The organism is Rhodococcus sp. (in: high G+C Gram-positive bacteria) (assembly GCF_049286785.1).
Lineage (GTDB): Bacteria > Actinomycetota > Actinomycetes > Mycobacteriales > Mycobacteriaceae > Rhodococcus_F.
On sequence record NZ_JBAQEO010000575.1, the window covers coordinates 1 to 43,479 of the forward strand.

39 protein-coding genes, 1 tRNA gene and 1 pseudogene are annotated in these 43,479 nt (G+C 66.2%); 23 read left to right on the forward strand and 18 right to left on the reverse strand.

Features of this window, described 5'->3' with window-relative positions; translation table 11 throughout:
- The 4 genes and pseudogenes from WAW17_RS20750 to WAW17_RS20765 form a co-directional block, all read left to right on the forward strand.
- Positions 1–149 (forward strand): annotated as a pseudogene (locus WAW17_RS20750) (urease accessory protein UreG); the annotation flags it as partial.
- Between the two features lie 2 nt (positions 150–151).
- Positions 152–817 (forward strand): urease accessory protein UreD, encoded by a 666-nt coding sequence (locus WAW17_RS20755; RefSeq protein WP_422334799.1) that lies wholly within the window; start codon positions 152–154, stop codon positions 815–817.
- A 46-nt stretch (positions 818–863) separates the two neighbouring features.
- A complete protein-coding gene (locus tag WAW17_RS20760) occupies positions 864–1,799 on the forward strand; it encodes a 4-(cytidine 5'-diphospho)-2-C-methyl-D-erythritol kinase (protein WP_422334835.1) in 936 nt (311 codons plus the stop codon).
- Complete coding sequence (locus WAW17_RS20765; protein WP_422334800.1) at positions 1,799–3,592, forward strand: ABC-F family ATP-binding cassette domain-containing protein; 1,794 nt, start codon at positions 1,799–1,801, stop codon at positions 3,590–3,592. Before WAW17_RS20760 ends, WAW17_RS20765 begins: the two co-directional genes overlap by 1 nt.
- Positions 3,593–3,657: 65 nt before the next feature.
- Here the strand turns inward: WAW17_RS20765 and WAW17_RS20770 are convergent, their stop codons facing one another.
- The 3 genes from WAW17_RS20770 to WAW17_RS20780 are packed head-to-tail and all read right to left on the reverse strand — an operon-like array spanning position 3,658 to position 7,120.
- Positions 3,658–4,812: an acyl-CoA dehydrogenase family protein gene (locus tag WAW17_RS20770; protein WP_422334801.1), complete on the reverse strand. Its 1,155-nt coding sequence runs from the start codon at positions 4,810–4,812 to the stop codon at positions 3,658–3,660.
- Entirely contained in the window at positions 4,809–5,600 is a 792-nt protein-coding gene (locus tag WAW17_RS20775; RefSeq protein ID WP_422334802.1) for a crotonase/enoyl-CoA hydratase family protein, read from the reverse strand. Before WAW17_RS20775 ends, WAW17_RS20770 begins: the two co-directional genes overlap by 4 nt.
- Positions 5,597–7,120 (reverse strand): acetyl-CoA acetyltransferase, encoded by a 1,524-nt coding sequence (locus tag WAW17_RS20780; protein WP_422334803.1) that lies wholly within the window; start codon positions 7,118–7,120, stop codon positions 5,597–5,599. The genes WAW17_RS20775 and WAW17_RS20780 overlap by 4 nt, the downstream gene beginning before the upstream one ends.
- 117 nt (positions 7,121–7,237) lie before the next feature.
- On the opposite strand from WAW17_RS20780, the gene WAW17_RS20785 reads away from it, so the two are divergent.
- The 4 genes from WAW17_RS20785 to WAW17_RS20800 all read left to right on the forward strand — a co-directional run bounded on the left by WAW17_RS20785 (position 7,238) and on the right by WAW17_RS20800 (position 9,658).
- Positions 7,238–7,852: a TetR/AcrR family transcriptional regulator gene (locus tag WAW17_RS20785; protein WP_422334804.1), complete on the forward strand. Its 615-nt coding sequence runs from the start codon at positions 7,238–7,240 to the stop codon at positions 7,850–7,852.
- 146 nt (positions 7,853–7,998) lie between these two features.
- Complete coding sequence (locus tag WAW17_RS20790) at positions 7,999–8,475, forward strand: nuclear transport factor 2 family protein (RefSeq protein ID WP_422334805.1); 477 nt, start codon at positions 7,999–8,001, stop codon at positions 8,473–8,475.
- A gap of 51 nt (positions 8,476–8,526) precedes the next feature.
- Positions 8,527–8,940 carry a VOC family protein gene (locus WAW17_RS20795; protein WP_422334806.1) on the forward strand — a complete coding sequence of 138 codons (414 nt, stop codon included), beginning with the start codon at positions 8,527–8,529 and terminating at the stop codon, positions 8,938–8,940.
- A 37-nt stretch (positions 8,941–8,977) separates the two neighbouring features.
- Entirely contained in the window at positions 8,978–9,658 is a 681-nt protein-coding gene (locus tag WAW17_RS20800) for a pyridoxine/pyridoxamine 5'-phosphate oxidase (RefSeq protein WP_422334807.1), read from the forward strand.
- Between the two features lie 23 nt (positions 9,659–9,681).
- Here WAW17_RS20800 and WAW17_RS20805 read toward each other — a convergent pair whose 3' ends face one another.
- Positions 9,682–10,179 (reverse strand): hypothetical protein, encoded by a 498-nt coding sequence (locus tag WAW17_RS20805; protein ID WP_422334808.1) that lies wholly within the window; start codon positions 10,177–10,179, stop codon positions 9,682–9,684.
- A 140-nt stretch (positions 10,180–10,319) separates the two neighbouring features.
- Positions 10,320–12,008 carry a peptide chain release factor 3 gene (locus WAW17_RS20810; protein WP_422334809.1) on the reverse strand — a complete coding sequence of 563 codons (1,689 nt, stop codon included), beginning with the start codon at positions 12,006–12,008 and terminating at the stop codon, positions 10,320–10,322.
- Positions 12,009–12,248: 240 nt separating this feature from the next.
- On the opposite strand from WAW17_RS20810, the gene WAW17_RS20815 reads away from it, so the two are divergent.
- Positions 12,249–13,883: a fatty acyl-AMP ligase gene (locus WAW17_RS20815; RefSeq protein WP_422334810.1), complete on the forward strand. Its 1,635-nt coding sequence runs from the start codon at positions 12,249–12,251 to the stop codon at positions 13,881–13,883.
- A 31-nt stretch (positions 13,884–13,914) separates the two neighbouring features.
- On the opposite strand, the gene pth is transcribed toward WAW17_RS20815, so the two are convergent.
- The 4 genes from pth to WAW17_RS20835 all read right to left on the reverse strand — a co-directional run bounded on the left by pth (position 13,915) and on the right by WAW17_RS20835 (position 18,215).
- Positions 13,915–14,487, reverse strand: coding sequence for an aminoacyl-tRNA hydrolase (pth, locus tag WAW17_RS20820; protein ID WP_422334811.1), 573 nt, complete (start codon positions 14,485–14,487; stop codon positions 13,915–13,917).
- Positions 14,488–14,571: 84 nt separating this feature from the next.
- Complete coding sequence (locus WAW17_RS20825) at positions 14,572–15,183, reverse strand: 50S ribosomal protein L25/general stress protein Ctc (protein WP_422334812.1); 612 nt, start codon at positions 15,181–15,183, stop codon at positions 14,572–14,574.
- Between the two features lie 262 nt (positions 15,184–15,445).
- Positions 15,446–16,915 (reverse strand): FAD-dependent oxidoreductase, encoded by a 1,470-nt coding sequence (locus WAW17_RS20830; protein WP_422334813.1) that lies wholly within the window; start codon positions 16,913–16,915, stop codon positions 15,446–15,448.
- 124 nt (positions 16,916–17,039) lie between these two features.
- Entirely contained in the window at positions 17,040–18,215 is a 1,176-nt protein-coding gene (locus tag WAW17_RS20835; RefSeq protein WP_422334814.1) for an aminotransferase class V-fold PLP-dependent enzyme, read from the reverse strand.
- Positions 18,216–18,360: 145 nt separating this feature from the next.
- Here WAW17_RS20835 and egtA point away from each other — a divergent pair, with 145 nt between their 5' ends.
- The 4 genes from egtA to egtD are packed head-to-tail and all read left to right on the forward strand — an operon-like array spanning position 18,361 to position 22,624.
- On the forward strand, positions 18,361–19,596 hold the full coding sequence (egtA, locus tag WAW17_RS20840; protein ID WP_422334815.1) for an ergothioneine biosynthesis glutamate--cysteine ligase EgtA: 1,236 nt from the start codon (positions 18,361–18,363) through the stop codon (positions 19,594–19,596).
- Positions 19,596–20,900 (forward strand): ergothioneine biosynthesis protein EgtB, encoded by a 1,305-nt coding sequence (gene egtB, locus WAW17_RS20845; protein ID WP_422334816.1) that lies wholly within the window; start codon positions 19,596–19,598, stop codon positions 20,898–20,900. The genes egtA and egtB overlap by 1 nt, the downstream gene beginning before the upstream one ends.
- Before the next feature lies 1 nt (position 20,901).
- Positions 20,902–21,645 (forward strand): ergothioneine biosynthesis protein EgtC, encoded by a 744-nt coding sequence (egtC, locus tag WAW17_RS20850; protein ID WP_422334817.1) that lies wholly within the window; start codon positions 20,902–20,904, stop codon positions 21,643–21,645.
- A 4-nt stretch (positions 21,646–21,649) separates the two neighbouring features.
- The gene (gene egtD, locus WAW17_RS20855) at positions 21,650–22,624 is read left to right on the forward strand and encodes an L-histidine N(alpha)-methyltransferase (RefSeq protein ID WP_422334818.1); all 975 of its coding nucleotides are present in this window, start codon (positions 21,650–21,652) and stop codon (positions 22,622–22,624) included.
- 40 nt (positions 22,625–22,664) lie between these two features.
- Here the strand turns inward: egtD and WAW17_RS20860 are convergent, their stop codons facing one another.
- The 7 genes from WAW17_RS20860 to WAW17_RS20890 form a co-directional block, all read right to left on the reverse strand.
- Positions 22,665–23,258 carry a TetR/AcrR family transcriptional regulator gene (locus WAW17_RS20860; RefSeq protein ID WP_422334819.1) on the reverse strand — a complete coding sequence of 198 codons (594 nt, stop codon included), beginning with the start codon at positions 23,256–23,258 and terminating at the stop codon, positions 22,665–22,667.
- Positions 23,258–24,478 carry a cytochrome P450 gene (locus WAW17_RS20865; RefSeq protein WP_422334820.1) on the reverse strand — a complete coding sequence of 407 codons (1,221 nt, stop codon included), beginning with the start codon at positions 24,476–24,478 and terminating at the stop codon, positions 23,258–23,260. Before WAW17_RS20865 ends, WAW17_RS20860 begins: the two co-directional genes overlap by 1 nt.
- Positions 24,479–24,538: 60 nt before the next feature.
- Entirely contained in the window at positions 24,539–25,213 is a 675-nt protein-coding gene (locus tag WAW17_RS20870; protein ID WP_422334821.1) for a hypothetical protein, read from the reverse strand.
- 152 nt (positions 25,214–25,365) lie between these two features.
- Positions 25,366–26,001: a DUF2461 domain-containing protein gene (locus WAW17_RS20875; RefSeq protein WP_422334822.1), complete on the reverse strand. Its 636-nt coding sequence runs from the start codon at positions 25,999–26,001 to the stop codon at positions 25,366–25,368.
- A 9-nt stretch (positions 26,002–26,010) separates the two neighbouring features.
- Positions 26,011–26,991 carry a ribose-phosphate diphosphokinase gene (locus WAW17_RS20880; RefSeq protein ID WP_422334823.1) on the reverse strand — a complete coding sequence of 327 codons (981 nt, stop codon included), beginning with the start codon at positions 26,989–26,991 and terminating at the stop codon, positions 26,011–26,013.
- The gene (gene glmU / locus WAW17_RS20885) at positions 26,988–28,490 is read right to left on the reverse strand and encodes a bifunctional UDP-N-acetylglucosamine diphosphorylase/glucosamine-1-phosphate N-acetyltransferase GlmU (protein WP_422334824.1); all 1,503 of its coding nucleotides are present in this window, start codon (positions 28,488–28,490) and stop codon (positions 26,988–26,990) included. Before glmU ends, WAW17_RS20880 begins: the two co-directional genes overlap by 4 nt.
- A 135-nt stretch (positions 28,491–28,625) precedes the next feature.
- Positions 28,626–28,696: transfer RNA gene (locus WAW17_RS20890), tRNA-Gln, on the reverse strand.
- 239 nt (positions 28,697–28,935) lie between these two features.
- Between WAW17_RS20890 and WAW17_RS20895 the strand changes: the two genes are divergently transcribed.
- From WAW17_RS20895 to WAW17_RS20940, 10 genes are all read left to right on the forward strand, one after another.
- Positions 28,936–29,547: a TetR/AcrR family transcriptional regulator gene (locus tag WAW17_RS20895; protein WP_422334836.1), complete on the forward strand. Its 612-nt coding sequence runs from the start codon at positions 28,936–28,938 to the stop codon at positions 29,545–29,547.
- A 116-nt stretch (positions 29,548–29,663) separates the two neighbouring features.
- Positions 29,664–30,305 carry a ScbR family autoregulator-binding transcription factor gene (locus tag WAW17_RS20900; protein ID WP_422334825.1) on the forward strand — a complete coding sequence of 214 codons (642 nt, stop codon included), beginning with the start codon at positions 29,664–29,666 and terminating at the stop codon, positions 30,303–30,305.
- A 247-nt stretch (positions 30,306–30,552) separates the two neighbouring features.
- Positions 30,553–31,017, forward strand: coding sequence for a GyrI-like domain-containing protein (locus tag WAW17_RS20905; RefSeq protein ID WP_422334837.1), 465 nt, complete (start codon positions 30,553–30,555; stop codon positions 31,015–31,017).
- A complete protein-coding gene (locus tag WAW17_RS20910) occupies positions 31,014–31,439 on the forward strand; it encodes a hypothetical protein (RefSeq protein WP_422334826.1) in 426 nt (141 codons plus the stop codon). The genes WAW17_RS20905 and WAW17_RS20910 overlap by 4 nt, the downstream gene beginning before the upstream one ends.
- A gap of 205 nt (positions 31,440–31,644) precedes the next feature.
- Positions 31,645–32,415 (forward strand): hypothetical protein, encoded by a 771-nt coding sequence (locus tag WAW17_RS20915; protein ID WP_422334827.1) that lies wholly within the window; start codon positions 31,645–31,647, stop codon positions 32,413–32,415.
- Positions 32,412–34,547 (forward strand): Rv1355c family protein, encoded by a 2,136-nt coding sequence (locus WAW17_RS20920; protein ID WP_422334828.1) that lies wholly within the window; start codon positions 32,412–32,414, stop codon positions 34,545–34,547. The genes WAW17_RS20915 and WAW17_RS20920 overlap by 4 nt, the downstream gene beginning before the upstream one ends.
- 11 nt (positions 34,548–34,558) lie before the next feature.
- Positions 34,559–36,391, forward strand: coding sequence for a putative bifunctional diguanylate cyclase/phosphodiesterase (locus tag WAW17_RS20925; protein ID WP_422334829.1), 1,833 nt, complete (start codon positions 34,559–34,561; stop codon positions 36,389–36,391).
- A 39-nt stretch (positions 36,392–36,430) separates the two neighbouring features.
- Positions 36,431–36,577: a hypothetical protein gene (locus WAW17_RS20930; RefSeq protein WP_422334830.1), complete on the forward strand. Its 147-nt coding sequence runs from the start codon at positions 36,431–36,433 to the stop codon at positions 36,575–36,577.
- Between the two features lie 82 nt (positions 36,578–36,659).
- On the forward strand, positions 36,660–40,310 hold the full coding sequence (gene mfd / locus WAW17_RS20935) for a transcription-repair coupling factor (RefSeq protein WP_422334831.1): 3,651 nt from the start codon (positions 36,660–36,662) through the stop codon (positions 40,308–40,310).
- A gap of 4 nt (positions 40,311–40,314) precedes the next feature.
- The gene (locus WAW17_RS20940) at positions 40,315–41,181 is read left to right on the forward strand and encodes a MazG family protein (protein ID WP_422334832.1); all 867 of its coding nucleotides are present in this window, start codon (positions 40,315–40,317) and stop codon (positions 41,179–41,181) included.
- A 29-nt stretch (positions 41,182–41,210) separates the two neighbouring features.
- On the opposite strand, the gene efeB is transcribed toward WAW17_RS20940, so the two are convergent.
- Together efeB and efeO are read right to left on the reverse strand one after the other, a co-directional pair.
- Positions 41,211–42,479, reverse strand: a complete 1,269-nt coding sequence (gene efeB, locus WAW17_RS20945) for an iron uptake transporter deferrochelatase/peroxidase subunit (protein ID WP_422334833.1) — start codon at positions 42,477–42,479, stop codon at positions 41,211–41,213.
- 2 nt (positions 42,480–42,481) lie between these two features.
- A partial coding sequence (gene efeO / locus WAW17_RS20950; RefSeq protein WP_422334834.1) for an iron uptake system protein EfeO occupies positions 42,482–43,479 on the reverse strand: 998 nt, incomplete at its 5' end.

Genomic DNA, 43,479 nt, shown 5'->3' on the forward strand with positions numbered 1-43,479 from the left:
GTGCCGACCTGTCGGTGATGCAACATGATGCCGAGCACGTCCGGGAGGGCAGGCCGACGGCACTGATCTCGCTGACGCAGGACCCGACGTCCGGTCCCGTGCTGGCGTGGGTGCGTGAGCAGGTGCGCACGCTGGCCGCGGTGCAGTAGCTGTGCGCACCGAACTGACGATTGTCGCCACACCCGATCGCAGTCCCCGGATCTGCGCGGTCGGTGGGCTGGCCGCGCGCACGACCGGCCGGGACACCGTTCACCTGATCGGCACCGCCGCGACGCCCCTGGGCGGCGACCACTGGGACATCACGATCCGGGTGGAGGCCGGGGCTCGGCTGTCGCTGCGGAGCGTCGCCGCGTCCCTCGCGCTGCCGGGCCGCGACTGCGTGCTGTCCACGGCGCACTGGTCGGTGGAGGTGGGAGAGGAAGCATCGCTCGACTGTGCGCTCGAACCCACGGTGATTGCCGGCGGCGCCGAACACCGGGCAATCACGACGGTATCGCTCGCCGAGTCGTCCACGTTCCTGTGGCGCGAGCGCGTGCAGATCGGCCGGACGGGGGAGCAGACCGGCAACTGGGCGGGCGTGACCAATGCCGACCTCGGCGCGTTGCCCCTCCTGAGACACGAGGTGGAACTGGGCGTCGGCACCGTGTCGCACGACACACTGGACGCCCCGGCCGCCCTGACCAGCGAACTGCGGTACCCGGACGAGCGGCCCGCGGAGGTGGTGGGCCACATTCGCACGGCCCGGACGCGGCTGCCTCTGGCCCGTGGGGGAAGTCTCACGACACAGCTGGAGGCGAAGCTGTCACCGACCCCGTAATCGCGCATTTCCGCACGGGTGCGGCAAGCGCCTAAGCTCTATGCTTGTGCTTTCCGCCGTTCCTCGCCCCGTGGTAGTCAGGGCCCCGTCCAAGGTCAATCTGCATTTGGCCGTCGGGGACCTGCGCGACGACGGGTATCACGAGTTGCAGACGGTGTTCCAGGCGTTGTCCCTGAGTGACACGGTGTCGGTGAGGCCGGCGGACACATTGTCGGTCACGGTCCGCGGCGAAGATGCCCGCCTGGTTCCGACCGACCACCGCAATCTGGTGTGGCAGGCCGCCGAGTTGCTCGCCGCGGAGGCGGGCCGGAGTCCCGATGTCGAGATCGCGATCGACAAGGGGATCCCGGTGGCCGGTGGTATGGCCGGGGGTAGTGCAGATGCTGCCGCCACGCTGGTGGCGCTCAATGCGCGGTGGCAACTCGACCTCTCGCGTGCGGAACTCGACGTTTTCGCCGCGAAACTCGGCAGCGATGTGCCGTTCTCGCTCCACGGGGGCACGGCCTTCGGGACGGGACGCGGAGAGAAGCTCCTCCCGGTGCTCTCCCGCAGTACCTTCCACTGGGTGCTCGCGCTTGCGAAGGGCGGGCTCAGCACGCCCGACGTCTTCCGCGAACTCGACCGGTTGCGGGCCGAGGGCTCGCCTCCGAGACTCGGGGATGCCGAGGATCTGATGCATGCCCTCACGACGGGTGACGCTGCCACTCTGGCCCCGTTGCTCGGCAACGATCTGCAGGCGGCGGCGTTGTCTCTCGCACCGGGCCTGCGGCGAACGCTGCGCGCTGGTGTGGCGGCGGGCGCGCTGGCCGGCATCGTCTCCGGGTCGGGTCCTACCTGTGCTTTTCTCTGCGCCGAGGCGGATGCCGCGGTCCGTGTCAGCGCAGAACTCGCGGGCGCCGGTGTGTGCCGGACCGTGAGGGTGGCGAGCGGTCCCGTGCCGGGCGCCCGACTAATCAACGACGCGGCGGAGGGATCGCACTGATGGCGAATCTGATCAATCTCGAGCAGGTGTCGAAATCGTTCGGCGTAAAGCCGTTGCTCGATTCGGTGTCGCTCGGTGTGGAGGAAGGCGTACGCATCGGCGTCGTCGGCCTCAACGGTGGCGGCAAGACCACTCTGCTCGAGGTGCTCTCGGGTGTCGAGCAACCGGACTCCGGACGGGTCAGCCGGGTCGGCGGCCTCCGGATGGCGGTGGTAACCCAGCGCGGCGTGCTGCCCCCGGGGTCGAGTGTCGGTGACGTGGTGCTCGGGCCGCTCGGGGTGGCCGCTCACGAGTGGGCCGGCGACGCCCGGATCCGGTCCGTGCTGGCCGGCATCGGCATCGACAATCTGGGCCTCGAGGTGAAGGTCGACGGGCTGTCGGGTGGGGAGCGGCGACGCGTGGCACTGGCCGCCGCGCTGGTGCAGGATTTGGATCTGCTGGTGCTCGACGAGCCCACCAACCACCTCGACGTCGAGGGTGTGCAGTGGCTGGCCGAGCATCTGGTGTCGCGGCGCAGCGCACTGGTGGTCGTCACCCACGATCGCTGGTTCCTCGATACCGTGGCCAACCGCACGTGGGAAGTGATGGGCGGCAAGGTCGAAAGCTACGAGGGTGGCTACAACGACTGGATCTTCGCCCGCGCCGAGCGCGCCCGTCAGGCCGACGCCTCCGAGGAGCGGCGCCGCAACCTGGCCCGCAAGGAACTGGCGTGGCTGCGGCGCGGCGCTCCCGCGCGAACGTCCAAGCCCAAGTATCGGATCGAGGCCGCGGAGGCGCTGATCGCGGACGTGCCGCCGCCCCGTGACAGCGTCGCGCTGGCATCGTTCGCCCAGCGCCGGCTCGGCAAGGTGGTCGTCGAACTCGAGGACGCGCGCGTCGAAGCACCGGACGGCCGCGTGCTCGTCGACGACCTCACGTGGCGGCTGGCGCCGGGAGAACGCGTCGGACTGGTCGGCGTCAACGGATCCGGGAAGACGACCCTCCTGCGCACTCTTGCCGGGGAGATCGAACCGGCGGCGGGCAAGCGCATCCAGGGGCAGACTGTCCACATCGGATGGTTGCGCCAGGAACTCGACGACCTGCCGACGGACATGCGGGTTCTCGATGCCGTCAAGGACGTCGCTGAACGAATCACCCTGGGCGACAAGGAGGTTTCGGCCGGGCAACTTGCCGAGCGGTTGGGGTTCACCCCGGCCCGCCAGCGGACGCCGGTCGGCGACCTGTCCGGTGGTGAGCGCCGCCGACTCCAGCTCACCCGGGTACTGATGGCGGAGCCGAACGTGCTGCTGCTCGACGAGCCCACCAACGACCTCGACATCGACACGCTGCAGCAACTAGAGGATCTTCTCGACAGCTGGGCGGGCACGATGGTGGTGATCAGTCACGACCGGTACCTGATCGAGCGTATCTGTGATTCGACGTGGGCGCTGTTCGGCGACGGCAAGCTCACCAACCTGCCCGGCGGCATCGACGAATACCTCCGTCGACGGGCCGCGATGGGCGACGTCGGCGCTCCCTCGGTGGCGTCCTCGGCGACGGGCACCAAGTCGGGAACAGCCGGTCAGGCTCGGGACGGTGCCGCCGATCGCGCTGCCCGCAAGGAACTGTCGCGGCTCGAGCGTTCTCTGGCGAAGCTCGATGACCGCGAGGCGAAACTGCACCAGAAGCTGGCCGATGCGGCGACCGATCCCGAGAAGTTGCAGAAGCTCGATGCCGAGCTGAAAGAGGTTGTGGCGGAGAAGGAATCGACCGAGGAGCGGTGGATGGAACTGGCCGCGGAGCTCGATCAGTAGGAATTGGGCTGCGGGGGAGCTTGCCGGCGACATCGCCGTCGGCAAGCTCCGCTGGTGAGAACTACTCAGAGACCGAGCAGCTTGCTGATGATCTCGTTCATGATCTCGGTGGTGCCGCCGCCGATGCCGAGCACGCGGGCGTCGCGGAAATGCCGCTCCACCTCGGACTCGCGCATGCAGCCGAGCCCGCCGAACAGCTGCACCGATTCCATCACGGCGTGATCGCACACCTTGACCGCGTTGTTCTTCGCCATCGACGTCTCGAGCAGCATGCCCTCGCCGTTGACCCAGCGCTCCGCCACCGAACGGCAGAACGTTTGGGCCGCAGTGATTTCGGTGGCGAGCTCGGCCATGCGGTGACGCACCACCTGACGGCTCGACAGTGGCCTGCCGAACGACTCCCGCGACTGGATCCACTGCTTGGTGAGGTCGAAGCAGCGCTGCGCGGTGGCCGTCGCCTGGAATGCCAGCGACAGCCGCTCGCCCTGGAACTGCTGCGCGATCTGTGCGAAGCCCGAACCCTCCGTACCGATCAGGTTCCCCACCGGCACCCGCACGTCGTCGTAGAAGAGTTCCGCCGTGTCCGAGCAGAGCCAGCCCATCTTGTCGAGCTTGCGCGAGACGGTGAAACCGGGTGTGTCGGTGGGCACGACAATCATCGACAGCCCGCCCGCTCCGGCGTCACCGGTACGCACCGCCGTGGTCACGAAGTCGGCCCGCGTGCCCGACGTGATGTACAGCTTGGCGCCGTTGATCACGTAGTCGTCGCCGTCGCGCCTGGCGGTGGTCTTGATGTTCGCGACGTCGGAACCGCCGCCCGGTTCGGTGATCGCCAGCGAACCGATGGCCCGGCCCTCGAGCGCGGGGCGAGCGAAGCGGTCGATGAGATCGGTGTTCCCGGACGCCACGATATGCGGGGTGGCGATGCCGTGACTGAACAGTGCGGAGATCAGTCCGGACGACCCGCCGGCGAGAATGATCTCCTCGAGGATCGCCAGCATGTCGAGGGCGTTGCCGCCGGAGCCGCCGAACTCCTCGGGCACCGACGCGCCGAGCAGGCCGGCGTCGGCCGCCTTCGCGTGAAGTTCACGCGGCACCAACCCGTCCCGTTCCCAGGTGTCGAGGTGCGGGACGATCTCCTTGCGGGTGAAATCGGCGGTCAGCTCACGCAGCGCCTGACGCTCGGGCGTGTTCCACGTTTCGGGCAACGTTCCAGTCATCGACCGCTCCAGACGGGCTTGCGCTTTTCCATGAATGCCATGACACCCTCGAGGGTGTCGGCGGAGGTGGTGAGGCGGGCGAGCGCCTCGGTGGTGAGTTCCCACGCCTGGGTTTCGGACGGGATTGCGCCGTCCACGATGCCGCGGGCCACTACCTTGCTGGCCTGCACCGCCAGCGGAGCACCCGCCGAGATGGATTCGGCCAATTCGAGTGCGGTGCTGACCACGTCGTCCTGGGGGACCACCCGGTTGACCAGGCCCCAGCGCAATGCGTCCTCGGCACTCATCGGCTTGCCGGTCAGAATCAGCTCCATGGCCACCGCCCGCGGAATCGCCGCACCGAGACGGAAGACGCCGCCGGCTCCGGCGATCAGGCCGCGATGGACCTCGGGCAGGCCGAACTCGGCGGTCTCGGACGCCACCACCAGGTCGCTCGCGAGTGCGAGTTCGGTACCGCCGCCCAGTGCGGTGCCGTTGACCGCCGCGATGATCGGCTTGCGAATGGGATGCTTGACCACACCGGCGAAGCCCCAGTGCGCGGTCTCCGGCGGGGTGATCCCATCGGGACCCTTGGTGCCCAGAGCCTTGAGATCGGCACCGCCGCAGAACACCGAGTCGCCGGCGCCCGTCAGGACCACCACACGAACGTCGTCGGTGGACTCGGCCATATCCCACGCCTCGCCCAGCTTCTGATGGACCTCGGCGTTGATGCTGTTGGCCGCCTTGGGCCGATTGATCGTGACGAGCAGCGTGTTCCCACGCTGTTCGGTGAGGACGATGTCGGTCATGCTGTTGCCTCTTCCTGGAGAGAAACGGTGAGCAGCCCGCCGCGGTCGGCGATGCGCACTGCTGCGCCGACGACGGATCGGGAGTTCGGGTCGGTGAGCCGGGCGAGCGCTGCGGCGCCCTCGGCATCGGTGTAGCCGGCGATCCGGCGTCCGTCGGCGATTGTCGCGATCAGTAGTCCCATGGCCGGCAGCCCGTCCCGGCCGTACTCGACGGTGGCGGTGACCACCTCGGCCTCGCCCTCGTAGTCGTTGACGAGCGGCGGCGCCGGGAGGTCGAGGATTTCGGCGTCCGGGTTGCCGACGTACCCGTCACCGTGCGGACGCGACGACAGCAGCACCGTGTGCTGATAGGTGAGGTAGCCGCCGTTGCCGTGTACCAGCGCGAGGTCTCCGGCCGTTCGTTCGCGCAGGAGCCGGGTGGTCTGTGCGATCGCGTGCAGGGTGTAGCTGTTGAGTGGTCCGCCGAAGAACGAGTGGCCGCCGAGCACGCTGGGCACGGTGTCGTCCGGCAAGCCCAGTTCGCGCAGCAGCAGCTTGGGTACCACGGGGAAACAGCTGTAGGCGTCGATGATGTCGAGATCGGTGCCCTGTACGTCCGCCTGCGCAAGGGTGCGTGCGACAGCGCTGGCCATCGCCGGGGAACGACCGAATTCGGCGCGGCCCAGTACGTCCGGTGTGTCGGTGGCGCCGGCTCCGCCCCACAGATAGATGATCTTGTTCTCGTCGACACCGAGTTCGCGTGCTGCGGAAAGCGAACACACGATCACTGCGGCCGCCTGATCGACGAACGGCATGGCGTTGAGCGCGAGTGGGTACGGTTCGCACACGAGGCGATTCTTCGGACCGACGGTCGCGATGTCCTCGGTGGTACGCGCGACCGGACTCCACGCCACGGGGTGCTGCGCGGCGACTTCGGAGAACTCGGAGTACATGCGGGCCGACCGTTCGAGCGACTCGTGCGGGCTCTGCCCGAGTTCGTAGGCGAGCCGATTCTCGAACAGTGGGTACACGCGGGTGGGCACGATCATGCCGGCGCGTTGCATCGCGGTGCTGCCGAGTTCGTCCGGGTCGAACGACGGGGGACCGCCGGGAGCGGCGAGCCAGCCCTGCGAGCCGGGATCGGTGCCGGACTTCATGAGTGCGGTCACCGACGCCTGGGCCTCGCCGCCCACCAGGAGCGACACCGTGGACGTGCCCTCGGCGATCTCGTGGCCGATGCGATCGAGGAGTGCCGCGGGCCAGTGTCCCCCGATGGGGCTGGTGAAGGTCCTCGGCTGCGCGGCGCCGAGACGTTCGCCGAGCAGGGCTGGAAGCTCGTCGTACGCCCAGCTGGCCGTCTTGACGGCGGAGATGCTGTCGATGCGCGCGCTCACGCCGCCGACTCCGGTATCCGCGAGGGCCGCATCGACCGCCTCGGCGATCAGGTCGAGGGGTTCACGCGGGTCGGCCGGTGCCCCTGACCGGCCGGAGCGGATATCTCCGACGCCGATCACCACTGGTACCTGTGCGGGGTCTGCCATTGACTACATCCTTCGCTTGTCCGGTTCTGCGAACTCCCCGACAATAATACAGACAAAAATTGTCTGTAAATAGGATCTGGCTGTGAGATGGGACGCTGGAGGTGGCACACTGCACCAGTGCCCGATTCCGCCTCGCCTCCCGTCCGCCGTGGGCGCGGGCGTCCTCGCGACGCCGAGCTCGAAGACCGCGTGTATGACGCGGTGATCGAGGTGTACGCGGAAACCAGTTGGCGTGGCTTCACTCTCGACGCCATCGGCAAACGGGCCCGGGTAGGCAGAGCCGCGCTGTACCGCCGATGGGCCACCAAGGAGGAGTTGCTCGTCCAGGCGCTCGAGGTGCGAAGCCCGTTGCCGACGCCGATCGACACCGGGGCTCTTCGCTCGGATCTCGTCGAACTGGCAGTGCAACTTCTGCGTGGATACCGCACCACCTCCGGTCTGGTGAGCCTGCGGGTGGCGCTCGATGCCCGGGTTCATCCCGAACTGCTCGCCAATCTCACCGCCACACTCAACAGAAGCCGTCTGATGGCCGCCCGTACGATCGTCCGCCGCGCGGCGACCCGCGGCGAATTACCCGTGGGCGCCTCCGCCACATTGATTCTCGAAATGGTGACCGGCGCCGTCCTCAGTCATGTTCTGTTCGCGCTCGACGTTCCCCGCGGCGACGACGGACGTGAGGACGAGAAATACGCGCAGACACTTGTCGATTCCGTGATCAAATCGATGTCGTGACAAAAATGTCGTAACAATTCTGTGTCCCACCGGTGACTCCGAATCGGCATGATTCCCCCCAAAGCGGGGAATTCGTGTCGCACCTGCAGATTTTCCGACTAATCTGTGTCCAGGGCTTGCATGTCGCTGCACAGGAGGCGGGGCTCATGGATCTCGAAGCGATCAAACAGATCGAGCAGCTCAAGCACCGTTATGCGCGTTCGCTCGACACCAAATCGTGGGCCGAGTTCGCCGACACCATGGTTCCTGATGTCACGGCTACATACAGCGAGTACCTTTCGTTCGATTCTCGTGACTCTTTCGTGTCTTTTCTCGAGAACACTCTCGGTACTCATGTGATCACGGAACACCAGTGTGGCCAACCGGAAATCACCGTCAACGGTGACACGGCCGAGGGGGTGTGGTTTCTCGCGGACACCACACTGATTCCCGAGGACGGGATGCTGTTGCGCGGATCCGCGTACTACCACGATCGCTATCGGCGATGCGCCGACGGGAAATGGCGCATCACCCACACCGGTTACGAAAGGATCTGGGAATCGGTGGCCTCCATGGCCGACATCCCGAGTTTCCGTCTCACTTCGTCCAAGTGGGTCATGCTGCAACCTCCCGCCTCGGCCTGACAGGCTTCCGTCGACCGACCGGGATCGAGCACTGAAGCAGTGGGAGGTGGCATGTCCTCGGTAGTCCCAGTTCCCGGCGCATTGCCCTACCTGACCGTGTGCCACGGTCGTGAGGCGATCGACTGGTATTCCGCCGTGTTCGGTGCCGAGGTGGTCGGCAAGCCCATCATCATGGACGACGGTCGGGTCGGGCACGCCGAATTGCGTTTCCCGACAGGGATGATCTACCTCGCCGAGGAGTTTCCGGAGATGGGATTGACCGCTCCGGAGGCAGGCTCGACCTCGGTGAGTCTGATGCTGCCGGTCGAAGACCCGGACGCCGTGCTCATGGCTGCACACGAAGCGGGCGGCACTGTCGAGCGGTGGATCTCGGAGGGACACGGTCATCGCAACGCCACCCTGGTCGACCCGTTCGGTCATCGCTGGTTGCTGGTCGGACCGAAAGCGTCGACACCGTCGCCCTGATGACACGACGTGGCCGGGGTGACGCTAGGTTCTGGCCATGCCCACACCATCAGATCCCTCGTCGTACTCCGATGTCCGCGCATGGATCCGCGCACTGCCCGCGCTCACCGGGGCGACGGCCCCCGCGGTCGGCGAACTGCCCGACCGCCCCGACATACTTTTTGTCGACTGGCTCGCTCGAGCGGCCGCTGCCGGTGTGGCCGAACCCCATGCCGCAGTCCTGTCGACGGTGGATGTCGACGGCTGCCCAGACGCCCGCTTCCTCCTGCTGAAGGATGTGACCGAGCAGGGATTCTGGTTCTCCGGCGACGCGCGCTCCCCGAAAGGGCGTGAACTGTCGTCGAACCCGTGCGCGGCACTCACCTTCTACTGGCGCGAGCAGGGTCGCCAGGTGCGTGTCCGAGGCACCGTCGTCGACGGTGATCCGGCCGTCACCGCGAGAGATTTCCGGGAACGTTCGGTGACCGCGCGGGCCGTGGCAGCCAGCAGCCACCAGAGCGAGATCCTCAACGACACCGCCGAATACGAACGCGGTGTCCACGAGGCGGCCGCACGGATAGCGGACGATCCCGGTTTCGTGTCGGACACCTGGCGGGCCTGGTGTCTGGTCCCGGACAGCGTCGAGTTCTGGCAGGCCGACGCCGGTCGGCGTCATCTGCGCTGGAGCTACCGCCGGGAACCGGCTGGCGAGTGGCGACGTTCAGTTCTGTGGCCCTAGTCGCGCCCTGGTCCCAGCGGAGATCAGCGTGCGGAGGCGGAGGGCGAACGCAGGTCGACGACGATCGACTGGCCGGCCAGCTTCGCGTGGATCTCCGGACGATCGAAACCGGCTGCGACGAGGTATTCGCCGAGCAGTTCGAGGAGTTCGTCGGAGTCGACGGTCGGATCTGCGGAGTGGCTACGGGCGGAGGCGAGATGCTCCTCGACCAGCTCGGTGTGTGCCAGACGGCCCGCGACCCGCACAGCGGCTACTCCCATCGCGTTGCGTCGCATGACGGTGCGTCCACGGGACTCCAGTGACGAGGTCGTGGCGGCGGGCTCGTCCGGTTCCTCGGAACTGTGAGAACCCGAACTGCGGGTGGGAAGCGGGAAGCTGAATGTCTCGGCCGAACCGCTGGTGGACGTGGTCTTTCCGGTGAGCCCACTCGTGGTGGGATCGCCGAAGGGGGACTGGGTGGACGACCCGTTGCTCGAGGAGCCGTTGGTGCCCGATCCGTTGGTCGAAATGCCGTTCTCCATCGCGTCGCTTCCTGCTCGTAGACAAACGGGTTTCGCAAAGAGCCCGCCAGTTTGCTCGATTCGACCTGAAAGCTACCAGCCGGATTCGGGGCGACGCACATCTCGGCGACTCAATCTCGGCCCGGACCGCGAACCTCCACCTAATCGGCCGCGGCGACGAGTGGCTCGAGTGTGAGGTCGGGCAATTCCTTCTGGATGTACTGCAGACGCCACTTGTCGCTGACGAGCGCGAGCAGAACGCCATCGGAACGGGTGAATACCTCGATGCCGCGTTGACGGTTCAGCTCGTCGACGGACTCCGCATCGGTTCGGCGTGCCAGTTCGTAGCCGAGTGATTCCATCCGCGCTTCGACGTTGAACTCCGCCTTCATCCGCGCGGCTACCACCTCGAACTGCATGGGGCCGACCGCCGCCATGACGGGGGAGGCGTCGCCGCGGAGGTCGTTGCGGAGAATCTGCACGACACCCTCGGAGTCGAGTTGGTCGACGGCGCGGCGGAACTGCTTGTACTTGCCCGCGCTCTCGGCCCGCAGAATCGAGAAATGCTCGGGAGCGAACGACGGGATCGGCGGGAACTCCACCTTCTTCTCGAAGTACAGGGTGTGCCCGGGAGCGAGCGCGGTGGCGTTGACGAGGCCGACCACGTCGCCGGGATACGCCGACTCGACGGTCGAGCGCTCCCGTCCGAACACGGTCTGCGCGTATTTGGTGGTGAACGGCTTACCGGTCTGAGCGTGGGTGACGACCATGCCGCGCTCGAACACACCGGACACGATGCGCATGAAGGCGAGCCGGTCGCGGTGCGCGGTGTCCATGCCGGCCTGCACCTTGAACACAACGGCACTGAAGGGGTCGGTGACCTCCCGGACATTGCCGTCGACGTCCTCCCGGCCGCGCGGCGGCGGGGCCAGCTCCACCAGGGTGTCCAGGATCTGACGGACACCGAAGTTGAGCATCGCGGATGCGAAGATCACCGGTGACGTCTGACCGCCGAGGAACAGTTCCTGGTCGTGGTCCTGACCGGTGGCCGAGAGCAGTTCGCTCTCCTCCGCCGCGGTCTCCCATTCGGAGCCCTCCCTGGCGAGGGCGGCGTCGGCGTCCATCACTTCTTCGGGAGCGATCCTGGCGCCGCCCGCCGTGCGCGTGAACCGGATGTATTCGCGTGCGGCGCCGTCCTCGCCGCGACGCAGCAGGCCGCGGAAATCGCCGGCGATCCCCACGGGCCAGTACAGCGGTGTCGGAGTGAGCCCGATGCGGTCCTGGATCTCGTCGAGCAGTTCGAGCGGAGTCTGACCGGGGCGGTCCCACTTGTTGATGACGGTGATCACCGGGATGCCGCGGTGGCGGCACACCTGGAACAGTTTCAGCGTCTGGGGCTCGAGGCCCTTTGCGGCGTCGATGAGCATGACGGCGGCGTCGACAGCGGTCAGCACGCGGTAGGTGTCCTCCGAGAAGTCGGAGTGACCCGGGGTGTCGACGAGGTTGATCACGTTGTCGACAGGATCGTCGACGTCCGCCTCGCTGGACCGGTAGTTGAACTGGAGTGCGGTGGAGCTCACGGAGATCCCGCGGGCCTTCTCCATCTCCATCCAGTCGGAGACCGTCGACTTGCGCCCGGCCTTGCCGTGGACCGCGCCCGCTTCCGAGATGACCTTCGCGTGCAGCGCGAGCGCTTCCGTCAGCGTCGACTTACCGGCGTCGGGATGCGAGATGACCGCGAACGTCCGGCGACGCTCCGCCTCGGCACGGACGTTTCGGTCGCTCTTCCCCTCGGAGATAGGCGCCGTCTCGGCTGGGATGGTATCGGCCGAAGCGGACGGGGTAGTCAACGAAGAACCTCTCGGGGGCCTGGATGTGATGGTGAACGGCCGTATGGCCTCGTACCAGATTACCTGCGACCGGCAGGCGACCACCGGGCTCGGGGCCCGATCGGCGATTCACGGCACATTCACACCCAGCGAAGAGTAACAATCGAGGGTGATCCGGGTATCTATCAAGTTGAGTAGCCGGGGCGCTCCGGAGTTGGCCGTCACTGCGTTCGGACACCCGTTTCCGCAGGAGGAAATAGCTTGAGCAAGTTCACCGAAGTGATGTACGCCACCGCAGTGACCAGCACTCGCGGGCTGGTCACCGGAGAGCCGGATATGCCGCTGCGTCAGTCGTGGGGTGAGATCCACAAGGTCGCCCGTCGCATGGCCGGTGCGCTCGCCGCCGCAGGTATCGGACATGGCGACGCGATCGGAATTCTCGCCGGCCAGCCCGTTGACATCGCGCCTTCCTGCCAGGCCACCTGGATGCGCGGAGCCTCGGTCACCATGCTGCACCAGCCCACCCCGCGGACCGATCTCGCGGTGTGGGCAAAGGACACCGAGACCGTCATCACCATGATCGATGCGAAGGCCGTCATCCTCGGTGCGCCGTTCGATCCCGCGAAACCACTGCTCGAAGAGCGTGGGATCACGGTGGTCACCATCGCGGAGCTGAGTGAGGGCACCGCCATCGATCCGATCGAGACCGTCGAGAGCGACATCGCGCTACAGCAGCTCACCTCCGGGTCCACCGGTTCGCCCAAGGCCGTGCAGATCACGCACGAGAACTTCTACGTCAACGCCTACGCGATGATCGACCGGATCAAGTTCTCCCTCGAGAACGACGTGATGGTGAGCTGGTTGCCGCTGTTCCACGACATGGGGATGGTCGGATTCCTCAGTGTTCCGATGCAGGTGGGCGCCGAGGTCGTGAGCATCACCCCGATGGACTTCCTGCGGACGCCGCTGCTGTGGGCGGAGCTGATGGGCAGGTACCGGGGAACCGTGACGGCCGCACCGAACTTCGCGTACTCGCTCCTCGCGCGGCGTCTCAAGCAGGCCGAGGACGGGGCGGTCGACCTCAGCAGCGTTCGGTACATGTGGAACGGGGCGGAGCCGGTCGACCCGGACACGATGACCGCGCTTGCCGAAGCGGGTGCACGATTCGGGCTCGACCCGTCGGCCCTCGCCCCCGTCTACGGAATGGCCGAGACCACCCTCGCCGTGTCGATCCCGGACCCCGACCAGGGGCAGGTCCTCGACTACGTCGACCCGGACATCCTCGAGGTGATGCAACGCGCCGTCCCGTCGACCAAGCCCAACGCGCGCCCACTCGCCACTCTCGGAAAGATGGTCCCCAACCTCGAGGGGCGCGTGGTCGACACCGACGGTGAACTGCTTCCCACGCGCGGTGTCGGGATTATCGAGGTTCGCGGCAGGGCCGTCACGCCCGGCTACATCACACTGGAGGGACGCAAGCCCGCGCAGGACGCCGACGGCTGGCTCGATACCGGCGACGTCGGATACTTCACCGAGGAAGGGCTGGTCGTGGTCTGCGGCCGGGTGAAGGACGTCATCATCATGGGCGGGCGCAACATCTATCCCACCGACATCGAACGCGCTGCCGGCACCGTCGAGGGCGTACGTCCGGGTAACGCGGTGGCGGTCCGGCTCGACGCCGGGCAGAAGCGGGAAAGTTTCGCCGTCGCCGTCGAAACGAACAACTACCAGGACCCCGAGGAGATCAAGCGCATCGAGCACGAAGTGGTGCACGCCGTGTTCTCCGAGGTGGGGGTGCGGCCGCGCACCGTCGCCGTTCTGGGCCCCGGAAGCATCCCCAAGACGTCGTCCGGCAAGCTGCGCCGCGGCACGTCGGCCTCCCTGGTGGGCGGCTAGCGGAACCGCTCGATGCAGTTGCCGACGCCGCTCAATGTAGCCGGTTCTGTGCCGCCTCGAGCCCGACCTTCAGGAGAAGTTCGACGGCGTCGGCAGCTTCTTCGCAGATGAGGTCGAGCTCCTTGCGCTCGACGGCGGAGAACGGCTTCAGAACATACGACGCCGGATCCATCCGTCCCGGCGGGCGTCCGATTCCGACGCGCGTGCGCAGATAGTCCTTGGTGCCGAGGGAACTGGAGATCGAGCGCAGGCCGTTGTGCCCGCCCTCGCCGCCGCCCTGCTTGAGGCGCACCGTTCCGAAGTCGAGATCGAGTTCGTCGTGGATCACCACGATGTTGCCGGTGTCGACGGAGAAGAACCGGGCCAGCCCGGCCACCGCACCGCCCGACAGGTTCATGTATGACCGCGGCTTGGCGAGGATCGTCGGACGACCGTCGAGGCGGCCCTGGATGATCTCGGCGCCGCTTCTCTTGTGGACGCTGAACTTTCCGCCCATGCGCCCGGCCAGCACGCCGGCCACCATGAAGCCGACGTTGTGCCTCGTCTTGTCGTACTCCGGCCCGGGGTTGCCCAGCCCGACCACCAGGGCCGTGTCTTCGCTCACGAAATTGTCCTTTCACACGAGCGCGGCGCGCCGTCCCCGAACTTCGGGACGACGCGCCGCGGGCGGAACGCTGTGGGTGAGGAATCAGCCCTCGGAGCCCTCTGCGGCAGGAGCTTCGCCCTCGGCGGGTGCCTCTTCGAGGTCGGCGGCGGTGGGGGCCAGGACCACGTTGACGATCAGCAGGTCCGGGTCGGCCTGCAGGGTCGCTCCCTTGGGCAGCTCGAGCTGGTTGGCCAGGATCTGGGTGCCCGCTTCGAGTCCCTCGACCGAGACCTCGATCTCCTCGGGGATGTGCAGCGCGTCGGCCTCGAGGGCGATGGTGGAAGCGTCCTGTGCGACCAGGGTGCCGGAAGCGGCTTCACCGGTGACGACGACGGGAACCTCGACGGTGACCTTCTCGCCCTTCTTGATGACGAGGAGGTCGGCGTGCTCGATGTAGTTGCGGATCGGGTGAACCACGATCGACTTGGTCAGCGCGACCTGCTGCGTGCCGTCGATGTCCAGGTTCAGGATGGCGTTGGTGCCGTGCGCGCGCAGGATGGCGGCGAACTCGCGCGACGGAAGGTTGAGGTGGCGGGGATCCTCACCGTGGCCGTACAGAACAGCGGGGACCTGACCATCGCGGCGAGCGCGACGGGCCGCGCCCTTGCCGAACTCGGTACGCGTGCCGGCTACGAGGCGATTTTCGTCAGACATGGTGAAACGGCTCCTACAACTCACGGGTGGGTACTGACTGGCTTCTTGTCGCCGACGAGGGACGAAGAGGCAGACGGCCAGGAGCGCAATGCTCGAGCAGAGCCGCAGCCGCGTCGATCACGGTGATCCAGCTCGATATGGAACTTCGCGGATCACCCTCGCCGAGACAACTCGATGAACTCTACCGGACGCCGCGCTGTCGCAGGTAATCGGTGGCCGGTGCGACGCCGGTCTCGGAGGGTGTCGCGGTACGGGTGGTCGGTTAGCTCCTTGCCGCGCTGATGCCCGCCCGGCGACCGTAGAAGCTGCCGTCGCCCAGCGACGTGCCGCTGGCGTAGCCGCCGGCGCAGACCCCGGACGTGCAGCGTCCGGCAGCGAAGAGACCGGGGATCGGTTCACCGGAGACGTGCAGAACTTCCGAATCGATGGTGGTGCGCAGCCCGCCGAGCGTGAATCCGAGGGTGAAGTTACGTAGATCCAGCGCGGCAACTGGGGAACCGATCGGCTTCACCCATTCGGACTTCTTGTGCAACAGTGGATCCACGCCCTCGGCGGCGTGCCGGTTGTACACCTCCACCGTCGATTGCAGGACCCCGGCGGGCAGTCCCATGTCGGACTCGAGTTCCTCGACGGTCTCGGCAACCCACTTGGGTTGTACTCGGAGGAACGGGGTGGCGGTGGTCGCCGCGGAGCCCTCTTCGTAGGAGGCCTCGTCGATGACGAGGTAGGCCTGATTCTCCTGATGGAACAAGGTGGCCTGGCCGACGCGGCCCGGGTAGGTGTCTTCCGGGATGTAGCGCTGGCCGCGGCCGTTGACGAGTATTCCGCGGACCATCAGCTGGGGGTCGCAGACGAAGGCGACCTCGGTGGCGTCCATGTGGGCGAGGTCGGCGCCGAGGGCCTGGGCCATGAGGATCGACCGTCCGTCGTGTTCCTCGATGGCGGCACCGGGGCGGCCGATGAGGCGCGGCGCGTAGGCCTCGATCATCTTGTCGTTGTAGGCGAAACTGCCGGTTGCGAGGACGACGCCACGGCGCGCCCGCACGGCAACCTCTTTGCCGTACTGCTTGGCGATGATTCCCACTACGCGACCGGAGTCGTCGGCGATCAGGCTTTGCACCCGCATGTCGTATTCGGCTCGGACACCGAGTTTCTCGGCTGTCTCGACCAGCGGCTTCATCAGCATGTAGCCGCCGCCCTTCTCGCCGGTCCGCTTGTCGTCCATCTGCGGAACGTGTCCGCGGGGTGCCGGCGTCGCGATCTCGTTGAAGGGTGCCGCGTTCTCACCGCCGGAGTACATGAGTCCGTCGTCGAACGGAGGTTCCCAACCGGGCTCGCCCCAGAAGCTGTCCTTGAAGGGAACTCCGCAGTCGACCAGCCAGTTGTAGTGGTCGACACTGCCCTCGCAGTAATCGGTGATCTTCTGTTCGTCGGCGCCCGGGCCCAGCGCGGCCATCATGAACTTCTTCATGTTCTCAGGGGAGTCCTCGAAACCGCACGCCTTCTGGAGTGGTGTTCCGCCGCCGAGGTAGATGAAGCCGCCCGCGAGAGCGGCGGCCCCGCCCCAACCGCTCGTACGTTCGAGCACCAGGACGTCCGCGCCCGCGCGTGCCGCCTCGATCGATGCCGAGACTCCGGCGATGCCGTACCCCGCGACCACGACGTCGGCCTCGTAATCCCACGACGCGATCTGTGCGGCGGGCCGGGGGCGGATCGGAGTTGCGTCGACCATCGGTGAAGTCCTCTCGGAGAGCGAGTGTGACATGGGTAACCAGAAAAATGTAACCTGTTACAGTTCGCGGTTCGGAGAACATCCCACTCAGTGAGACGGTCGGCGGTGGTGGGGACGAGGCTGTCTATCCGGACAACACCCGGACACAATCGAGGAACCGATCGAGGTCGTCACGCGAGCAGAAGTAGTGCGGTGACGCGCGGACCACGGCCTCGAGTCCGCGCGCACTCATATCCAGCAGGGTGGATCCACGGAGGCTCGCAGTGACCGTGACGTCGCGGTCGGCGAGGGCCTTCCGGATCTGCACGGCCTCGGCTGCGGCAACCGTGAACGAGACGATGCCGCACCGCCGTGAACCCAGGTCGCGCACGGCAACGCCGGGGATATCGGCGAGCCCGGCGCGCAGGTATTCGGCGCGATCGAGGACGGCGGCTTCGACGGTGTCCATGCCGATGGCCAGGAGGTAGTCCACGGCCGCGCCCAGTCCGAGACGAGCGGCAACCCCGCACTCCCAGAATTCGAAGCGACTCGCGTCCGGTGCGATCCGATACGTCGTGGCTTCGGTCCAGTCCGCGCTGTGCAGGTCGAGCGCGACGGGCTCGAGCGATGCGGCCAGTTCGGGGCGAACGTAGAGGAAACCGGTGCCTCTCGGCCCGCGCAGCCACTTGCGCCCGGTCGCGGACAGCGCGTCGACGCGCAGTTCGGTGACGTCGATAGCGATCTGGCCGACGGATTGGCAGGCGTCGAGCAGTACGAGGGCGCCGTGCGCATGCGCCTGCTCCACCACCTCGCGCACCGGGTTGACCAGACCGCCGTTGGTGGGCACGTGCACCAGCGAGACGAGCCGGACACGGTCGTCGAGCATGCCGGCAAGGGCGGCAACGTCGATCTGGCCGTTCGCGTCGCTGGGGATCACCCCGACCTCCGCGCCGACGGTGCGGGCGCGCTGGAGGACGGCGATGGCGTTGCTGGCGTACTCGACCTCGGAGATGAGCACGCGATCGCCCCGGACCAGCGGGACTGCCTGGAAGAAGTCGTTCCACGCTGTGGTGGCGCTCTCGACGAGGGCGATGCTGTGCGCGGGCGCACCGATCAGCCTGCCGAGTGACACTTTCACGTCGGCGAGTTGTTCGACGCGTTCGGCGGCCGCAAGGTAACCGCCCACTTCGGCTTCGCGGCGCAGATGCGCGACCATGACGTCGACGACCGGGGCCGGCGGGAGCGAGGAACCGGCGCTGTCGAGGAAGACTTTGTCGAGGCAGCCGGGCGTGTCGCGACGCGCGCGCTCGAGGTCGAGCATGATCGTTACCTCCGCTTCCGGTGATTGGTGTCGAAGGTACCCGCACGCTCACAGCCGAAAAGTAGTGTGGAGGGGCGTGCATCGGCGGCCGCGCCGCTCTATCGTCGTTAACGATGCTCAGGCGGCGCCCGAAGGGGAGGCTCGAATGGCTACCGCGGTTCGATCGGCTCGTGCAGTACCGTCCGTCGAAGAAACGTGTCTCACGTCGAGGCCGGCGGCAGAGGCGTACATCGGCGGGGTCTGTTTCAAACTGGGTCCACCGCAACTGATCGGCGCGGAACTGGAATGGCTCACCGCGGTGCTGCCCGATGACGTCCGGCCCGATCTGCGTGTGCTGGCGCAAGCGCTCGGACCCCATGCCCCCACGTCCATCGACCCTTCCTCGCCGTCTGCGAGTCTGCCCGGCGGTAGCGCGGTCACCGTCGAACCAGGCGGCCAGATCGAACTGTCCAGCGCTCCCTGCCACTCCGCCCGCGAACTGTGTGACTATCTCACCGCCGACCAAGTGGTTCTCTCGGATCTTCTGTCGTCCCGCTCGATCTCCATGCTGTCGGACGCTGCCGATACTCGTCGTCCTCCGCAGCGCCTGCTTCAATCCCCGCGCTATTGCGCCATGGAATCGCGGTTTGTCGGTATCGGGCCCTTCGGGCAGCTCATGATGTGCAATACCGCGGCCACCCAGATCAGTGTCGACGCGGGAGCCGACGCGGACGCGGTGGCCCTGCGCTGGGACGTCCTCCACGCCATCGGCCCGGCTCTGGTCGCAGCCTTCGCCTGTTCACCTCGCCTGTACGGCGTGCCGGACGGCCAGTGGGCGTCGCAGCGGATGCGAACCTGGCTCGAGCTCGACACTCCGCGCACCACGGGCGTGCTGCACAGTGCCGACTACGCGCGCTGGGCGATGAGTGTGCCGCTGCTGTGTGTGCGGGGCGCAGGAACGGATTGGACGGCACCGCCGGACGCCACCTTCGGAGATTGGGTGGACGGGGCCCTCGACTCGGTGATCGGGCGTCCGGCCACCCTCACCGATCTCGACTATCACCTCACCACCCTGTTCCCCCCGGTTCGCGCGGCGGGTCATCTGGAGATCCGATACCTCGACGCGCAGCCCGGTGATCTGTGGCGGGTGCCGATCGCGGCTGTCGAGGCCTTGATGTCGGGGCCGGGTGCCATGGCGGAGGCGCTGGCCGCGGCGCGTTCGACGGCCGGATGCTGGCGCGAGGCTGCCGAATTCGGTCTCGCCGACCTCGAGATCCGTGCCGCTGCAACGGCTCTGCTGTCGCTGTCGGCGTCGTACTCGCCGGACCCGGAGTTCGTCCGGCTGCTCGATTCGGCCGCCGAACGGTGTTGCCGGGGCCGCGCTCCGGGGGAGGAACACTGATGGGTACGCGGGAACTGGTGGAGTCGGTGCTGACGAGGGCGCGGTGCCGCACCGAAGGATTGACCGACTGTGTCGACGAGACCGAACTCGTCGCACAGCATTCGCCGCTGATGAGTCCGCTCGTGTGGGACCTCGCGCATATCGGCAATCAGGAAGAGCTGTGGCTGGTGCGCGACGTCGGGGGACGCGAACCCGTTCGCCGCGACATCGACGAACTCTACGACGCGTTCCGACATTCGCGGGCGTCCCGGCCCTCGTTGCCGTTGCTGACACCGCACGAGGCCCGTGCATACGTACGTATCGTTCGCGACAAGTCCTGGGATGTACTCGACCGGAGCTCTTTTCGAGGCAGGCCGCTCGAGGAGAACGGTTTCGCATTCGGGATGATCGCCCAGCACGAGCAACAGCACGCCGAGACGATGCTCGCCACCCACCAACTCCGTGCGGGTCCGGCGGTGCTGACGGCGGAGGTGGCGCCCCGTGCCGGCGGCGCGGTGGCCCAGGACGAGGTGGTGATTCCCGCCGGGGAGTTCGTGATGGGCGCCGACGACGATCCGTGGGCGCTCGACAACGAGCGTCCCGCACATCAGGTGCACGTTCCCACCTTCGCGATCGACGCGGTACCCGTCACCAACGGGCGGTATCTGGCGTTCATCGAGGACGGCGGCTACCGGCGCCCCGAACTGTGGAGCGCGCGTGGGTGGGCGTACCGGCTCGAGGCGGGGCTGGAAGCGCCGCAGTTCTGGGAGAACGACGGGCGCGATTCGTGGTGGCGGCGGAGATTCGGCGTCACCGAGCCGCTGCATTACCAGGAACCGGTGGTGCACGTGTGTTTCTTCGAGGCGGAGGCATTCGCCCGGTGGGACGGCAAGCGGCTGCCGACGGAAGCCGAGTGGGAGAAGGCCGCCCGGTGGGATCCGCATACGGGTCGATCTCGCCGGTTCCCCTGGGGTGATACCGGACCCGACGAATCACGGGCAAACCTGGGGCAACGGTTCCTCGGTCCGGCGGTGGTCGGTGCCTATCCGGCGGGTGCGTCACCCCTCGGCGTGCATCAACTGATCGGCGACGTGTGGGAATGGACGTCGTCTCCGTTCGAGCCGTATCCGGGCTTCTCCGCGTTCCCGTACCGCGAATACTCGGAAGTGTTCTTCGGCGGCGACTACCGCGTGCTGCGCGGCGGGTCGTTCGGCACCGATCCGGTGGCGTGCCGGGGATCCTTCCGGAACTGGGATCATCCGATCCGCCGCCAGATCTTCGCGGGGTTCCGCTGCGCGCGAGACCTTCCGGGAGACGAATACTGAGATGTGCCGACACCTGGGGTATCTGGGCCCGGAACGCTCAGTGGGGGATCTTCTCTGCAGGGGAGAGAATTCGATGCTGCGGCAGTCGTGGGCACCTCGCGACATGCGGGGTGGGGGCACGATCAATGCCGACGGATTCGGTGTGGGGTGGTGGGGAGCGAATGGATTCTCCCGGTACCGCAGTGATCAGCCGATGTGGTCGGATCCCGTGATCGGGGACATGTTGCCGGGAATCAGATCCCATGCGGTAGTGGCCGCCAGCCGATCCGCGACGGTGGGAATGCCGGTGCAGCGCAGTGCGTGCGCGCCGTTTGCAGACGACACGTGGGCGTTCAGTCATAACGGTGTGGTGCGGGGGTGGCTCGAATCGCTGAGTGTGCTTGCCGAGAAACTGCCGGCGAGCGAACTGCTCCAACTCGAGGCTCCCACCGACTCGGCTGCATTGTGGCTGCTGCTGCAGCATGCTCTCGCTTCCGAGGACCCGGAGGTGGCCCTGACGTCGCTTGTTCTCGATGTCGCCGAGGCCGCACCGGGGTCCAGGTTGAACATGCTGCTCGGCAACGGCCACGAACTGTGGGCGACCACCTGGGAGCACTCGCTGTCGGTGATCGTGGACGAACGACACGCGATCGTGGCGTCAGAGCCCTACGACGACAACCCTGAATGGCAATCGATTCCGGACCGGCACATCGTGACCGCTCGTCCGGGACACCTGTTGGTGACGCCCCTCGAGATCGGAGCCTAGCCCCATGACCACCACGCCCACGCTCGAGGTGTACCTGCATCCGGATCAACTGAAGGAGGCGCTGCGCAGGGATGCATCCGAGGGGTTGACGGCCTCCCCGAAGTGGCTGTCGCCCAAATGGTTCTACGACGCGCGGGGGAGTGAGCTGTTCGAGCAGATCACCGCCTTGCCCGAGTACTTTCCCACCCGCACCGAACGTGAACTCCTCCGGCGCCGGTCCGGGGAGATCGCCGAGGTGGCGTCGCCGGAGATTCTGGTGGAACTCGGGTCGGGCTCGTCCGAGAAGACACGGCTGCTGCTCGGGGCGGGCACCAGGCACGGCACACTCCACACGTATGTACCGCAGGACGTCTCGGTATCGGCACTCGAGGGTGCGACCCGCCAGATCGCCGCGGAATTCCCAGCTCTCACGGTGCACGGCGTCGTCAGCGACTTCACCGAGTCGTTGCACCACCTCCCGGGCGGGGGTCGGCGAATGATCGCCTTTCTCGGGGGCACGCTCGGCAATCTGGTGCCCGCCGAGCGGGCCGAGTTCCTCGCCGGCATCGCCGACGTTCTCGAACCCGGGGAACAACTGCTGCTCGGGGTGGGTCTCGTGATCGATCCGGCCGTCCTGGTGCCGGCCTACGACGACGCGTCCGGGGTGACGGCGCAGTTCAATCTCAACGTGCTGCGGGTGCTCAACGACCAGCTCGGTGCGAACTTTCCTCTCGACGCATTTCGGCACGTCGCTCTATGGGATCCCGGGAACCAGTGGATCGAAATGCGGCTCGAAGCCACCCGGGCGCTGACGGTGCGGGTGGCGGAACTGGATCTGGACGTCGAATTCGCCGACGGCGAGCAGCTTCGCACCGAAATCTCGGCGAAGTTCACGCTCGACGGCATTCGAGGTGAACTGTCGGAAGCCGGGTTCGACGTCGAACGCACGTGGACCGACCCCGACCAGCGGTTCGCGTTGATCTGTGCGTCCAGTCGCTGAGTCCCCACGGATACGGGTTCACAGTGGGACGTTCGTTCGGTCAGCGGATCGAACGAGCCTCCCGTTCGTCCGCGGCGGGGATGACAACCGGCGCCACGAACTGCTCGAGCATGGCGCGTTCGTCGGCGGCGTCGACACCGGGAACGGTGAGCAGCGAGACGATGACCCGGACGAGCCACCGTGCGCGGCGGGCCGCGTCGTCACCGGTGAACCCGGACTGCCCGAGAAAGGCTGCACCCAGCGACTCGATGACGTCCGATGAGTGTGCGATCTGCGCGGCGAGCCCGGCGTCACCGAGTTGGAACCACGCGGCCAGAGTGAGATCCGCCCGCACGAGGCGGACCGCTGCGAGTGTCGCGTCGACGATCACCCGACGCGGGTCGCCGTCACCGGACACTTCGCGAGCCACCAACGCGCCGATACGACGGGCCTCACGATGTACGAACGCGAGCTGCAGCGCCTGCTTGCTGTCGAAGTACCGGTACAGCGTGGCACGGGAGCACCCGGCTGCCCGGGCCACCTCGGCCATCCCCACGCTCCCGATGCCGTTGTCGGCGAACAGTTGAGCGGCCACATCGAGGATGCGCTCCGCGGCGATGCGCGGGCGCTCGTTGCGCAGCCAATCGCTGCTCATCAGGCGCTCGCGTGGAACGGAATGGTGGTGGGCCGCCGCACGTAGTTTCCCGACGCGTATTCGACGGCGTCGATGTCCACGATGAAGTCGGGGCAGCGCCCGAGCAGCTCTTCCAACGCGATCCGGGCCTGCATCCGGGCGGCGGCGGCACCGAGGCAGTGATGAGCTCCGTGGCTGAACGTGAGGATCTGCGTGGGCCGGCGCCGCACATCCAATTCGTCGGAGTCCGGACCGAAGTGGCGGGGATCGCGATTCGCGGCTCCGTACAGCAAAAGGGCCTTCCGTCCTTTCGGGATGACCGTGCCGCCCAGCTCGACGTCACGCGTCGCGGTACGGGCGAGGCCCTGGACCGGGGACGTCAGCCGTAGCAGTTCCTCGACGGCATCCACGATGAGTGAGGGGTCGTCGATCAGCACTCGACGCTGGTCGCGCCGTTCGGTGAGCATCTGCACCGCGCCGCCCAGCATGCCCGTCGTGGTGTCGTTACCGCCCGTCACCATCGTGAAGGCGAACCCGAGGATCGAGAGCAGTCCGCTGATGTCGCCGTCGGCGCCCATACCTCCGCCGATCAGGTGTGAGATGACGTCGTCGTCGGGCTCCGAACGGCGTCTGTCGATCAGCGTGGTGAAGTAACCCATAAGATCTGTCACCGCCTCGGCGGCCTGCAGTGCGTTTCCCTGCGCATTGGCCGCGACGATGGCCTCCGTCCAGCCGTCGAACCGGGCTCGGTCCTCTTCGGGAACGCCCAGGTAGTGAGCCACCACCATGCTGGGCATCGGCTTGAACAGCTCTTTCACCACGTCACCCGTGCCGGCTTGCCGCAGTCGCTCGATCCGCTCGACGACGAAGGTCCGAACAGCCGGTTCCACGGCAGTGACCTGCCGCGGTGTGAAACCCTTCGACACCAGGCGCCGGAATGCGGTGTGATCGGGGGGATCCAGCATCACCAGCGGGGGATTGTCCTGGAGGCCGATCTTCTCCAGTTCGCCGTACGTGGTGGTGAGACCGGAGGCCGAGGAGAAGGTGTCGGCATCCCGTGCGGCAGCGTAGACGTGGGCGTGCCGGGACAGCACCCAGTAATCGCTCGCAGGATCGTTGTCGGGGACCACGTGGTGGACGGGATCGTGGTCCCGCAGCGCGGCATACATCTGCCACGGTGCGCGCCACGATTCGCCCGACCGCGGAAGGTACGCGACGTTGCTCGACACATCAGGGGACATGTGTCGATCATGAGACACATATGGAGAAGTGTCAATGGCGGCGGGGCGGCGTGTCGACGGTCAGCGGGTCGCGGAGATGCGTGCCTTCTCGAGGGCTGCGAGGGTACGCAGGACAGTCGCGCGCTGCTTCTCGAGATCGCCGATCCGTGCACGCGCCGCCAGGCCCGCCGGTTCACCGATCGAGGTGATCTGGGCGTCGATGGACGACAGCTGATCGAGAAGGCCCGTGACGCGGGTTTCGAGAGCGGCCACGTCCACAGCGCCCGTTCGCACCGGCATTGCCGGCGGGGTGGCGGAGGTCCGGGATCCGCCCGCACGCTTCGCCGCCGAGGCGGCCGAGATGCCGGAATGCGAGGTGCTGCGGGATTCCGACACCACCGTTGCTGCCCGGGGGCGCAACGCCTTGCGGACCGCGGCGGGATCGGGGAGTTCGGAGAGCTTCATGTCGTTGAGTTCGCGACGAGCGTCCCGGGCATTGACGCGGTGTTCGCGCTCTTCGTCGTCGTCGGACTGCAGAGTCCCACCGAGGGGACGCAGTCCGTACATGCCGAGGAACCGACGAGCTTCGTCGATCACGGTTTCTTTCTCACGGCAAGTGCCACAGCGGGGTTCGTTGCGGAACATCTCCACCGCACTGTCGTCTCCGCACCAAACGCACGACCCCGGCGACCAACGCCGGACGTTCCTTATTGCAGCGATATCGATAGGGCCCGAGAGAGTTTGCGCGTCAACCACGACGAGCCACCCTAGGGTACTGCGACCCCGGGGGCCACACCCGTGTAAGTACGACCTGCGGTTCTTCCGCCCATGGTGACGGAAATCATGTTTCGGGTGTGAACAGGCTGGGGAAAGCTGTGTGCCCCACGTGATTTCCCAACCGATCGGTCTTATTCTCCCGCCCCGACCACAGTGGTCAACCACTCGACGAGTGGTCGCAACTCCCGCCATGCCGTGCGCACTTCGTCCGCGGTGCGCGGTGTCGCGATCCATTCGGGAGAGAGGTAACTACGACTCGCCGTCAGCGATTTGTGCCGGAGAAGGTCGAGGCGCGGGTGGTCCTCGGCGATTCCGCGAGGACGTGTCTTCAACCGGTCGCCGCCGATCTCGTACCCCGCCGACTTCGCCGTGCGAACCAGACGTTCGAGTGCGCGGCCCTTCCGTTCGTCGTCGACGGCGTCGCGGAATCGGGTCACCTGGAGAGGAGTATGCGAATAGAAGCCACCCGCGACGAAGAGTCCGGAGGCGTCGATCTGGACGTAGTAGCCCACTCCGGGACGTGTCTCGACGAAGCCGCCCTGATGGGTCTTGTAAGGCGTCTTGTCTTTCGAGAACCGGACGTCGCGGTACGGGCGGAAGACCTTCCCGGATCCGAATTCCGACTCGAGTTCCGCAAGCAGTGCGGACATCGGAGCACGCACGGCGCCGTCGTAGACGCTCTTGTGGGTGGTCCAGAAACTCTTGCTGTTGTCCGCCTCGAGATCTTCGTAGAAATCGAGGGCCGCTGTGGGAATTCCGGTGAACACAGAAAAAGGCTACGCGCTGCCGTTGAACAGCGAGGTCACCGAGCCGTTCTCGAAAACTTCCTTGATGGTGCGGGCCAGCAGGGGGGCAATCGACAGGACCGTCAAGGTCGGGAACTTCTTCGACTCCTCGATCGGCAGCGTGTTGGTGACGATTACTTCCTTCGCACCACACGCGGCCAAACGCTCGGCTGCGGGATCGGACAGGACGCCGTGCGTGGCGGCGATGATGACATCACCGGCGCCGGCTTCCTTGAGGATCTTCACGGCGCCGGCAATGGTGCCACCGGTGTCGATCATGTCGTCGATCAGGATGCAGGTGTGTCCCTCGACGTCACCGACCACACGGTTGGACTTCACCTGGTTCGGCACCAGCGGATCGCGGGTCTTGTGGATGAAGGCCAACGGTGCGCCGCCGAGCGTATCCGCCCACTTCTCCGCGACCCGGACACGACCGGAGTCTGGGGAGACGACGGCGATGTTCTCGGTGCCGTAATTGCCCCGGATGTACTCCGCGAGCTGCCCCTGGGCATGCATGTGGTCGACCGGGCCGTCGAAGAAGCCCTGGATCTGATCGGTGTGGAGATCGACCGTGATGATCCGGTCGGCACCCGCGGTCTTGAGCAGATCGGCGATGAGACGCGCCGAGATGGGCTCGCGTCCGCGGTGCTTCTTGTCCTGGCGGGCGTACGGGTAGAACGGCAGGATTGCCGTGATGCGCTTGGCCGATCCGCGCTTGAGGGCGTCGATCATGATCAGCTGCTCCATGACCCACGTGTTGAGCGGGGCCGGGTGGCTCTGCAACACGAAGGCGTCCGATCCGCGCACCGACTCCTCGAAGCGGACGAAGATCTCGCCGTTGGCGAAGTCACGGGCGGTCTGCGGGGTGACCCGCACATCAAGTTCCTTCGCGACCTGCTCGGCCAGCTCCGGATGCGCACGACCAGCGAAGAGCATGAGGTTCTTCTGGTTGTCGATCCAATTCGAGGTCACTGCTCTTTGCCATCCTTTTGTTCTTGCTGATCGATTTCGTGCTGAGCTGAACTGGGGTGCCGTAGGGCCGCAGCCGCAGCTTCCGCGGCCGCGGAACCGGGCCGATTTCGTTGCACCCAGCCTTCAATATTGCGCTGCTTCCCGCCGGAGACGGCGAGCGCCCCCGGTGGTACGTCGTTTCGCAGCACGGTGCCGGCCCCGGTGTAGGCGCCGTCACCGACCTTTACCGGAGCGACGAACATGGTGTCCGAGCCGGTCCGGACGTGTGACCCCACCACGGTACGGTTCTTGTGGACGCCGTCGTAATTGACGAACACGCTCGACGCACCGATGTTGCTGTGCTCGCCGATGGTGGCGTCGCCCACATATGTGAGGTGAGGAACTTTGGTATGCGCCCCGATGTCGGCGTTCTTGGTCTCGACGAACGCACCGAGTTTGCCGCAGGCTCCGAGGGCCGTCCCGGGCCGCAGGTAGGAGAAGGGTCCGACAACGGCGCCGGCGCCGATGGTCGAATCCGAGCCGTGGGTGCGCACCACGCTGGCACCCACACCCACCGAAACATCGGTGAGAGTGCTGTCCGGTCCGATCACCGCGTCCTCACCGACGACGGTGTGGCCGAGTAGTTGCACTCCCGGGTGGATCGTGACATCACGGCCGAGTGTGACGCCCACATCTATCCAGGTGCTCGCCGGGTCGACGACGGTGACGCCGGCCCGCATCCACCCCTCGACGACGCGGCGGTTGAGTTCGGCAGCCAGCTTCGACAGCTGGACGCGGTCGTTCGCCCCGGACACCTTCGCGGCATCCGTCAGGTGGGCAGCGAAGACCGCCTCGCCGGCCTCTCGGGCGATCTTGACCACATCCGTCAGATACAACTCGCCCTGGGCGTTGTCCGCGCTGAGGCGTCCGAGAGCCGACCGCAGGAACTGGGCGTCGAACGCGTAGACACCGCCGTTGACCTCGGTGATCGTTGCCTGCTTCTCGGTGGCATCCGCCTCTTCCACGATCTCCGCGATCTCGCCGTCGAGTGGTTCACGCACGATACGGCCGTAGCCGGTGGGATCGGCGGCCGTGAAAGTCAACACGGTGACCGCAGCCCGGGTCGGCTCGCTCCGGTGCTCGTCCACCAGGGCGCACAGCGTGTGCCCGTCGAGGAGGGGGATGTCAGCAGCGGTGACCAGCACAGTTCCCTGGAAATCGTGGGGTAGAGCAGTCAACCCGCACTGCACGGCATGTCCCGTGCCGTGCTGCTCATGCTGAACGGCGACGGTGATCGTTCGCCCGAGTTCGGCCTCGAGGCTGGCGACAGCACTCCCTACGACCTCCCGGTCATGCCCGACAACGGCAACGAGGTGCGCCGGATCGACCTCCGCGGCCGCGTACAGGGAATGAGCGAGCATCGTGCGCCCGCCCAGGGTGTGCAACACCTTGGGGGTCTTCGACCGCATTCGAGTTCCTGCACCGGCGGCGAGGACGACCACGGCGGTCTGCACTGGCATGAAGCTCCCTCTGCGTCGTTCTACTGTTGCTGATCTCATCAGCGCGGGCCGCAAAACCGCTCCGCAGGCTCCGCTCACCTGCACCAACCGCTCCGCAGGCTCCGCTCACCTGCACAAACCGCTCCGCAGGCTCCGCTCCGCCGCCAGGACTCGAACCTGAACTATCTGAACCAAAATCAGAGGTGCTGCCATTACACCACGGCGGACTGCCACGCACGCGGGGTGTCACGCCCGTATGCGCGAGAGAATCCTCGCATGCCGACCCGCCCTGGGTCGAACCGCTCCGGAAAATTGTGTCGGGTATCCCGATAGAGTGGTTGTCACCTGCATGATCTCTACAACGCCCGCGACGCATGCCGGTCGCGAGTTGTCAGGAAAGGACGGTGTATCGGTGCCTCGATCCACCGACGTGGACGCGACTCCCGAGCGCCCGGTACGAACCCGGATGACGGGGACGCAGCGCCGCGAGCAACTGATCGAAATCGGGCGTGCCCTGTTCGCGGAGCGCGGCTACGAGGCCACGTCCATCGAGGAGATCGCCCTGCGCGCCCACGTCTCCAAGCCGGTCGTCTACGAGCATTTCGGGGGCAAGGAAGGCCTCTACGCGGTCGTCGTGGACCGCGAGATGTCCCGGTTGCTGGAGATGATCACGTCCTCGTTGAAGCAGAATCGGTCCCGCGTCCGGGTGGAGAGAGTGGCCCTCGCGTTGCTCACGTACGTGGAGGAACACACCGACGGCTTCCGGATCCTGGTGCGTGACTCGCCGGTGGCGGCTCCCGACGGCACCTACTCGAGTTTGCTCAACGAGGCCATCGGCCAGGTGGGGCACATCCTCGCCGGCGACTTCTCGCGTCGAGGCTTCGACCCGGACCTCGCCCTGCTTTACGCTCAGGCGTTGGTCGGTATGGTGTCCACAACTGCAACGTGGTGGCTCGACGAACGCACCCCGCCCAAGGAAGTCGTGGCCGCTCACCTCGTCAACCTGTGCTGGAACGGGTTGACCAACCTCGAGGCGGACCCCCAGTTGGGAACGGATCGGCCGGGCCCGTCAGCATAGCCAGCGTGTATAGTTTTCCGGACTCACGGTGCATCTTCGATGGTGCACTGCCTCACGAGTGTTAGGGTTCGGGGGAGTTTTCGCACCCCAAGAGGGGGTCGTTGGGGAGGCAGTCGATGGCGAGACAGGTTCGGGCAGAGGTGACTCGTGCCTCGGTCCTTTTGGCGGCCGCCGATGTCTTCCTTCGCCTGGGGTACGCAAATGCGGGGCTCAACGAGATCATCGAGCAATCCGGTGTCACCAAGGGTGCGTTGTACTTTCATTTCAGCTCGAAGGAAGACCTGGCCCGTGGTGTGATCGACGAGGGTCAGCAGCGTCTGGCCGCAGGTGTGACCTCGGTGAGCGATGGGCCGACCCCCGCTCTCGAGGCGCTCGTCGCTCTGTCGTACGTCGCGATCGAGGCAGCGAGTTCCGATCCGATCGTCGCGGCAATGCTGCGGCTGCATCACGAAATCGGGGACTATCAGGGAACCGACGGCAACGTCGCCGCCTCGTGGCAGAACGAATTCGAGCGCCTGGTCGCACGCGCTGTGGACGAGGGCGACATGGTCGCCGAGGAGGAGGCGTCGACGTCGGTGCTCGCCACCTTCCTGCTCGGGTCGTTGCTGGGTGCGCAGATCCTCGCGAGCGCGACCGAGGCGTTCGACGAACTGCCTCGGCGTATGGAACGGGTCTGGTACTTCATTCTTCCCGGACTGGTGGACCCTTCCAAGCTGGTCTATTTTCGGCAGTTCGCAACTCGTCGTTTGTTGCGCTGAGCATCCGCGCCGCCCAGCACATCGCAGGTGTTGTTGCGGGACAGGCATGGTGGGCCGGGCATCCTCGGTGTCGCGTGCATCACACGATGGGTGACGCGGTCGGGCCTTGTGTTGCAGGAAGTTCAGGGCCGCCATCGGAGCGTGAAGTTGCGACAGGGTATCGTGGTGATTCGTCGCCTGGATGCAGGAGCGCGACGGTACCTGTCCTAGAACGCCCAATGTGCCGACGATGCCGGAGGGTCGCCTGATGCCGTTCGTCATTGTCGAACGCGAAGAGACGCTGGTCGCTGGGCTGGCAGTGCGAAGTCCTAAACGAGCGCTGGGTGAAGCCCGCGACAGGGATCTCGAGAAGACGTGGTCAACCCTTCTCGCACAGAACGTGGATCGGCCTCTGGCGTCGGCCTACGTCGACCATGTTCCCGAGATCAGCTCGTACTACACGCAAATCGTGGGATACCAGTGCTCGAGTCTCGAACAGGCGGCCCCCGGGCACATCGTGTCACGCCTGCCGGCCGGCACCTATGCCAAATTCTCTTCTGTCGGAACCTTCCCCGACCTGTTCGACGCACTCTGGGGACAGATCCGTGAGGCGGAGGACTCGAAACGGATCGAGCGCTCCTTCACAGGAGATTTCGAGTATTACCCGCACGCTTTCGGAATCGATCTTTATGTAGCGATTGTTCCGCCGGCCACAAAGCAGGGGCCGCGATGAGTTTCGAAATCGTCAAGCGTGAGGCGTCCAGTTTCGGCGGTCTCGTGCTGCCGCGTATGGAGTTGGGTCCCACTCTGCACTCGTCGGACCTGATGAAGTTCACCCGTGAGCGCCTTCAACAGCGCGGGGTGGACGAGTTGTCCACTGTCTATGTGGCGGTTCCGGACATGGGATGGACTGCGGTGATCGGATATCGCTGTTCAGGATTGGACGACCTCCAGATCGGGGATGTGCTCGCACCGGTCCCGGCCGGATTCTTTGCTCGGTTCACTCCTGACGGGCGGAGTTCGGATCCCATCGAGGACGTGTGGATGCAGGTCGAGATCGCGGAGAAAGACGGCCGTATCGAGCGGGCCTACACAGTAGAAGTAGAAGTCTTCCGGCCGCCGAACCAAGTGGAACTGTTTATTTCGCTCGCCTGAAATTTCTGGGAAAGATTCCGATCGAAATACGGTGTGTTTCGCCGCTTTTTGCGCTTTTTGCGCCGCTGGTGACAAACGCGGGTAGAGCGCGGAAAATGTGCATTCACGAGCATCTGTAACCGGGTTGTCCATCGACGAGTGTGAGTCGACCTCGTGACCCGTCAGATCCGTGACTCTACACACCGACCCGGATTGGACAAAGCCGATGTTCTTACAGAATTCTCGAACTCAGCTCGTAGACGCGTTGCCTAGCGAGATCTCGCCACTGACCAGGACACTGAGTGTATGGGATTCACGCTCACAGTGCAGGTTTGTCGCGGCACGCCCTGCCTGGGAACCCGAACTGTGGGATGCCTACCTCGAGGGAGCGTTGGCCGGGTACCGGAGATACGGAGCTGAGAAGGCTCTCGAATACAACAGCATTCGGAACGGTGACACGACGGCGGTGTTCTTCGCCGCCATCGCCGAAGACGGATCTGTGGCGGCCGGCGTACGGGCCCAGGGCCCTTACGTCTCTGCCGGGGAGGCCCATGCGGTGACGGAATGGGGAGGCCACGCCGGTGCGCCCGCCGTTCGCCGGATGATCGAGGACAGATTGCCTTTCGGGGTCGTCGAGGCCAAGGGGGCCTGGGTGTCGGGAAACGCTGCGCACCGCAGTCAACTCGCCGCTGCAGTCGGTCGTTTCGCCTCCTTCTCGATGGATCTGCTGGATGTGCAGTTCATGATGGCCACGGCCGGCGCACATGTTCTGGAGACGTGGGAGTCGTCGGGCGGTGTCGTGGCCGAGCACATTGCCGCAGTGCCCTATCCCGATGATCGGTATCAAACCCGGTTGATGTGGTGGGATCGCAGTCGGCCCCGGGGACGAGCGGAGTCGCTGCAGTTGTCTCAGCTGCTGTTCACAGCGTCCGGGCGGACGCAGACGTCGGCAACACGACACGACGAGGTCGTCCTGCCGATGCGGAGCGTCTCGTGACGTATTCGACCGGTGACTACGCGGCACTCCTGCTCGACGAGGATCGGGTCGAGGACCTGGTGTTGCTCGATCGTCTACGCACCGACCCCGCCGTAACGTTCGTCGACCACTTGGAGCAACAGCAGGCGAATCTTCGATCCCTTGTTCCCGGACCCGATCCCGCGATCCTCGAGGAACCGGCCGTCTGGGCGTACTACTCGTGGCGGCGGACAGTGGTCCGCCTTCTCGGTCCCTCCTCGTTCAGTTTGTTACGGCTGGACCGGAACAGGAACAAGATCACGGCGCGCGAACAGGTGCGGTTGAGGCAGCTGACCGTGGGGATCGTGGGTCTGAGCGTGGGCCACGCGGTCGCGCTTGCGCTGGCGTTGGAAGGAGTGTGTGGTGCCCTTCGGCTTGCCGATTTCGACACGCTCGAACTGTCCAACCTCAATCGTGTTCCGGCAACGGTGTTCGATCTCGGGGTGAACAAGGCGGTCGTGGCCGCCCGGCGTATCGCGGAGATCGATCCCTATCTCGATGTGTCGTTGTGGGAGAACGGGCTCGAGACCGAGTCGGTGGAGGATTTCCTTTCCGGTATCGACGTGGTCGTCGACGAGTGCGATGCACTCGACGTCAAGGTGTCGTTACGGCGAGAGGCCCGTCGTATCGGGTTGCCGGTACTCATGGCTACCAGTGACCGGGGTCTGCTGGACGTCGAGAGATTCGACCTGGACCCCGAACGGCCGATCTTCCACGGCATGATCGGTGATATCGATGTCGATTCACTCGCGGGGCTGAGCTCCCGAGACAAGATTCCTCTGGTGCTCCAGATGCTCGATGCCGGCCAATTGTCGGCGACGATGGCGGCGTCGCTGGTCGAGGTGGACGAGAGCATTTCCACGTGGCCCCAGCTCGGTGGTGAGGTACTCCTCGGCGGCGCCGAAGTGGCCGCCGCGGTGCGGCGTGTCGGATTGGGCCAGCCGCTCGAGTCGGGTCGGTGCCGAGTGGACGTGGACGAACACCTCGACGCTCTCATCTCTCCGAAGCCGGTTGTGCCCCTTGGCGTTTCCGATGTCGAGGAGGTGGTGCCGGAGGTGCCGGCGAATCGGGAGGGCCGGGTGGACGCCGTGGTGAGGGCCGCTGCGCGCGCGCCTTCCGGCGGAAATATTCAGCCCTGGAAGATCGTCGCGGACGACAACGAGCTCAGCATCGTCCTGGATCCCGAGTACACGACGGCCATGGACGTCCGGCACCGCGGAAGTCACGTGGCGATCGGTGCCGCGCTGCACAATGTCCGGATCGCTGCAGCGGCCACCGGGCTACTCGGATCCGTGCGCCTGTACGACGCCGGTCCCGGCGACGTGGTGGCGTCCATGACCTTCGGCACCGGCGCCGACCCCGCCCTCGCGGGCCGGTACGAGCAGATGCTTCGACGGGCCACGAACCGGTCTCTCGGAGTGCCTGCGGAATTGAGTGACGCACAGGTGGTCCTCCTCGAGGAGGCGGCGGCACGGGAAGGTGCGCGCCTGTGCCTGGTGACCGCACCGGCCGAGATGGCCGCGCTGGGTGACATCCTGGCCGAGTCGGACCGGATTCGTTTCCTGACGCCGACACTGCACCAGGAAATGGTCGGGGAGTTGCGGTGGCCACCCCTCGATTCGGTGGAGACCGGAATCGATGTTCGGGCGCTGGAGTTGGATTCTGCCGACCTTTCGACCCTCACGTTGCTGCGCAGGCCCGAGGTCATGGTCCAACTCGCCGCCCAGGACAGCGGGCAGGCACTCGGCCGTTCCATGCGTGACCGGGTGATGTCGAGCACTTCTGTCGCGGTGGTCATGGTGACCGGAACCTCTTCGTTGGACTACGTTCGGGGTGGTGCCGCGACCGAGAGTGTGTGGATCGACGCACAGGCACATGGTCTGGCGGTCCATCCGATCTCACCGGTCTTCCTTTACGCTGTGGAGCAGTCGGAACTTGCGAACATGTCGCCCCGGTATGCGACATCACTGGGTTTGCTCCAGCAGGAATTCCTGGATGTCGTCGGGGCGAAAGCGGGCGAATCGCCGGCGTTGGTGATGCGTCTGAGCCGTGCGCCGGAACCGTCGGTGCGCAGCGCGCGCCTATCGGATCGGGTCCGCCGGGCGGGATGGTGAAAGGAAGCGCCGTGGAAAGTGCGAAGCTCGACATCCTGGTGACGACGGTGGCCTCCCGGCTGACGCCCGTTGATTCGGTGTCGTTCATCCCGGTTGTCACCAGGGTTCTCCAGGACCTCGTCGAGCATTTCGAGGTCGACACGTGCTTTCTCCGATTCAACGATCACGAGATTCATGCGACGGTCCTCATCGCGGAATGGCCTCCTCGACCGCACATTCCGGATCCTGACCCGATCGGAACCGTGTACTTCAAGGATGCGGATGCGATCTTCGCCATGAACGAGAACCTGAAGGAAGTGATCATCAGCCGTCCGGCTGTGACCGATCCGGAGTACGACGAGCGGGTTCGCGAGGCGTCGGGCGTCGAGGAGGTCTCCCTGGCGGCCGTACCGTTGCTGTCCGGGGACGTCACCACGGGCGCGCTGGGCTTCATCAAGTTCGGCGACCGTGACTGGACGCTTCCGGAAGTCGACGTCCTCAAGGCGATCGCTGCCTTGCTGGCGCAGGTACAGGCTCGGGTCCTCGTCGAGGAGCGACTGCGGTACCTGGCCGACCATGATTCGCTGACTGGCCTGAGCAACCGGCGAGTCCTCTACCGTCACCTCGACAGCCGGCTGGGGTCCGCCGAGCCCGGCCCGGTCGCCGTCCTCTTCCTCGATCTCGACCGATTGAAACCGCTCAACGATTACTTCGGTCACGGGGCGGGCGATGGATTCATCTCGACCACCGCGGATCGACTTCGCGCGTGCTGTAATGCAGACGATCTCGTGGCGAGGTTGGGTGGGGACGAGTTCGTGCTCGTCTTGGGCGGATCGGTGGATCTGGAGCAGGCGGAGAAACGTGCCGGCGAAATCCGAGATGTCGTGACCGAGCGTGTGCGTCTCGGCCGTGAAGTGGTCAGTCGCAGCGTGAGCATCGGCGTGGCGGTGGGATATCCGGGAAGAGTCACCGCGAGTTCTCTGCTCAGCCACGCCGATCAGGCCGTCATGGCGGCCAAGACCAAAGGCGGCAATGCCATCAGTGTGTTCACCGACGAAATGCACCATGAGAGCGAAAAGCGCAACATGATCGAGTTGAGCTTGCGCTCTGCCATCTCGGACAACGCGCTCTTCCTCGAGTATCAGCCGGAGGTCGACCTGCGGACGGGTCGAATCCTCGGCGTGGAGGCGCTTGTGCGCTGGAACCACCCGATCCTGGGCTTGCTTCAGCCGTCGTCGTTCATCGATGTCGCCGAGGCAACCAACCTGGCGGGGGAGCTCGGCCGATGGGTGATCCGGACCGCGTGCAGGCAGTGGTGGCGGTGGCGGTCGAATGTACCCGGAGTCGAACTGACCCTTCGAGTGAACGTCTCGCCGGGGCAACTGGCGGGTTTGGACTTCCTCGATGTGGTCGCTGATGCGGTCGAGGAATTCGAGCTCGAGAAGGGTTCACTGTGCCTGGAGATCACCGAGAATGCGGTTCTGAGCGATCTCGCGTGGACGCGTGATGCCCTCGAGGGCCTTCACGCGATCGACGTGGAGGTGGCGATCGACGACTTCGGGACGGGTTTCAGCTCGCTGAGTCATCTCAAGGCCCTACCGGTCGGTGCACTGAAGATCGACAAGGGATTCGTCATGAATCTGGACACCAATCCGAGTGATCGTGCGATCGTCAAGTCCATCGTCGGACTTGCGGAGTCGTTCGGTCTCGAGTTGGTCGCCGAGGGCGTCGAAAATGTCGAGGCCGCCCGGGAACTGCTGCGGATGGGATGTCATCGTGCCCAAGGGTTCCTGTTCAGCCGGCCGGTATCGGCGGCGGACATCGAGAGCCTGCTGGAGAAAGGCTCCATCGAGGTCGGCTTGTAGTGTCGAGGTGCCGTGGCCACCCAACACAAACTGGAAAGTATGTTTATCGCCACATTGGGATACCTCCTGTATTCATACGGGATCCTCGGTGACTGCGTGCGGGCGCTCGACTCGCCAACGGACGCTGAGGTCCACCCGGCCATGACCGGCAAGGACCGGGGACCGCACCTGCTCGGTATCGACTAGGCTGGCTCAGTCCGCAACTGGCCGTTGGTCCCGGCCCGAGCTGTTCGCCGGCAGTTCGTCATCACTGCTCAGGAGTGCGTCGTTGTCATCCCCGCTCATCCCCGCCGAGCCATCCGCTCCTGAAACTCCGCTCGCCGGGCTTGCGAAGGTCGCATTGGCGGACGGAGTCCTGGCACAGGTCACCGAGGCACTCGGACGGGACCACCTCGATATCGTCGCCCCTGTCCCGGCCCGTCCGTTCGTGGCTGCCGCGATCGCCGAACGCACCCAGCTGCTGCTGGTCACCGCCACCGGTCGAGAGGCTGACGATCTCACCGCCGAACTGCGCGAGATGATCGGCGACGCCGTCGCGCAGTTCCCGTCCTGGGAGACGCTGCCGCACGAGCGGCTGTCGCCGAGTGCGGATACCGTGGGCCGGCGGGTGGAGGTCCTACGCAGGCTCGCGCGACCCGACGACCGCTCGTACGGCGCCCCGCTCCGGGTGATCGTGACCACGGTGCGTTCCCTGGTGCAGCCCATGGCGCCCGGGCTCGGGGAGATCGAACCGGTCACCCTTCGGGTGGGGTCGGAACTGGATTTCGACGGGCTGCTCCAGAGGCTCGTCGAGATGGCCTACACCCGTGTGGACATGGTGGGTAAGCGCGGCGAGTTCGCGGTCCGGGGCGGCATCCTGGACCTGTTCTCGCCCACCGCCGATCACCCGGTCCGTGTCGAGTTCTGGGGCGACGAGGTCACCGAACTGCGGCCGTTCTCGGTGGCCGATCAGCGGTCGCTGCCCGAACTCGAGATCGACGCGGTGATCGCGCCGCCGTGCCGCGAGTTGTTGCTCACCGAGGACGTCCGGGACCGGGCGGCTCAGCTCGCCGCCGACAACCAGGCGGACGCCGCGCTCGTCGACATGCTCGACAAGATTTCTGCGGGCATTCCGGTCGAAGGCATGGAGGCGTTGCTGCCGGTGCTGCGTCCGGGCCAGCTCCAACTGCTCACGGATGTGCTACCGGAGAACACGCACATCCTGCTGTGTGATCCCGAGAAGATCAGGACCCGCGCCACCGATCTGGTGCGCACCGGCCAGGAGTTCCTCGAGGCGTCGTGGACAGCTGCCTCCGTCGGTGGTGCCGCCCCGCTCGACACGTCGGTCCTCAAAGGTGGCGGCGTCGACCTCGGGGCCTCCGCCTACCGCTCCCTGCGCCAGGTACGCGACACCGCCGAGGCGTCGGGACGGCCGTGGTGGAGCCTGAGCCCGCTGGCCTCCGGCAACGGTGAGGAGCTCGAACTCGCGGTCACGCCGGCCCCGCAGGTGCGCGGGTCCGACGATCTGCTGTCGGAATTGTTCGTCAGCCTGCGCGCGCATGTCACGACCGGCGGGCGGGCCGTCGTGGTGGTTGCCGGCGCGGGAACGGCGCACCGTGCGCTCGAGCGAATGCACGAGGCCGAGGTGCCCGCCGCCGAACTGTTGCCGGGCGCGGAACCCCCGCGTGGACAGGTGGGTGTGCTGCGAGGATCGCTCCACGACGGGCTCGTACTACCCGGTGACGACTCGACCCCGGGACTCGTCGTCGTCACGGAGTCGGATCTGACCGGTAACCGGGTGGCCGCGGTCGGCGACGGCAAGAGGCTTCCCGCCAAGCGCCGCAATCAGGTGGACCCACTCGCGTTGGCGGCCGGTGACATGGTGGTCCACGATCAGCACGGCATCGGACGCTTCGTCGAGATGGTGGAACGCACGATCGGCGGGGCACGGCGTGAGTACCTGGTCATCGAGTACGCCGCGAGCAAGAGGGGACATCCGGGGGACCGGCTGTTCGTGCCGATGGAGTCGCTCGACCAGTTGTCGCGTTACGTGGGCGGCGAGCTGCCGGCGCTGAGCAAGCTCGGCGGTTCCGACTGGGCCAACACCAAACGCAAGGCGCGCAAGGCGGTTCGGGAGATCGCCGGCGAGCTGGTGCAGTTGTACGCCGCGCGCCAGGCCGCGCCGGGTCATCCCTTCGGACCCGACACCCCGTGGCAGAAGGAGATGGAGGACGCGTTCGCGTTCACGGAGACCCACGATCAGCTGACCGTCATCAGCGAGGTCAAGGCTGACATGGAGAAGCCGGTCCCCATGGACCGGGTCGTCATCGGCGACGTCGGCTACGGCAAGACCGAGATCGCGGTGCGTGCCGCCTTCAAAGCCGTTCAGGACGGCAAGCAGGTGGCGGTCCTGGTCCCGACGACGCTTCTCGCGCAACAACATCTGCAGACCTTCACCGAGCGGATGGCGGCGTTCCCGGTCAAGGTCCGCGGTCTCTCCCGGTTCACCGACGCCGGGGACTCGAAGGAGATCATTGCGGGGATGGCCGACGGTGACATCGACGTGGTGGTCGGGACGCACCGGCTCCTGCAGACGGGAATCCGGTGGAAGGACCTCGGCCTCGTGATCGTCGACGAGGAGCAACGATTCGGCGTCGAGCACAAGGAGCACATCAAGGCGCTGCGGACGCACGTGGACGTGCTCACCATGTCGGCAACGCCGATTCCGCGAACTCTGGAGATGAGCATGGCGGGCATTCGTGAGATGTCCACGATCCTCACTCCTCCCGAGGAGCGGCATCCCATCCTCACGTACGTGGGCGCGTACGCCGACAAGCAGGTGGCTGCCGCCATTCGCCGTGAACTGCTGCGCGACGGGCAGGTGTTCTACGTCCACAACCGGGTCAGCTCGATCGACAAGGCTGCCAAGCGTATTCGCGAACTCGTTCCCGAGGCCCGCGTGGCGGTTGCGCACGGTCAGATGAACGAGGACCGACTCGAGAAGACGGTGCAGGGTTTCTGGCAGCGTGAATTCGACGTGCTGGTGTGTACCACCATCATCGAGACCGGCCTCGACATTTCCAATGCCAACACGTTGATCGTCGAGCGGGCCGACTCGCTGGGACTTTCGCAGTTGCATCAGCTGCGCGGCCGGGTGGGACGCAGCCGCGACCGCGGTTACGCCTATTTCCTCTATCCGCCGGAGAAGCCGCTCACCGAGACGGCCTACGACCGGCTGGCCACCATCTCGCAGAACTCCGATCTCGGGGCGGGTATGGCCGTGGCGATGAAGGACCTCGAGATCCGCGGCGCCGGAAACGTCCTGGGCGCCGAGCAGTCCGGGCACGTCGCCGGAGTCGGATTCGACCTGTACGTGCGTCTGGTCGGTGAGGCCGTCGAGGCGTTCCGGGCGGCTGCCGACGGTAGGCCGATCACGACGGACGACGCACCGAAGGAAGTGCGGATCGACCTGCCGGTGGACGCCCATATCCCGCCGGACTACGTCACCAGTGACCGGTTGCGACTCGAGGGCTACCGCAAACTCGCCGCCGCGAGCGACCGCGAGGGTATAGCCGCTGTGGTCGACGAACTCGTAGACCGCTACGGGCCGGTGCCGGAGGAGGTACGGCGACTCGTCTCCGTCGCCAAGCTGCGCCTGCTGTGCCGCGAGTACGGTCTCGAGGAGGTGTCCGTGGTGGGCACTCAGCTGAAGATCGCGCCCATGGCTCTTCCCGATTCGAAGCAGTTGCGGCTGAAGCGGATCTATCCCAGCGCCCAGTACCGGGCCACCACGGGCATGGTGCAGCTGCCGTTGCCGCGGGTGGGGACCGGAGGCGTCGGTGCCGACCGGGTGCGCGATGTGGAACTGCTGCAATACATCGCCGATTTCATTCTCGCGCTGGACGGCAAGGCCGCCGGGTCCGTGCAGATGGAGGCCTAGATCGATGACGGTGATCCTGCTCGACCCGCTGCGTCCGGCGACGATTCCGATGGAAGCGGTCGGCGTGATCGGCGGGGGGGTCTGTTTCACCGAGGAGGTTCCCGCCGGTGTCCGCGCGTTGCTCACCGAAGCTGCGGATGCCGGCGTGCTCGTGAGTACCGACCCGGAGCACGCCGACGTCCGGGCGCGTGTAGCAGCCGGAGACCGCGTGATCGCCGCGCCGAAAGTACCCGGCGACAACCTCGTCGAGGCGGCCGAGGTGATGGACAAGCTCTGGAGTTACGGCGGCTGGGAAGTGACCCAGACGCACCGGAGCCTCTCGCACTACCTCGTCGAGGAGACGTACGAGGTGCTCGACGCCATCGAATCCTCCGATGCCGCGGACCTGCGGGAGGAGTTGGGCGACCTACTGCTGCAGGTGCTGTTCCATTCGCGGATCGCATCGGCATCCGACCGGTTCGACGTCGATGACGTGGCCGCCACGCTGGTGGCGAAACTGGTGCATCGCAGCCCGCATCTCGGCCGGGATGTGGTCGGCCCCGTCGATATCGCGGAGCAGGAGCGTGCCTGGGAGGCGCGGAAGGCGGCGGAGAAGGGTCGCCGGTCGTGCCTCGACGGTATCGCGATGAGTCAGCCCGCGGCATCGCTGGCCGCCAAGGTGGTGGCACGGGCGAGCAAAGCAGGGCTGCCGCCCGAACTCGTGCCCGCCGAACTGGGGGACGGACTCATCGGGGTGGCCGAGGCGGAGGAGCGACTTCGTGCCGTGACACACGCATTCATCGCGCAGGTCCGGGGGGTGGAAGAGGCTGCCCGTGCGGAGGGAAAGACCGCTCTGCGCGCCGAGGATTGGTCGAGTTACTGGGCCGGGTGAGCCGGAAGGGGTGCGGATCGACGCAGGGTTCAGGCGAACAGGCCCTGACCCCAGTACTCGCCGTCGGCAGGTCCCGGCGGGCAGGCGAAGACCGCCGAACCGACATGCTGGATGTACTCGTTCAGCGCGTCGTGCCGGGACAGGTTGAGCTGCATGGGCACGAATTGCTCGACGGGATTGCGGCAGTAGGCGATGAAGAACAGTCCGGCGTCGAGGTGGCCGAACCCGTCCGAGCCGTCGGTGAAGTTGTACCCACGCCGCAGGATCTGGACGCCGCCGAGTTCCTGCGCGGATGCCAGGCGGACGTGTGAATCGACGGGGATCACGGGGTCGTGTCCCATCGTGGTCTCGAGGTCGAGTTCGTCGAATTCGTGCGTGCCGCCGAGCGGTGCGCCGCTGCCTTTCGCCCGGCCGATCACGGCTTCCTGCTCGTGCAGCACAGTTCTGTCCCACTGCTCGATGAGCATCCGGATGCGCCGGGCCACCAGGAAGGACCCACCGCCCATCCAGGGCTGGTCGTCACCGGGGTCGACCCAGACGTGCTCGTCCGTAACCGAAGGTTCCTCGGCCTTGATGTTGTTCGTTCCGTCCTTGAACCCGAACAGGTTTCGCGGGGTGGTCTGAGTGGTCGAGGTGGACGAGGTGCGGCCGAACCCGAGCTGGGACCAGCGGACCGACGCCGTCCCGAAGGCGACCCGAGCGAGGTTGCGGATGGCGTGCACCGCCACCTGCGGGTCGTTGGCGCACGCCTGGATCGCGATGTCGCCTCCGCTGCGCGCGGGGTCCAGATTGTCGGCCCGGAAATGTGGCAGGTCCACCAGCGCGGCGGGTTTCCTGGACGACAGGCCGAAGCGGTCGTCGAACAGCGAGGGGCCGAAGCCGATGGTCAGGGTCAGCTGGGAGGCGGCCAGTCCCAAAGCCTCTCCGGTGTCGGTCGGCGGAACGAAGTCCCCGGCGCCGATCGCACCATCGGGCGTTGCCTCCTGGCCGGCGGTCATGCGCTCGGCCATCTCCGTCCACGTCTTCAGCAGCGCCTCGAGTTCCTCACGGGAATCCGTGGTCACGTCGAACGCGACGAAATGCATACGGTCCTGGGCGGGCGTGACGATTCCGGCTTGGTGCCCACCGCGGAAGGCGACCACGTCGGCGTGCGACGAGGATGCGTCCGGGGCGGTGGCACGCCCCACGAGCGCGCCCGCTCCGGCGAGAGCGGCGCCCGCACCCACCGCTCCGAAGAGGCGGCGCCGCGACAGTCCGGTGTGCTGGCTCGATGCTGGGGTAACTTCGGGTTCGGTCACGACTATGCGCCTGCCACTACGCCCTGCACCTGGCTGACGTCAGCCGAGAGCGCATCGATTTTCCTGGAGAGTGCCTGTCGCTGTTCGGCGGTCACGGTGTCGTAGAAGACGAATCCGTCACCCCGGCGGTACCGAGCCAATTCGGTATCGAGGTCGGCAAAGCGCTGTGTGATGCTCTCGGCCAGCGCAGGATTGCGTTCGTCGATGATCGGTTGCAGCGCTGCCACGGCGGCCTGTGAGCCGTCCACATTGGCCTGGAAGTCCCACAGGTCGGTATGGGAGAAGATGTCTTCCTCGCCGGTGATCTTGGACGTCGAGATCTCGTCCAGCAGGCCCTGTGCGCCGCCGGCGATCTTGGTGGGATCGATCGTGTAGTCCTCGGCATCGACCTGTTCGGCGAGATACCGGATGTCGACCACCAGCTGATCGGCGATCGCATTCGTATCGGGCTGGAGGCCGGTGACCCAGAGGTCTTTCTCGAGGCGATGGAAGCCGGTCCACGTTTGTCCGGGCTCGAGGTCGGCTTCGCGCAGGTCGAGTTTGGGGTCGAGCTCGCCGAAGCTCTCTGCCTCCGGCTCGATCCGCTCGTAATATGTGCGGCTGACGGGGAACAGGGCCTTGGCCTGGTCGATGTTGCCGGACTTCACGGCGTCGGCGAACTGCCGCGTGGTGTCCTGGAGTGCCACCACCTGACTGCGGATGTAGCGGCGGTATCCGTCGGCGGCCGCGGCCAGTTGCCCGTTCTCGTCCTCGGGGCTCGTGGAGTCGCCGGTGACCGTGAAGTCCCGGCGGATTCCGGTCCCGACCATTCCCGGCTTGCACACCAGCTGGTAGGTGCCTGCTTCGGGGAGCGACACGATGAGCTGACGGGTGAGGCCCGGACCGATGTTCTCCACCTCGCCCATGGCCCGGTCGCCCTCGGCGAAGACGTAGAACTCGGTGACCTTGCTGCCGTTGTTGGTGACCTGGAACGTGGTGCTCCCGGTGGTGCCGGAGTCGG

Excerpts from the sequence above, each read along its gene's own strand:
- WAW17_RS20765 (WP_422334800.1), top strand. The coding sequence starts at position 1,799 with ATGGCGAATCTGATCAATCTCGAGCAGGTGTCGAAATCGTTCGGCGTA.
- WAW17_RS20770 (WP_422334801.1), bottom strand. The coding sequence starts at position 4,812 with ATGACTGGAACGTTGCCCGAAACGTGGAACACGCCCGAGCGTCAGGCG.
- WAW17_RS20775 (WP_422334802.1), bottom strand. The coding sequence starts at position 5,600 with ATGACCGACATCGTCCTCACCGAACAGCGTGGGAACACGCTGCTCGTC.
- WAW17_RS20780 (WP_422334803.1), bottom strand. The coding sequence starts at position 7,120 with ATGGCAGACCCCGCACAGGTACCAGTGGTGATCGGCGTCGGAGATATC.
- WAW17_RS20790 (WP_422334805.1), top strand. The coding sequence starts at position 7,999 with ATGGATCTCGAAGCGATCAAACAGATCGAGCAGCTCAAGCACCGTTAT.
- WAW17_RS20795 (WP_422334806.1), top strand. The coding sequence starts at position 8,527 with ATGTCCTCGGTAGTCCCAGTTCCCGGCGCATTGCCCTACCTGACCGTG.
- WAW17_RS20800 (WP_422334807.1), top strand. The coding sequence starts at position 8,978 with ATGCCCACACCATCAGATCCCTCGTCGTACTCCGATGTCCGCGCATGG.
- WAW17_RS20805 (WP_422334808.1), bottom strand. The coding sequence starts at position 10,179 with ATGGAGAACGGCATTTCGACCAACGGATCGGGCACCAACGGCTCCTCG.
- WAW17_RS20825 (WP_422334812.1), bottom strand. The coding sequence starts at position 15,183 with ATGTCTGACGAAAATCGCCTCGTAGCCGGCACGCGTACCGAGTTCGGC.
- WAW17_RS20830 (WP_422334813.1), bottom strand. The coding sequence starts at position 16,915 with ATGGTCGACGCAACTCCGATCCGCCCCCGGCCCGCCGCACAGATCGCG.
- WAW17_RS20835 (WP_422334814.1), bottom strand. The coding sequence starts at position 18,215 with ATGCTCGACCTCGAGCGCGCGCGTCGCGACACGCCCGGCTGCCTCGAC.
- egtA (WP_422334815.1), top strand. The coding sequence starts at position 18,361 with ATGGCTACCGCGGTTCGATCGGCTCGTGCAGTACCGTCCGTCGAAGAA.
- egtB (WP_422334816.1), top strand. The coding sequence starts at position 19,596 with ATGGGTACGCGGGAACTGGTGGAGTCGGTGCTGACGAGGGCGCGGTGC.
- egtC (WP_422334817.1), top strand. The coding sequence starts at position 20,902 with ATGTGCCGACACCTGGGGTATCTGGGCCCGGAACGCTCAGTGGGGGAT.
- egtD (WP_422334818.1), top strand. The coding sequence starts at position 21,650 with ATGACCACCACGCCCACGCTCGAGGTGTACCTGCATCCGGATCAACTG.
- WAW17_RS20860 (WP_422334819.1), bottom strand. The coding sequence starts at position 23,258 with ATGAGCAGCGATTGGCTGCGCAACGAGCGCCCGCGCATCGCCGCGGAG.
- WAW17_RS20865 (WP_422334820.1), bottom strand. The coding sequence starts at position 24,478 with ATGTCCCCTGATGTGTCGAGCAACGTCGCGTACCTTCCGCGGTCGGGC.
- glmU (WP_422334824.1), bottom strand. The coding sequence starts at position 28,490 with ATGCCAGTGCAGACCGCCGTGGTCGTCCTCGCCGCCGGTGCAGGAACT.
- WAW17_RS20895 (WP_422334836.1), top strand. The coding sequence starts at position 28,936 with ATGACGGGGACGCAGCGCCGCGAGCAACTGATCGAAATCGGGCGTGCC.
- WAW17_RS20900 (WP_422334825.1), top strand. The coding sequence starts at position 29,664 with ATGGCGAGACAGGTTCGGGCAGAGGTGACTCGTGCCTCGGTCCTTTTG.
- WAW17_RS20905 (WP_422334837.1), top strand. The coding sequence starts at position 30,553 with ATGCCGTTCGTCATTGTCGAACGCGAAGAGACGCTGGTCGCTGGGCTG.
- WAW17_RS20910 (WP_422334826.1), top strand. The coding sequence starts at position 31,014 with ATGAGTTTCGAAATCGTCAAGCGTGAGGCGTCCAGTTTCGGCGGTCTC.
- WAW17_RS20915 (WP_422334827.1), top strand. The coding sequence starts at position 31,645 with ATGTTCTTACAGAATTCTCGAACTCAGCTCGTAGACGCGTTGCCTAGC.
- WAW17_RS20930 (WP_422334830.1), top strand. The coding sequence starts at position 36,431 with ATGTTTATCGCCACATTGGGATACCTCCTGTATTCATACGGGATCCTC.
- WAW17_RS20940 (WP_422334832.1), top strand. The coding sequence starts at position 40,315 with ATGACGGTGATCCTGCTCGACCCGCTGCGTCCGGCGACGATTCCGATG.